General features: G+C 68.3%; 53 protein-coding genes, 1 tRNA gene and 1 pseudogene (1 of these 55 cut by a window edge). 33 read left to right on the top strand and 22 right to left on the bottom strand.

Going from position 1 to position 56,023, the window contains the following annotated elements:
* The 12 genes from ACTHNC_RS09625 to ACTHNC_RS09570 all read left to right on the top strand — a co-directional run.
* Positions 1-806 carry the 3' portion of a DUF222 domain-containing protein gene (locus tag ACTHNC_RS09625; RefSeq protein WP_440294381.1) on the top strand. Its footprint begins 559 nt before the window's first position, so the window shows 806 of its 1,365 coding nt (coding positions 560-1,365); the start codon falls outside the window, past its left edge; it ends in the stop codon at positions 804-806.
* A 121-nt stretch (positions 807-927) separates the two neighbouring features.
* Positions 928-1,443 carry a hypothetical protein gene (locus ACTHNC_RS09620; protein ID WP_440294380.1) on the top strand — a complete coding sequence of 172 codons (516 nt, stop codon included), beginning with the start codon at positions 928-930 and terminating at the stop codon, positions 1,441-1,443.
* A gap of 67 nt (positions 1,444-1,510) precedes the next feature.
* Positions 1,511-2,419, top strand: a complete 909-nt coding sequence (kynA, locus tag ACTHNC_RS09615) for a tryptophan 2,3-dioxygenase (RefSeq protein WP_440294379.1) — start codon at positions 1,511-1,513, stop codon at positions 2,417-2,419.
* A 10-nt stretch (positions 2,420-2,429) separates the two neighbouring features.
* The gene (locus tag ACTHNC_RS09610; protein ID WP_440294378.1) at positions 2,430-3,464 is read left to right on the top strand and encodes an amidohydrolase family protein; all 1,035 of its coding nucleotides are present in this window, start codon (positions 2,430-2,432) and stop codon (positions 3,462-3,464) included.
* Entirely contained in the window at positions 3,461-4,720 is a 1,260-nt protein-coding gene (locus ACTHNC_RS09605) for a kynureninase (protein ID WP_440294377.1), read from the top strand. Before ACTHNC_RS09610 ends, ACTHNC_RS09605 begins: the two co-directional genes overlap by 4 nt.
* Positions 4,721-4,835: 115 nt before the next feature.
* Positions 4,836-5,102, top strand: coding sequence for a type II toxin-antitoxin system Phd/YefM family antitoxin (locus ACTHNC_RS09600; RefSeq protein ID WP_440294376.1), 267 nt, complete (start codon positions 4,836-4,838; stop codon positions 5,100-5,102).
* 7 nt (positions 5,103-5,109) lie between these two features.
* Positions 5,110-5,496 carry a type II toxin-antitoxin system VapC family toxin gene (locus ACTHNC_RS09595; RefSeq protein ID WP_440294375.1) on the top strand — a complete coding sequence of 129 codons (387 nt, stop codon included), beginning with the start codon at positions 5,110-5,112 and terminating at the stop codon, positions 5,494-5,496.
* 67 nt (positions 5,497-5,563) lie between these two features.
* Positions 5,564-7,156 carry a methionine--tRNA ligase gene (gene metG, locus ACTHNC_RS09590; RefSeq protein WP_440294374.1) on the top strand — a complete coding sequence of 531 codons (1,593 nt, stop codon included), beginning with the start codon at positions 5,564-5,566 and terminating at the stop codon, positions 7,154-7,156.
* Positions 7,157-7,161: 5 nt separating this feature from the next.
* A complete protein-coding gene (locus ACTHNC_RS09585) occupies positions 7,162-8,067 on the top strand; it encodes a TatD family hydrolase (RefSeq protein WP_440294373.1) in 906 nt (301 codons plus the stop codon).
* Positions 8,068-8,080: 13 nt separating this feature from the next.
* Positions 8,081-8,932, top strand: coding sequence for a 16S rRNA (adenine(1518)-N(6)/adenine(1519)-N(6))-dimethyltransferase RsmA (rsmA, locus tag ACTHNC_RS09580; protein ID WP_440294372.1), 852 nt, complete (start codon positions 8,081-8,083; stop codon positions 8,930-8,932).
* A gap of 17 nt (positions 8,933-8,949) precedes the next feature.
* A complete protein-coding gene (locus ACTHNC_RS09575) occupies positions 8,950-9,891 on the top strand; it encodes a 4-(cytidine 5'-diphospho)-2-C-methyl-D-erythritol kinase (protein WP_440294371.1) in 942 nt (313 codons plus the stop codon).
* A complete protein-coding gene (locus ACTHNC_RS09570) occupies positions 9,888-11,117 on the top strand; it encodes an MFS transporter (protein ID WP_440294370.1) in 1,230 nt (409 codons plus the stop codon). The genes ACTHNC_RS09575 and ACTHNC_RS09570 overlap by 4 nt, the downstream gene beginning before the upstream one ends.
* Here ACTHNC_RS09570 and ACTHNC_RS09565 read toward each other — a convergent pair.
* The gene (locus ACTHNC_RS09565; RefSeq protein ID WP_440294369.1) at positions 11,098-12,945 is read right to left on the bottom strand and encodes an ABC-F family ATP-binding cassette domain-containing protein; all 1,848 of its coding nucleotides are present in this window, start codon (positions 12,943-12,945) and stop codon (positions 11,098-11,100) included. The genes ACTHNC_RS09570 and ACTHNC_RS09565 overlap by 20 nt on opposite strands.
* Before the next feature lie 150 nt (positions 12,946-13,095).
* Here ACTHNC_RS09565 and ACTHNC_RS09560 point away from each other — a divergent pair, with 150 nt between their 5' ends.
* The gene (locus ACTHNC_RS09560) at positions 13,096-13,353 is read left to right on the top strand and encodes a hypothetical protein (RefSeq protein WP_440294368.1); all 258 of its coding nucleotides are present in this window, start codon (positions 13,096-13,098) and stop codon (positions 13,351-13,353) included.
* A gap of 7 nt (positions 13,354-13,360) precedes the next feature.
* On the opposite strand, the gene ACTHNC_RS09555 is transcribed toward ACTHNC_RS09560, so the two are convergent.
* Positions 13,361-14,209 carry an alpha/beta fold hydrolase gene (locus ACTHNC_RS09555; RefSeq protein WP_440294367.1) on the bottom strand — a complete coding sequence of 283 codons (849 nt, stop codon included), beginning with the start codon at positions 14,207-14,209 and terminating at the stop codon, positions 13,361-13,363.
* A gap of 429 nt (positions 14,210-14,638) precedes the next feature.
* Between ACTHNC_RS09555 and ACTHNC_RS09550 the strand changes: the two genes are divergently transcribed.
* Complete coding sequence (locus ACTHNC_RS09550) at positions 14,639-15,022, top strand: helix-turn-helix domain-containing protein (RefSeq protein ID WP_440294385.1); 384 nt, start codon at positions 14,639-14,641, stop codon at positions 15,020-15,022.
* A 9-nt stretch (positions 15,023-15,031) separates the two neighbouring features.
* Here ACTHNC_RS09550 and ACTHNC_RS09545 read toward each other — a convergent pair whose 3' ends face one another.
* The 3 genes from ACTHNC_RS09545 to moaA all read right to left on the bottom strand — a co-directional run bounded on the left by ACTHNC_RS09545 (position 15,032) and on the right by moaA (position 19,369).
* Complete coding sequence (locus ACTHNC_RS09545) at positions 15,032-17,371, bottom strand: FdhF/YdeP family oxidoreductase (RefSeq protein ID WP_440294366.1); 2,340 nt, start codon at positions 17,369-17,371, stop codon at positions 15,032-15,034.
* On the bottom strand, positions 17,368-18,219 hold the full coding sequence (fdhD, locus tag ACTHNC_RS09540) for a formate dehydrogenase accessory sulfurtransferase FdhD (protein WP_440294365.1): 852 nt from the start codon (positions 18,217-18,219) through the stop codon (positions 17,368-17,370). Before fdhD ends, ACTHNC_RS09545 begins: the two co-directional genes overlap by 4 nt.
* A gap of 61 nt (positions 18,220-18,280) precedes the next feature.
* Positions 18,281-19,369: a GTP 3',8-cyclase MoaA gene (gene moaA / locus ACTHNC_RS09535; RefSeq protein WP_440294364.1), complete on the bottom strand. Its 1,089-nt coding sequence runs from the start codon at positions 19,367-19,369 to the stop codon at positions 18,281-18,283.
* A gap of 170 nt (positions 19,370-19,539) precedes the next feature.
* On the opposite strand from moaA, the gene ACTHNC_RS09530 reads away from it, so the two are divergent.
* A complete protein-coding gene (locus tag ACTHNC_RS09530; protein WP_440294363.1) occupies positions 19,540-20,118 on the top strand; it encodes a hypothetical protein in 579 nt (192 codons plus the stop codon).
* A 129-nt stretch (positions 20,119-20,247) separates the two neighbouring features.
* On the opposite strand, the gene gdhA is transcribed toward ACTHNC_RS09530, so the two are convergent.
* From gdhA to ACTHNC_RS09510, 4 genes are all read right to left on the bottom strand, one after another.
* A complete protein-coding gene (gdhA, locus tag ACTHNC_RS09525) occupies positions 20,248-21,597 on the bottom strand; it encodes an NADP-specific glutamate dehydrogenase (RefSeq protein ID WP_440294362.1) in 1,350 nt (449 codons plus the stop codon).
* A gap of 136 nt (positions 21,598-21,733) precedes the next feature.
* Positions 21,734-22,441, bottom strand: coding sequence for an NADPH-dependent F420 reductase (locus tag ACTHNC_RS09520; protein WP_440294361.1), 708 nt, complete (start codon positions 22,439-22,441; stop codon positions 21,734-21,736).
* Between the two features lie 27 nt (positions 22,442-22,468).
* Positions 22,469-23,782, bottom strand: a complete 1,314-nt coding sequence (locus tag ACTHNC_RS09515) for an MFS transporter (protein ID WP_440294360.1) — start codon at positions 23,780-23,782, stop codon at positions 22,469-22,471.
* 4 nt (positions 23,783-23,786) lie between these two features.
* Positions 23,787-24,665 carry a helix-turn-helix transcriptional regulator gene (locus ACTHNC_RS09510; RefSeq protein WP_440294359.1) on the bottom strand — a complete coding sequence of 293 codons (879 nt, stop codon included), beginning with the start codon at positions 24,663-24,665 and terminating at the stop codon, positions 23,787-23,789.
* Between the two features lie 101 nt (positions 24,666-24,766).
* Here ACTHNC_RS09510 and ACTHNC_RS09505 point away from each other — a divergent pair, with 101 nt between their 5' ends.
* Positions 24,767-25,546 carry an SDR family oxidoreductase gene (locus ACTHNC_RS09505; RefSeq protein ID WP_440294358.1) on the top strand — a complete coding sequence of 260 codons (780 nt, stop codon included), beginning with the start codon at positions 24,767-24,769 and terminating at the stop codon, positions 25,544-25,546.
* 1 nt (position 25,547) lies between these two features.
* Here ACTHNC_RS09505 and ACTHNC_RS09500 read toward each other — a convergent pair whose 3' ends face one another.
* Entirely contained in the window at positions 25,548-26,411 is an 864-nt protein-coding gene (locus ACTHNC_RS09500; RefSeq protein ID WP_440294357.1) for a GNAT family N-acetyltransferase, read from the bottom strand.
* A gap of 433 nt (positions 26,412-26,844) precedes the next feature.
* Between ACTHNC_RS09500 and ACTHNC_RS09495 the strand changes: the two genes are divergently transcribed.
* Complete coding sequence (locus tag ACTHNC_RS09495) at positions 26,845-27,969, top strand: 3-deoxy-7-phosphoheptulonate synthase (protein ID WP_440294356.1); 1,125 nt, start codon at positions 26,845-26,847, stop codon at positions 27,967-27,969.
* On the opposite strand, the gene ACTHNC_RS09490 is transcribed toward ACTHNC_RS09495, so the two are convergent.
* On the bottom strand, positions 27,939-28,670 hold the full coding sequence (locus tag ACTHNC_RS09490; RefSeq protein WP_440294355.1) for a GTP pyrophosphokinase: 732 nt from the start codon (positions 28,668-28,670) through the stop codon (positions 27,939-27,941). The two genes, ACTHNC_RS09495 and ACTHNC_RS09490, sit on opposite strands and share 31 nt — an antisense overlap.
* Before the next feature lie 67 nt (positions 28,671-28,737).
* Between ACTHNC_RS09490 and ACTHNC_RS09485 the strand changes: the two genes are divergently transcribed.
* The gene (locus tag ACTHNC_RS09485) at positions 28,738-29,274 is read left to right on the top strand and encodes a GNAT family N-acetyltransferase (RefSeq protein ID WP_440294354.1); all 537 of its coding nucleotides are present in this window, start codon (positions 28,738-28,740) and stop codon (positions 29,272-29,274) included.
* A 10-nt stretch (positions 29,275-29,284) separates the two neighbouring features.
* On the opposite strand, the gene ACTHNC_RS09480 is transcribed toward ACTHNC_RS09485, so the two are convergent.
* Entirely contained in the window at positions 29,285-29,779 is a 495-nt protein-coding gene (locus ACTHNC_RS09480) for a MarR family winged helix-turn-helix transcriptional regulator (protein ID WP_440294353.1), read from the bottom strand.
* Positions 29,780-29,927: 148 nt separating this feature from the next.
* Between ACTHNC_RS09480 and ACTHNC_RS09475 the strand changes: the two genes are divergently transcribed.
* The 6 genes from ACTHNC_RS09475 to ACTHNC_RS09450 all read left to right on the top strand — a co-directional run bounded on the left by ACTHNC_RS09475 (position 29,928) and on the right by ACTHNC_RS09450 (position 35,903).
* Positions 29,928-30,380, top strand: coding sequence for an iron chaperone (locus tag ACTHNC_RS09475; RefSeq protein WP_440294352.1), 453 nt, complete (start codon positions 29,928-29,930; stop codon positions 30,378-30,380).
* A gap of 49 nt (positions 30,381-30,429) precedes the next feature.
* Positions 30,430-30,501, top strand: a tRNA-Gln gene (locus ACTHNC_RS09470).
* Between the two features lie 74 nt (positions 30,502-30,575).
* On the top strand, positions 30,576-32,039 hold the full coding sequence (gene glmU, locus ACTHNC_RS09465; protein ID WP_440294351.1) for a bifunctional UDP-N-acetylglucosamine diphosphorylase/glucosamine-1-phosphate N-acetyltransferase GlmU: 1,464 nt from the start codon (positions 30,576-30,578) through the stop codon (positions 32,037-32,039).
* Positions 32,014-33,048 (top strand): ribose-phosphate diphosphokinase, encoded by a 1,035-nt coding sequence (locus ACTHNC_RS09460; protein WP_440294350.1) that lies wholly within the window; start codon positions 32,014-32,016, stop codon positions 33,046-33,048. The genes glmU and ACTHNC_RS09460 overlap by 26 nt, the downstream gene beginning before the upstream one ends.
* 25 nt (positions 33,049-33,073) lie before the next feature.
* Positions 33,074-34,327 carry a chloride channel protein gene (locus ACTHNC_RS09455; protein WP_440294349.1) on the top strand — a complete coding sequence of 418 codons (1,254 nt, stop codon included), beginning with the start codon at positions 33,074-33,076 and terminating at the stop codon, positions 34,325-34,327.
* Positions 34,328-34,427: 100 nt separating this feature from the next.
* Positions 34,428-35,903, top strand: a complete 1,476-nt coding sequence (locus ACTHNC_RS09450) for a DHA2 family efflux MFS transporter permease subunit (RefSeq protein ID WP_440294348.1) — start codon at positions 34,428-34,430, stop codon at positions 35,901-35,903.
* Positions 35,904-35,948: 45 nt separating this feature from the next.
* On the opposite strand, the gene gndA is transcribed toward ACTHNC_RS09450, so the two are convergent.
* Entirely contained in the window at positions 35,949-37,403 is a 1,455-nt protein-coding gene (gene gndA, locus ACTHNC_RS09445; protein WP_440294347.1) for an NADP-dependent phosphogluconate dehydrogenase, read from the bottom strand.
* A gap of 34 nt (positions 37,404-37,437) precedes the next feature.
* Positions 37,438-38,403, bottom strand: coding sequence for an NAD(P)-dependent oxidoreductase (locus tag ACTHNC_RS09440; RefSeq protein WP_440294346.1), 966 nt, complete (start codon positions 38,401-38,403; stop codon positions 37,438-37,440).
* A gap of 81 nt (positions 38,404-38,484) precedes the next feature.
* On the opposite strand from ACTHNC_RS09440, the gene ACTHNC_RS09435 reads away from it, so the two are divergent.
* The 5 genes and pseudogenes from ACTHNC_RS09435 to ACTHNC_RS09415 all read left to right on the top strand — a co-directional run bounded on the left by ACTHNC_RS09435 (position 38,485) and on the right by ACTHNC_RS09415 (position 43,776).
* Positions 38,485-39,537, top strand: coding sequence for a D-2-hydroxyacid dehydrogenase (locus ACTHNC_RS09435; protein WP_440294345.1), 1,053 nt, complete (start codon positions 38,485-38,487; stop codon positions 39,535-39,537).
* Positions 39,538-39,588: 51 nt separating this feature from the next.
* Positions 39,589-40,395, top strand: a complete 807-nt coding sequence (locus ACTHNC_RS09430; protein WP_440294344.1) for an IclR family transcriptional regulator — start codon at positions 39,589-39,591, stop codon at positions 40,393-40,395.
* A gap of 87 nt (positions 40,396-40,482) precedes the next feature.
* The gene (locus tag ACTHNC_RS09425) at positions 40,483-41,901 is read left to right on the top strand and encodes an MFS transporter (RefSeq protein WP_440294343.1); all 1,419 of its coding nucleotides are present in this window, start codon (positions 40,483-40,485) and stop codon (positions 41,899-41,901) included.
* Positions 41,898-42,685, top strand: a pseudogene (locus tag ACTHNC_RS09420) (SDR family oxidoreductase). The gene ACTHNC_RS09425 and the pseudogene ACTHNC_RS09420 overlap by 4 nt, the downstream one beginning before the upstream one ends.
* A 47-nt stretch (positions 42,686-42,732) precedes the next feature.
* Complete coding sequence (locus tag ACTHNC_RS09415) at positions 42,733-43,776, top strand: zinc-binding dehydrogenase (RefSeq protein ID WP_440294342.1); 1,044 nt, start codon at positions 42,733-42,735, stop codon at positions 43,774-43,776.
* Between the two features lie 15 nt (positions 43,777-43,791).
* Here ACTHNC_RS09415 and ACTHNC_RS09410 read toward each other — a convergent pair whose 3' ends face one another.
* From ACTHNC_RS09410 to ACTHNC_RS09380, 7 genes are read right to left on the bottom strand one after another with little or no spacing between them, the layout of a single operon-like run.
* A complete protein-coding gene (locus ACTHNC_RS09410) occupies positions 43,792-45,006 on the bottom strand; it encodes an aspartate transaminase (protein ID WP_440294341.1) in 1,215 nt (404 codons plus the stop codon).
* Entirely contained in the window at positions 45,003-45,749 is a 747-nt protein-coding gene (locus tag ACTHNC_RS09405; RefSeq protein WP_440294340.1) for a 4-carboxy-4-hydroxy-2-oxoadipate aldolase/oxaloacetate decarboxylase, read from the bottom strand. The genes ACTHNC_RS09410 and ACTHNC_RS09405 overlap by 4 nt, the downstream gene beginning before the upstream one ends.
* Positions 45,746-46,501, bottom strand: a complete 756-nt coding sequence (locus ACTHNC_RS09400; RefSeq protein WP_440294339.1) for an SDR family oxidoreductase — start codon at positions 46,499-46,501, stop codon at positions 45,746-45,748. The genes ACTHNC_RS09405 and ACTHNC_RS09400 overlap by 4 nt, the downstream gene beginning before the upstream one ends.
* Positions 46,482-47,540 carry a biotin-dependent carboxyltransferase family protein gene (locus ACTHNC_RS09395; RefSeq protein WP_440294338.1) on the bottom strand — a complete coding sequence of 353 codons (1,059 nt, stop codon included), beginning with the start codon at positions 47,538-47,540 and terminating at the stop codon, positions 46,482-46,484. Before ACTHNC_RS09395 ends, ACTHNC_RS09400 begins: the two co-directional genes overlap by 20 nt.
* Positions 47,537-48,268 (bottom strand): 5-oxoprolinase subunit B family protein, encoded by a 732-nt coding sequence (locus tag ACTHNC_RS09390; RefSeq protein WP_440294337.1) that lies wholly within the window; start codon positions 48,266-48,268, stop codon positions 47,537-47,539. The genes ACTHNC_RS09395 and ACTHNC_RS09390 overlap by 4 nt, the downstream gene beginning before the upstream one ends.
* Positions 48,265-49,032, bottom strand: a complete 768-nt coding sequence (locus ACTHNC_RS09385; protein ID WP_440294336.1) for a LamB/YcsF family protein — start codon at positions 49,030-49,032, stop codon at positions 48,265-48,267. Before ACTHNC_RS09385 ends, ACTHNC_RS09390 begins: the two co-directional genes overlap by 4 nt.
* A gap of 57 nt (positions 49,033-49,089) precedes the next feature.
* The gene (locus ACTHNC_RS09380; RefSeq protein WP_440294335.1) at positions 49,090-50,460 is read right to left on the bottom strand and encodes an MFS transporter; all 1,371 of its coding nucleotides are present in this window, start codon (positions 50,458-50,460) and stop codon (positions 49,090-49,092) included.
* 199 nt (positions 50,461-50,659) lie between these two features.
* On the opposite strand from ACTHNC_RS09380, the gene ACTHNC_RS09375 reads away from it, so the two are divergent.
* The 4 genes from ACTHNC_RS09375 to lpdA all read left to right on the top strand — a co-directional run bounded on the left by ACTHNC_RS09375 (position 50,660) and on the right by lpdA (position 55,058).
* Entirely contained in the window at positions 50,660-51,697 is a 1,038-nt protein-coding gene (locus tag ACTHNC_RS09375; RefSeq protein WP_440294334.1) for a LacI family DNA-binding transcriptional regulator, read from the top strand.
* A gap of 67 nt (positions 51,698-51,764) precedes the next feature.
* The gene (locus ACTHNC_RS09370) at positions 51,765-52,301 is read left to right on the top strand and encodes a gluconokinase (RefSeq protein ID WP_440294333.1); all 537 of its coding nucleotides are present in this window, start codon (positions 51,765-51,767) and stop codon (positions 52,299-52,301) included.
* Positions 52,302-52,390: 89 nt separating this feature from the next.
* A complete protein-coding gene (gene rlmN / locus ACTHNC_RS09365; RefSeq protein WP_440294384.1) occupies positions 52,391-53,611 on the top strand; it encodes a 23S rRNA (adenine(2503)-C(2))-methyltransferase RlmN in 1,221 nt (406 codons plus the stop codon).
* Positions 53,612-53,660: 49 nt separating this feature from the next.
* The gene (lpdA, locus tag ACTHNC_RS09360) at positions 53,661-55,058 is read left to right on the top strand and encodes a dihydrolipoyl dehydrogenase (protein WP_440294332.1); all 1,398 of its coding nucleotides are present in this window, start codon (positions 53,661-53,663) and stop codon (positions 55,056-55,058) included.
* Between the two features lie 7 nt (positions 55,059-55,065).
* On the opposite strand, the gene ACTHNC_RS09355 is transcribed toward lpdA, so the two are convergent.
* Positions 55,066-56,023 (bottom strand): glucuronate isomerase (locus tag ACTHNC_RS09355; protein ID WP_440294331.1); only part of this gene is annotated, 958 nt, incomplete at its 5' end.

Below are 56,023 nucleotides of genomic sequence, written 5' to 3'. Positions count from 1 at the left end.
AGCGGATGGCGGGGATCGTCGAGAAGCTGAACCCTGGGATGTTCGCCCGTCGGTGCCGCCTGTTGCGGGAACGGTTGTGCGCCAACACCCTCGAGCAACGGCACGAGGACGCCCACACCAGACGACGTGTCGTGGTCGAGGCGGCTGCGGATGCGATGGCCTGGTTGAACCTCCACGCCTCCGTAATGGATGTGGCGCAGATCGAGACCGCGTTGACCGCGGAAGCCCGCCGCCTGCGCACTCTGCCGGGCGAGTCGCGCACTCTGGATCAGGTGCGTGCCGACCTGGCGGTGCAGTGGCTGAAAGGCGACACCACCGGTGCCAAGCGAGGTACACACCGTCGTGGTGGTGCGGGGGTGCGGCCGTTCGTGTTGATCGACGACGCCGGCCGGTTCGCTGAGCTCCTCGGGTATGGGCCGATCCCCCCGAAGCAGGCGGCGGCCGCGTTACGCGACGCCCCCGCGTTTCGGAAGGTGCTGGCGGATCCGATCCGTCCGGCGGTGTTGAACCTGGACACCACCCGGTACCGGCCCACCCCGGATCAGAAGACCTGGCTCACGTTGAAATACGGGCTCGACGAGGCCGCGGCCCCGTACCTGCCGGTGGGGATCGTGACCGGGGCCGAGATCGATCACGTGATCGAACGCCAGCACGGTGGACCCACGGACGTGGGCAACCTGGCACCGTTCAAACCGAGACTGCACCGGTTGAAGACGGTGACCCGGATCCGATTAGACCCCCAACCCGACGGCGGCATCCGCGTGAGAACACCCACCGGATACGACAGCGACCCACCACCCTTCTGACCGAAGGGACCGTCGCGCCGACGTGCTTCGGCGTCCTGAAGGCGTCGCCAGGGGACTGACCGAGCGTACGATCGCTGGCGCGCCGGCCCGCCCACTTCTACGATCGGCACCGGAGGTGTCAATGAAGCGCGCCGACAATCCGAGAGACGCGACGGTGATCACCTCGGGTGCCGCTGGTGACGGGGAGGGCGACCTGGCCGCCTGGCTCCGCGACCGCGACGTCACGGTTGCGACCCTCGTGGGCTACACGGCGGAGGGCGCGATCAGCCGTCTCGCGACCCTGCTCACCGCATCCGGCCTGACCGTCGAAGTACTCGAGGATTCGACCGGATCCCACGAGCAGGAGAGCGACGACCTGGATGCCCGTGCCGTCTACGAACGAGCGCTCGACCGGCTGGAGCACCAGGCATCCGTGATCGTGGGCACCGCGATGGACTGGGAAGAAGCGGTGCGGGAAGACCGCCTCGTGAAGCGTGTACGCGTGAGCACAGCGGCGGAAAACGAACGGCCGTCGAGGCTGCGTGACGAGTTCGAGCGCATCGAGGATCGCGTGCGTTCGCTCGCCGAGGAAGGCGCTGCCACCTCCGAGGCGTTCCAGCTGCAGCACACGTTCGCGGTAGGGGTGCAACCGCTCTGACACCCGCGCCACGATTCGACCTCGTCGCGACCGCCACGCGACAATGGAGCGGACGCGAGGAGGCGCGATGACCGACGCAAGTGCTGCTCGAGACTCGACCGCACAGCACGACGCCGAGCACGGCCGTGCCGAAGCAGATCGCTACGAGGAAGGCATCGTCACCGACTTCAGCCGTCGCATGAGCTACTCGTCATATCTCGGGCTCGAGCAGCTGCTGTCGGCGCAGCATCCGGTCAGCACACCCGAGCACCACGACGAACTGCTGTTCATCGTGCAGCACCAGACCACGGAACTGTGGTTCAAGCTCGTGCTCCACGAACTGACGGATGCCTGCAGGCTGCTGCGCGAGAACGAGTTGCAGCCGGCGCTGAAGCGCATCGCCCGCGTCAAGCACATTCAACGCACGCTGACAGACCAGTGGTCGGTGCTCGCCACCCTGACTCCCACGGAGTACGCGCAGTTCCGTGGCTTCCTCGGCAACTCGTCCGGATTCCAGTCCTGGCAATACCGCGCCGTCGAGTTCACGCTCGGCAACAAGGATGCTCGCATGCTGCGAGTGTTCGAGAACGATGCATCCGCGCATGAGCTGCTGTCGAGCATCCTGAACGCCCCGACGCTGTACGACGAGTTCCTCCGCTATCTCGCCAGAGCCGGCTTCGCGGTGCCCGCCTCGGCTCTCGACCGCGACGTGACCCAGGGGTACCGCATGAACGAGGAGCTCATGCCCGTGGTCCGCGATATCTACGAGCACGCCGACGAACACTGGTCGGAGTACGAGGCGTGCGAGGAGCTGGTCGACCTGGAGGAGAACTTCCAGCTGTGGCGGTTCCGGCATCTGAAGACGGTGCAGCGCACGATCGGCATGAAGACCGGCACCGGTGGATCCAGCGGCGTGCCGTTCCTGCAGAAAGCGCTCGACATCGCGTTCTTCCCCGAGCTGTACGCGGTGCGCACCCAGATCGGCGCACCGGCGTGAACGGCGGCCGATGCTAGAGGAAGGCCAGATCGTCGCGTTCGAAGCGGCGTGGACCGGGTCGTTCCGCGGCCGAAGCGCCTACGCGCTGCTCGACGGTCTGCTGCAACCGGTCGGACCGGATGCCCGAGCCGACATCGAGGTGCCCGGCACGCTCGTTCCGCGCCTCACCGACCATCACGTGCACCTGACCCTCATCGATCCTGAGCCGCTGCTCGCCGGTGGCATCACGCACGTCGTCGACCTCGGAGGCGATCCCGCGATCACCGGGCGCCTGCGCAGAGACGCGGCGTTCCCCGGATCGACGCTGCCGGACATCCACATAGCCGGTGCCTTCCTGACCTGCCCAGGCGGATACCCGAAAGGCAGGGACTGGGCTCCGGACGCAGCGGTCGTCGAGCTGAGCGACCCCGACCAGGCGGAGGCGGCGGTGCGTACGCAGGCGGCCGCCGGAGCATCCGTCATCAAGGTGACCGTCAACAGTGATGCAGGCCCGGTGCCGGAGCCGGAGCTGCTCGTCGCCATCGTCACCGCCGCACGAGGCGAAGGCGTGCCCGTCGCGGCGCATGTCGAGGGCCAGGGCATGACGGAGCGCGCGCTGGATGCCGGCGTCAACGTGATCGCGCACACTCCCTTCACCGAGAGGCTCGAACCGGAACTCATCGCGCGGATGTCCCGCGCAGGCACCGCCGTCATCTCGACTCTCGACATCCACGGCTGGGGCGACCGCTCGTCCGCGTTCGAGATCGCGACCCACAACGTGCGGCACCTCGCGGCCGCCGGCGTTCGCGTGCTCTACGGCACCGATCTCGGGAACGGACCGCTTCCGCTCGGTGTGAACTCGCGGGAGTTGGACGCCCTTGCCGCAGCGGGCCTGGAGCGCGACGCCCTCGTCGCCGGCATCGCGGGGTCGACGCACGCGGATGCGATAGGTCCCCGGTTCGCCTGGATACCAGGCACGCCGCCGGAGAGCGCGACGGACGCCGCCCACTGGTTGGCGACGGCCCGCGCCACGACCATCGACTACCTGGAGGAGACCCTGCAATGAGCGCCCCCGATCCCTTCCTCGCCTATGCACGAAGGGCAGACCGCATCGACGGGCTCGCGCACTTCCGGTCACGGTTCGTCGCCTCCGACGATCTCGTCGCCTACTTCGACGGGAACTCGCTCGGCCGGCCGACCACGGCGAGCGTCGAGCGCATCCAGCGGTTCCTCATCCAGGACTGGGGCGGGCGGCTCATCCGCGGCTGGGACGAGGAGTGGATGGACCTGCCGTTCACGATCGGCGACCGCATCGGCCGGGTGGCTCTGGGCGCTGCGGCCGGACAGACCGTGATCGGCGACTCGACGACCGTGCTGCTCTACAAGCTCGCCAGGGCGGCGGTGGATGCACCGCGCAGCTCAGGAACGCGCACCGAGATCGTGCTCGACACCGACAACTTCCCGACCGACCGATACGTCCTCGACGGGATCGCGGCCGAACGCGGACTCACGCTGCGCTGGATCGAGGCGGACCCGGCATCCGGAGTCTCGCCGGAGCAGGTGGCCGCGGTCGTGGGGGAGCGGACCGCGCTCGTCGTGCTCAGCCACGTCGCATACCGCTCCGGCTACCTGGCCGACGCGAAGCGCATCACCAGAATCGCGCACGACTCCGGAGCACTCGTGCTCTGGGACCTCTGCCACTCGGTCGGCTCCGTCCCCATCGAGCTCGACGCCTGGGAGGTCGACCTCGCCGTCGGCTGCACGTACAAGTACCTGAACGGCGGCCCCGGTTCTCCCGCATTCGCCTACGTGCGCGACGACCTGCAGCGGGTGCTGCAGCAGCCGATCCACGGCTGGATGGGCTCGGCGGATGTCTTCGCCATGGGCCCGGAGTACGTCCCCGCCGCCGGCATGCGCCGGTTCCTCAGCGGCACACCGCCGATCGTGGGCATGCTGGCGATGCAGGACACGCTGGAGATGATCGACGACAAGGGCATGGACGCCGTCCGCTCGAAGTCGCTGGCGCTCACCGACTTCGCGATCGAGCTCACCGACGAGTGGTTGGTTCCGCTCGGCGCAGTGCTGGCCTCGCCGCGGGATGCCGCGCGCCGTGGCGGACACGTGACGGTGCAGCATCCCGCGATGCGGCAGGTGACGGGGGCGCTGTGGGATCAGGGCGTCATCCCGGACTACCGCGACCCCCGTGGCCTCCGCATCGGGCTGTCGCCGCTGTCGACCTCGTTCGAGGAGACATACAACGGAATGGCCGCCGTGCGGGAGGCGCTGCGCCACGAGCTGCTGCAGGCGTCCGGCTTGGCGTAACCGCCTATTTCATGGATCGTCGGGGCTGTTTGACACGGTGCGACTGTATCGCCCGATGCTCGCCCAACGCCCGATGCTCTCGCCGGCGCGAGACCGCTGTGCTACGATGTGCTACATGGAGACAGTGACTCACCGCGAGATGCGGAACAACAGCGGCGAGATCCTCCGCCGAGTGGAGGCGGGCGAGTCGCTGCTGGTGAGCAATAACGGTCGCCGGGCGGCCATGATCGTCCCCGTCGGAGGGGACGCGCTCGAAGCGCTCATCGCTCGAGGTGAGGCGCGAGGCGCGCGCAATGGCACCGAGACCCTGGCGGCGATCAAGCGGGTCGTGTCGCCGACGAGCGCGCGCGAACTCATCGAAGACAGCAGGGGCCGTTGGTGATCCGCGGATGACCGTCGCCTACCTCGACACATCGGCCGCGATGAAGCTTCTGGTGGAGGAAACCGAGTCCGCCGCATTGGCCGCAGAACTTGCCGATTCCTCCCGACGGCTGGCGGCGTCGTGGCTGCTGCACACCGAGCTCCACTGCGCGGCCGGGCGCAACCCTGCGCTCATCGGAACCGACGCGATCCAGGTGGTTCTGGATGCCGTCACGCTCGTCGACGTCACTCGTGGCGATTTGCTTGCTGCGGGCACTCACGCTCCGATGCGATCGAACGACGCCATTCACCTGGCGACGGCACTGAGGATAGGAGTCGACGAACTCGTCACGTACGACGAGGAACTTGCGAGAGAAGCGACATCCGCCGGTATCCGCGTAGTCGCCCCGGCGTAGGACGAGCGACTGCCGGCCGCCGTAACGCGGCCAGGGCGGGGCATCCGCTCCATTTAGGATGGAACGCATGTCCGACGGTGCCTCGTTCTACATCACCACGCCCATTTTCTACGTGAATGATGTTCCGCACATCGGGCACGCGTACACCGAGGTCGCCGCGGATGTTCTGGCCCGCTGGCACCGTCAGGCCGGCGACGACACCTGGTTCCTCACCGGCACCGACGAGCACGGGCAGAAGATCCTGCGTACGGCGACCGCCAACGGCATGGAGCCCCGCGAATGGGCCGACCGGCTCGTGGCATCCGCCTGGAAACCGCTGCTGGAGACCGTCGACATCTCCAACAACGACTTCATCCGCACCACCGACGAGCGGCACGAGGAGGCGGTGACCCGGTTCCTGCAGAAGCTGCACGACGACGGGCACATCTACGCCGGCGAGTACGAGGGCTACTACTGCGTGGGGTGCGAGGAGTACAAGCAGCGCGACGAGCTCGACGAGCCGCTCAGCGGTGAGTACCAGGGCCAGCTGGTGTGCAAGATCCACTCGCGGCCGATCGAGATCCTCAAGGAGAAGAACTACTTCTTCCGCATGAGCGCGTTCGCGCAGCAACTGCTCGACCTGTACGAGTCGCGCCCCGACTTCGTGCAGCCGGAGAGCGTTCGCAACGAGATCGTGCAGTTCGTGCGTCAGGGGCTCTCCGACCTGTCGATCTCGCGCTCGAGCTTCGACTGGGGCATCAAGGTGCCGTGGGACCCGTCGCACGTCGTCTACGTCTGGTTCGATGCGCTGCTGAACTACACGACGGCGGTGGGCTACGGCACCGACCAGGAGCTGTTCGACCGCCGCTGGCCGGCCTACCACCTGGTCGGCAAAGACATCGCGCGGTTCCACGCCGTGATCTGGCCGGCCATGCTGATGGCCGCCGGCCTCGAGGTGCCGCACAAGGTGTTCGGCCATGGCTGGTTGCTCGTGGGCGGCGAGAAGATGTCCAAGTCCAAGCTGACCGGCATCGCGCCGTCGCAGATCACCGACACGTTCGGGTCGGATGCCTTCCGCTACTACTTCATGCGCGCCATCAGCTTCGGACAGGACGGCTCGTTCAGCTGGGAAGACCTCTCGGCCCGCTACCAGTCGGAACTCGCGAACGGGTTCGGCAACCTCGCCTCCCGCGTGATCGCCATGCTGCAGCGCTACTTCGGCGGCGAGGTGCCTGAGCCGGTGGGGAGCGCCACGACGGATGCCGACCTCCTGATCCAGCGCACGGTCGCGGATGCCGCCGCGAACGCGGACGCCGCCATCTCGCGCTTCGCGATCCACGACGCGCTCGCCGCGGTGTGGACGATCGTCGACGAGCTGAACGGCTACATCACGGAGCAGGAGCCGTGGGCGCTCGCCAAGGACGACGCGAACCGCGAACGGTTGCAGACCGTGCTCTACACGGCCGCGGAGGGGCTGCGCGCGCTCGCCGTGCTGCTCTCGCCGGTCATCCCGAAATCGACGGAGTCGCTGTGGCAGGCGCTCGGTGCGCAGGAGGCGCTCGGCGAGCTCACCGCGCAACCGCTTCGGGACGCGGGGAGGTGGGGGCAGTTGCCCGCCGGCATCCGGGTCTCCGCGCTGGAGGCGCTGTTCCCGCGCATCGACCAGGCCGTCGTCGCCTAGCGGTCATGCCCAGCGACCCCACGTACCCGCCGCTGCCGACACCGCTCGTGGTGCCTGTGTACGACAACCACACGCACATCGACCCGTCCGCGCGGCCTGGTCGCATCGCGGAGGGCCACGCGCTGGACTACCGCGAGCAGCTTGACCGGGCGTCGTCGGTCGGCGTGCGTGGCGTGGTGCAGGTGGGCACCGACGTCGCTTCGTCGATCTGGGCGGCGGAGACCGCCGCTATCGAGCCGAGGATGCTCGCTGCGGTGGCCATCCACCCGAACGATGCTCCCGAGCTGGATGCCGCAGGCGAGCTCGACGACGCGCTGGCCGTGATCGACTCCCTTGCCTCGCGCCCACGGGTGCGAGCCATCGGCGAGACCGGCCTCGACTTCTTCCGCACGGATGTCAGCGGGCGCGCCGCGCAGTTCCGCTCGTTCGAGGCGCACATCGAGATGGCCAAGCGCCACAACCTGGCGCTGCAGATCCACGACCGCGACGCCCACGACGACGTGATCGCCACCCTCAAGCGGGTCGGAGCGCCGGAACGGGTGGTGTTCCACTGCTTCTCGGGCGACACGGGGCTGGCCGAGGTCTGCGCCGACAACGGCTGGTACCTCTCGTTCGCCGGCACCGTGACCTTCAAGAACGCGCAGAACCTGCGCGACGCACTGGAGATCGCGCCGCGCTCGCTGCTGCTGGTGGAGACGGATGCTCCCTACCTCACGCCGTCCCCGTTCCGCGGCCGCCCGAATGCGCCGTACCTCATTCCGCACACCGTTCGCGGCATGGCGCAGGTGACCGGCACCGACGTGTCGGTGCTTGCGGCACAGCTCGTGTCCAACACGGAGCTCGTGTACGGCAAATGGGACTCCGAACCGGTCGCGGCTCCGCCGACCACACCGATCGGGATCATCGCGTGATGGCGCACGGGCCATGCAACTCCTAGGGCCGGCGGAGATCCGCGACCTGGCGGAGCTGCTCGACGTGACGCCGACGAAGAAGCTCGGGCAGAACTTCGTGATCGACGCGAACACGGTGCGACGCATCGTGCGCGTGGCGGACGTGCAGCCGGACGACGTCGTGCTCGAGGTGGGACCGGGGCTCGGGTCGCTGACCCTTGGACTGCTGGAGGCGCGGGCATCCGTCGTCGCGGTCGAGATCGACGGAAGGCTGGCTCGGCAGCTACCGGTGACGGTCGAGCAACTGGCGCCCGAGGCATCCGGCCGGCTGAACGTGGTGCATCAGGATGCCCTGGCGTTCGACGATGCGGCCCTGACTGCGCTGCCCGCGTCGCCGGTGCGGCTCGTGGCGAACCTGCCGTACAACGTGTCGGTGCCGGTGCTGCTGCACCTCCTGCAGACCGTGCCGACGCTGCAGTCCGGCGTCGTGATGGTGCAGGCTGAGGTGGGGCAGCGGCTGGCAGCGCAGCCGGGTTCCAAGGTGTACGGCTCGCCGAGCGTGAAGGCCGCGTGGTACGGGTCGTGGCGCACGGCAGGGCAGGTCTCCCGGCAGGTGTTCTGGCCGGTGCCGAATGTGGACTCGATCCTGGTGGCGTTCGAGCGGCACGAGCACCCGGGCGACGAGGCATTGCGGCAACGGATGTTCGGGATCGTGGACGCCGCGTTCGGCCAGCGTCGCAAGATGCTGCGGCAGTCGCTGTCCGGTGTCTTCGGCGACTCGGCCGCGGCATCGGCAGCGCTCGAGGCGGCGGGACTGTCGCCGACGGCGCGCGGCGAGCAACTGACGGCCGACCAGTTCGTCGCCCTCGCGCGCGTCGGCGACTGACACCGTAGGTTGGAACCATGACGTCCGCCAGCCTGGGTCTGCCAGTGCACGCTCGCGCCCCGGGCAAGGTGAACCTCTACCTCGGCGTCGGCGCGGTCGGCGACGACGGGTATCACGAGGTCGCGACCGTGTACCAGGCGGTCTCGCTCTACGAGGATGTGCGCGTCTGGGCGGCCGACGACATCACGCTGAGCTTCAGCGGTCCGATCGACTGCTCTGGGCTGCCCACCGACGAGCGCAACATCGCCGTGCGCGCCGCGCAACTCGTGGCCGATGCGGCGGGCGTGAGCACCGGCGTGCGCATCGAGATCGAGAAGAACGTGCCCATCGCGGGCGGAATGGGCGGCGGGTCGGCGGATGCCGCGGCCACGTTGATCGCCTGCGACACCCTGTGGAACGCCGGGCTCTCGCGCGAGCGGTTGCACGAGCTGGCTGCGCAGCTCGGCGCCGACGTGCCGTTCGCGCTCGCCGGAGGCACGGCGATCGGGCTGGGGCGCGGCGACGAGCTGAGCCCGGTGCTCACGCAGGGCCGATTCGACTGGGTGCTCGTGCTGCCCCGAGGGGAGCTCTCCACTCCTGCGGTGTACCGGGAACTGGACGCACACCGTGAGCGGCACGCGGGCGAGCTCGGGCCTGTGGCCGAGCATCCGTCGGTGAGCACCGAGCTGCTGCAGGCGCTTCGCGCGGGCGACCCGGCGCTGCTCGCCGAGAACCTCGCCAACGACCTGCAGGCGCCGGCCATCCATCTCTCCGACGAACTCGCGGACGTGCTGGAGCTCGGAGAGAATAACGGGGCGTTGGCCGGCCTCGTCTCCGGATCCGGACCCACCGTCGCGTTCCTCGCCGAGGACCGCGAGTCGGCGATCGATCTGCAGATCGCCCTCAGCGCGGGCCAGCTGCGGGCCGTGCGGGTCTCGGCACCGGTGCACGGCGCCCGAGTGATGCCGCTCGGAGGATGAGCGCGGGCTCCGCCCAACTCGGCTGGCGCGGCCACGACCGGGGAACACCCGAGTACCGTCGCATCCTCATCGCCCTCGGATTCGCGGGCGTCGCAACCTTCGCACAGCTGTATTCCCCACAAGGCATACTTCCGCTCGTCGCCCGCGATCTGCATGTGACCGCGGCGCAGTCCGCACTGCTGATCTCGGCCGCCACGATCGGTCTCGCCGTCGGCGTTCTGCCGTGGTCGTGGCTGGCCGGCCGCATCGGATGCCTGCCATCGATGCGCATCGCGCTGGTCGCGGCCGTGGTGTTCGGCGCGGGCGGCGCCGTCTTCCCGGGTTTCGAGGGCATCCTCGTGCTCCGCGTGCTGCAGGGACTGGCGCTCGGCGGTGTGCCCGCCCTCGCGATCACCTACCTGCACGAGGAGCTTCGCCCGGCCCACACCGTGGTCGCCGCGGCCACTTACGTGTCGGGCACGACCGTGGGCGGCCTGGTCGGGCGCATCCTGGCCGCGCCGTTCGCCGCGCTACTCGGCTGGCGGGTGGGCGTCGGCGTGGTCGTCGTGCTGTGCGCAGCGGCGACCGTCGCGTTCATGCTGATCACGCCGCGGCCGCTCGGAAGCAGACGGTCGAGGGCCACGATCACCTGGGTGGTCAAGGCTTCGCTCGCGAATCTGCGCTCTCCCGGCATGCTCGTGCTGTTCGCCCAGGCGTTTCTGCTGATGGGCGGATTCGTCACGGTGTACAACTACCTCGCCTTCAGGCTGGAGCAGCCGCCGTTCGGGCTGAATCCGTTCGAGGTCTCCCTGCTGTTCCTCGCCTACCTCGCGGGCACGTACTCGTCGCGGCAGGCCGGGGGAGCGGCACGTCGCTTCGGACGCACCGGCGTGCTGCTGGCATCCGTCGCCGTCATGATCACCGGCGTGCTGATCACGCTGGCCGGCTCACTACCGCTGGTGATCGTCGGTCTCGTCGTCTTCACCGCAGGGTTCTTCGCGGCGCACGCGATCGCCTCTGGCTGGGTCGGCACCAGGGCGACCGTGGGCAGGGCGCAGGCGGCGTCACTGTACAACCTGTTCTATTACCTCGGGTCCAGCCTGGTCGGATGGTTCGGCGGGCTCGTCTACGCCGCCTCCGGCTGGGGTGCGACGGTCGCCCTGGTGGCAGGACTCGCGGTCCTCGCGGCGCTGCTGGCCGGTAGTTTCGCCGCACGCGAGCGGATGCTCAGCCGATCGCCTCGGTGAGTTCGAACCACCGGGTCTCCAGGGCTTCGGCCTCTCGCTCGAGCTCGCCGATGGCATCCGTCTTCGCGGCGAGTCCGGTGTAGTCGGACTGGTCGTGGTCCGCGAGCGCCGTACGCTCGGCGTCGATGCGCTCCGTGAGCTTGCCGAGGCGGCGCTCGATCGACGCCACCTCCTTCTGCGCATCTCGCAGCGCGGCACCCGTCAGCCCGCTGCCGCTCCCGCCAACCCCGCCGCTCCCGCCGGTTGAGTCCGACGAAAGAGTTCCACCGTCGGCCGCGTCCCGCCGCTCCTCCATGACCCGCAGCCGCAGGTACTCGTCCACCCCGCCTGGCAGGTGCCGCAGCCGGTGGTCGAGGATCGCGTACTGCTGGTCCGTGACCCGTTCGATGAAGTACCTGTCGTGCGAGACGACGAGCAGCGTTCCCGGCCAGGAGTCGAGCAGGTCCTCGATCGCGGTGAGCATATCGGTGTCGAGGTCGTTCGTGGGCTCGTCGAGGATGAGCACGTTCGGCGCGTCGAGCAGGATGAGCAGCAGCTGCAGGCGGCGCTTCTGCCCTCCGGAGAGGTCCTTGACCGGCGTCGACAGCTGAGCCGACGAGAATCCGAGTCGCTCGAGCATCTGACCCGGAGTGAGCTCCTGCGCCTTGGATCCACTGCCGATCGTGTACGTGGTGCGCAGCCTGCCGAGCACGACGCGCACCGGGTCGTCGAGGTGCTCGTCGAGCTCGTCCATTCGCTGCGTGAGCGAGGCGACCTTGACGGTCTTGCCGTGCTTGACGCGTCCGCTTGTCGGCTCGACAGTCCCTGCGATCAGGCCGAGCAGCGTGGACTTGCCCGCTCCGTTGACGCCGAGGATGCCCGTTCGCTCGCCCGGCGCGATCCGCCACTCGACCCCGTGCAGCACCTCGTGGTCGCCGTGCGTCCCGCCCTCTGGCGCCGGGTACGACACCGAGGCGCCGATGAGATCGACGACCTCCTTGCCCAGTCGCGACACCGCGAGCGCCTTCAGTGAGACGGAGTCGCGGATCGGCGGCACGTCCTCGATCAACGCGTTCGCCGCATCGATGCGGAACTTCGGCTTCGACGTGCGCGCCGGCGCACCCCGGCGCAGCCAGGCGAGCTCCTTGCGCGCCAGGTTCTGCCGCTTCGCCTCGGAGGCCGCCGCCATCCGATCACGCTCCACCCGCTGGAGGATGTACGCCGCATAGCCGCCCTCGAAGGGTTCGACGATGTGGTCGTGCACCTCCCACGTCGCGGTGCACACCTCGTCGAGGAACCAACGGTCGTGCGTGACGACGAGTAGACCGCCCGCGCTGGCCGGCCACCGCCGCTTCAGATGCTCGGCGAGCCACGTGATCGCCTCGACGTCGAGGTGGTTCGTCGGCTCGTCGAGCGCGAGCACATCCCAGTCGCCGGCGAGCAGCGTCGCCAGCGCCACCCGGCGACGCTGGCCTCCGCTCAGGGAGCCGATGACGGCATCCCACTGGATGTCCCGCAGCAGCCCCGAGATCACGTCGCGCACACGCGCATCGCCCGCCCACTCGTGCTCGGGCGTATCGCCGACGACGACGTGCGCGACGGTGTGCGCATCCTCGAGCACGTCGGCCTGATCGAGCACCCCGATGCGAGTGCCGCCCCGTACCGTCACGCGTCCGCTGTCCGGCTGCAGACGCCCGGACAGCATCGCGAGGAGCGACGACTTGCCGTCGCCGTTGCGGCCGACGATGCCGATGCGGTCGCCCTCGTTCACGCCGAGCGAGACGGAGTCGAAGACGACCTTGGTGGGGAACTCGAGATGCAGGGCCTCGGCCCCGAGAAGATGCGCCATGACGCGTTCCAGGGTACGGCGAATCCGCGTGTCGTCCACCGCTGCCGTTGACGAGCAGTTGTCCACCGACCACGCTCAGCGCGGGTCGCAAGTCGACGTCATCCGGCTACGGTCGCTGACAAGCCGAGTGCCGCAGGGCAGAATGGGAGAGTGATCGTGTCGCCCGACGTGATCGGAATGATCATCGCGCTGTTCGCCTTGGCACTGAGCGTGCTGGGAGGCGTGGCCGGCATGCTCGCACGGCAGACTAAGTTGATCGACGCAAAGCTGGATGCATTTGCGGCAGCTGTCGACCGTAGGTTCGAGAGGCTGGAAGATCGCGTGGCTCGCGTCGAGGCCGAACTCGTCGAGGTCAAGGTTGCGATCGCTCGGATCGAAGGGCCGCGGCCGAGGCTTCAGCAACTCTGAGGCGCGCTCATACGGCGAAGAGTGTTCGGGCGACCCGTTCCGGGTCCTCCAGGTTCGGCGAGTGCCCGAGGCCGTCCAGCAGCTCGATGCGAGCATCGGGAACGATTCGATAGTCGTCGGCCGATGCCGGGTTCCAGCGGGCATCCTGCTCCCCGAAGATCACCAGGAGAGGCTTGCCGAGTGGCGCCAGCCGGTCGGGCAGTGCGCGATCGCTCAGGTAACGACGGATGGCGATCGACACCGCGCCGAACACGGCGAAGTCCAGCTGGCGGAACTGGTCGACATAGTCCTGAGGGATCGCGAAGCCGGGATGGAAGCCATCGCGCATCGCCTGACGTAGCTGATCGTCTGTGAGCTCGGCCCAGGAGGCGCCGCGCAGATCGACGCCCTCGGCGATATAGGAACCCATGCTCGGTCCGGTGTCGATCAGCGCGAGCGCCGAGACCGCACCGGGACACTCCTCGGCAAGGCCGGTGGCGAAGACCCCGCCGCTGGAGTGACCGACCGCCGTGACGGGACCCACATCCAGTCGGTCGAGCACCATGCCGATTTGCCTGCCGACGGTGGCGACTCCGTAGTCCAGCGTCTCCGGCATGGCGGAGCGACCGCAGCCTGGAAGATCGATCCGGATGACCCGGTGAGCCGACGTTGCAAACGGGAGCAAGGGCTCCCACGATCGTGACGACGCGGCGGTCCCGTGAATGAGCAGCAGGGGATCGCCGTCCCGCGGTCCGTCTTCGAATACGGCGAACCCGACGCCGTCGGCGGTCACGAGGCGACCCTCGGCGGGGACCGAGCGTCCGTTGTGGTGAGCGGTTGCGGGAGAGCCGGGTGGAACAGCAGTGGAAGAGGTCATACCGCGAGCCTGGCTTCTTGCGGCGGCCCTGGCTTGTACAAATGTTCCCGCTTACGCTGTTCGCCATGGCGGGCGTCCGAGAGGATTCGACGCGCGGCGGTGACGGCGAGCAGCCGGTAGACGGATTGTTGTGGGACGTCAGCGCCCCGTCGCGACCGATCTCACTCCCGGGCGTACAGGCGGCGGGATTCACCGACCGCGGTCTCACGCCGCCGCAGCTGCGGCTGATCCCGCATCCGGCTCTGACACTGATTCTCGTGTTCGATGGCAACATCTGGGTGCAGAACGAAGCGGGGCAGCGGCTGAAGGGCAGTCTCGTGCTGGCGCCCGGGTTCGGCCAGGTGCTCAGCTCGACGCAGCTGCAGACGTTCGGATGCCTGCAGTTGCGACTGTCACCGCCCGTGGCCCGAGCCGTGCTGGGGCGCGCGGCTGCCGAGATCGACGGCATCCTGCAGCTCGACGACGTCTGGGGGCGACGCGCGGTCCCGCGGCACCATCCGCGTCGAGCAGCTGGCTGCCAACCTCGGGTGGAGCCGTCGCCGGCTCTGGGCGCGCTTCCGATCGGAGGTCGGGATGACGCCGAAGGGTGCGACGAAGCTCGTGCGCTTCGACCACGCGGTACACCGGCTGGCTGTCGGGCAACCACCGGCAAGCGTGGCCGCGGAGGTCGGTTTCAGCGATCAGTCCCATCTCCATCGCGATGTCGCGGCGTTCACCGGCCTGACGCCATCGACAGTCGGAGACGAACCGTTCCTGGCCGTCGACGGCCTCGCCTGGGGCTGGCCGGATCGGACCCCCGGCGGGAGTCGGTAGCTTCCGGCTCTACGCGAGCGCGCGCTCGATGCGCACGACCACGGACTTCGACGCCGGCGTGTTGCTCACCTCCGCCGTGGCATCCAGCGGCACCAGCGGGTTCGCCTCGGGGAAGTACGCGGCGGCGCATCCTCTCGCGGTCGGATACGACACCAGCCGGAACCCGCGGATCACCCGGTCCACACCGTCGTCGTACTCGCTGTGCACGTCGACGCGCTGCCCATCCGTGAGGCCCAGTTCGGCGATGTCGAGCGGGTTCACGAAGATGACGTCTCGACCCTTCTTCACTCCCCGATACCGGTCGTTCAGGCTGTAGATCGTCGTGTTGAACTGGTCGTGCGCCCTCACGGTCTGCAGCAGAAGCCTGCCCGGAGGACACTCCACGTACTGCAACTCGTTGACGGTGAACTTCGCCCTACCGGTGTCGGTGGGGAACGTACGCGAATCGCGCGGCCCGTGCGGAAGCACGAATCCGCCCTCCCGCCGGATCTTCGCGTTGTAGTCGTCGCAGCCCGTGCAGACGTTCGCGATGTGATCGCGGATGCGGTCGTAGTCGGCCTCGAACCCGGCCCAGTCGACCTCCACCTTGTCCCCGAGCGTCGCGCGGGCCAGCCGCGTGATGATCGAGATCTCCGACAGCAGGTTCGGCGACACCGGCTCGACCTTGCCCCACGACGGATGCACCGCACACACCGTGTCTTCCACGGAGACGAACTGCTCGCCGGATGCCTGCAGGTCGATCTCCGTGCGTCCCATCGTGGGCAGGATGATCGCCTCGCGTCCCACGACGGCGTGCGACCGGTTGAGCTTGGTCGACACCTGCACCGTCAGCTCCGCCTTCTGCACGGCGGACTCGGCGGCATCCGTGTCGGAGATCGCGGCGACCAGGTTGCCGCCGAGTGCGAACCACACCTTGATGCGTCCGTCGGCGAGGGCGCGGATGCCGTCGACGCTGTCGACCCCGTTCTCGCGCGGCGGCTCGAAACGGAACTCCTTCTGCAGCTTGTCGAGGAACGCCGGCGGCATCTTCTCCCAGATGCCCATCGTGCGGTCGCCCTGCACGTTGCTGTGTCCGCGGATCGGGGATGCTCCGGCGCCTGGCTTGCCGATGTTCCCGCGCAGGAACAGCAGGTTCATGATGTCTTTGATCGTCGCGACGGCGCGCTTGTGCTGGGTGAGCCCCATCGCCCACGTGATGATCACCCGGTCGGCGTTCATGTACCGCTCGGCGAGCTTGTCGATCTCCCCACTGGTGAGCCCGGTCGCCTTGAGCACCTCGGCCTCGTCCAGCGACCGCAGGCTGGCGGCGAACTCGTCGTATCCCTGGCAGTAGCGGTCGATGAAGTCGTGGTCGAGCACGGTGCCCGGGGCGGCATCCTCCGCCTCGATGACACGCTTCGCCACGGCCTGCGCGAGCGCCTGGTCGCCGCTCAGCCTGATCTGCAGAAAGTCGTCGGCAAGCCCTGTGCCCTCGCCGATCCATCCGCTGACCTTCTGCGGGTTCTTGTACCGCATCAGCCCGGCCTCCGGCAGCGGGTTCACGGCGACGATCTTCGCGCCCGCCTCCTTCGCCTCCTCGAGTGCAGTGAGCATCCGTGGATGGTTCGTGCCGGGGTTCTGCCCCATGATCACGATCAGGTCCGCCTTGGCGAAGTCGTCGTAGGTGACGGTGCACTTGCCGACGCCGATCACCTCGCCGAGCGCCGCACCGGTGGACTCGTGGCACATGTTCGAGCAGTCGGGGAGGTTGTTGGTGCCGTACGCCCTGGCGAACAGCTGGTACGTGAACGCCGCCTCGTTCGACGTGCGGCCGCTCGTGTAGAACGCGGCCTGGTCGGGGTTCTCGAGCGAGTTCAGCTTGTCCGCGATGATGCGGAACGCCTCATCCCAGCCGACCGGGACGTAACGGTCGCTGTCCGCCGCCTTGTACACGGGCTCGACCAGCCGGCCCTGCATGCCCAGCCAGTACTCCGACTTCTCCAGCAGAACCGGAATCGGATGCTCCTGCCAGAACGAGCTGGGAACGGTGACGGGCGTCGCCTCCCAGGTGACCGCCTTCGCCCCGTTCTCGCAGAACTCGGCGATCTTGCGATGCGACGGATCCGGCCACGCGCAGCTCATGCAGTCGAAGCCGTCCTTGTGGTTCATGGACGTCAGCAGCTTCGCTGCGCGCGACGGGCCCATCTCGCGCACGGCCGGTCCCACCGAGTGCATGATCCCCGGGATGCCCGCCGCCCAGTGCTTGGGATGTGAGATCTCCAGGTGCTCGGAGTCGTCGACGTTGCGCTCGCTGAGGTGCTCGTCCTTGTGCGCCGTCTTGTGCTCGCTGGGGGCTTCGTGGATCGTCATGCCGCACTTCCTTCCGCCTGCGCGGGCACGATCCGCTGGGCGCCCGCGTACACCACCATGGACTCCCCGCGCAGGAATCCGACCACGCTCATGCCGGCCTCGATCGCGAGCTCGACCGCGAGCGACGACGGCGCCGACACCGCCGCCAGCATCGGGATGCCCGCCATGAGGGCCTTCTGCGTCAGCTCGAAGCTCGCGCGGCCGGAGACCATGAGCACCGTTCCAGTCAGCGGCAGCAGGTCGTGCGTCAGCGCCCAGCCGACGACCTTGTCGACGGCGTTGTGTCTTCCCACGTCCTCGCGCACCACGAGCAGCTCGTCGTCCGCGACCCTGTACAGTCCTGCTGCGTGCAGACCGCCGGTCTTCTCGAACACGTCCTGGGCGGCGCGAAGCCGGTCGGGCAGGCCGACGAGGGTCTCCGCAGAAATCCGCAGCGGGTCATCCTGCACACCGAACGCGGATGTCGTCCGCACCGCATCGATGCTGGCCTTGCCGCACAGTCCGCACGAGCTCGTCGTGAAGAACTCCCTCGCCAGTTCGGGCGCAGGCGGTGCGACTCCCGGCGCGAGCGTCACATCGAGCACGTTGTACGTGTTGCCCACTCCTGCATCGCCCGCGCAGAACCTGGCCGAGGCGAACTGCTCGCCGCGGCTGATGACGCCCTCGGAGACCAGGAAGCCCGCTGCCAACTCCACGTCGTGGCCCGGAGTCCTCATCGTCACCGCGAGCGAGCGGCCGCCGACGCGGATCTCGAGCGGCTCCTCGACGACGAGTGTGTCCTCGCGCCTCGTGATGCCGGCGCCGAGTGTCAGCCGGGCGACTCTCCGTCGGGTCGTGACTCTGCCCATATTTCAGGAATACGCCCGTACCCCCGCTATCGCAACACGACGCACGGCGGGCACCACGCCGTCAGCCGCCGATGTACGACATCTCCACCTTGCGGCCGTGCGAGGCGATGCCGTCGGTGGCGGATGATCGCAGTTGCGAGTACCGATCGTCGCGGTTGGACCAGACCCCGGCCAGCGCCGACTTCAGCTCGGCGTCATCGGCACCGCTTCGCAGCAGCGCGCGCAGGTCCGTGCCCTCGCTCGCGAACAGACAGGTGTACAGGCGTCCGTCGGCAGAGATCCGTGCCCGGTTGCAGGTGGCGCAGAACGGCTGCGTCACCGAGGAGATCACTCCGAACTCGCCCGAGCCGTCGAGGTAGCGCCAGCGCGCCGCGGTCTCCCCGGGAGCGGTCGGCGTGAGCGGTTCGATCGGATACGCGGCTCGGATACGCTCGACGATCTCGCGCGATGGCACCACCTCGTCGAGCCGCCAGCCGTTCGTCGCGCCCACGTCCATGTACTCGATGAAGCGCAGCACGTAGCCGGTTCCGCGGAAGTGCTCGGCCATCGGGAGCACGTCGTCGTCGTTCTGGCCGCGCTTGACGACCATGTTGACCTTGATCGGGCCGAGCCCGACCTCGTGCGCCACCTCGAGCCCGTGCAGAACGCGCTCGAGCGGGAAGTCGACGTCGTTCATCCGCCGGAACGTGGCGTCGTCGAGGGAGTCGAGCGAGACGGTGACCCGGTGCAGGCCGGCATCCTTGAGCGACTGCGCCTTCACCGCCAGCGCCGAGCCGTTCGTCGTCATCGCGATGTCGAGGGGCGCGCCGTCGACCGTGCGCAGCTCGGCGAGCATCCCGATCAGCTCCTCGATGCCTCGACGCAGCAGCGGTTCGCCGCCGGTGAGGCGCACCTTGCGCACGCCGAGCCGCGTGCCGATCCGGGCGACGCGCACGATCTCCTCGAACGTGAGCAGCTCCGCACGGGGCATGAACACGTAGTCGCGGCCGAAGATCTCGCGCGGCATGCAGTACACGCAGCGGAAGTTGCAGCGATCGGTCACCGAGACGCGCAGGTCGGTGAGGGGACGGCCGAGGCGATCGGCCGGAAGACCGGTCGAGGGAAGCCGGAGCGCGCGCGGCTCGTCGTCGCGATGAAGCGTGTTCGTCACGGCGTGCTCCCTTGCCTGAGAAGTCGTCTCGACGTCGCCCGAGCGACCCCGCGATCCGCTGATTGTTCACTTCGAGGGTAGCCGTGTCGCCTGCTGTGGCAGTCCCTTGAAGTTGTCTGGGAACAGGGTCACTATGAGATGGAGGGGAACTGAGTAGAAGAAGGTTCACCATGCATTTCGCAGTGTCGATGTTCCCACCTCTGGCACTCGGATTCTTCGGCCTCGGCACCGGCTACCTGATCTACGGACCGCAGGAGTTGCTGGGCTGGCCCAAGCGCGACGAACGCGTCGACCGAGCCACGGGCGTGTGGGGAATCTGGATGCCCGGCTTCTGTCAGCTCGTAACCGGGATCATCCTCTTCATCGGTTTGAGCTGGTTCCAGGTGTTCAAGGGCGCACCGCTGTACATGGCTGCGCTCGCGTTCTCCGCATACGGCATTCACTGGTTCGCCATCGGCTACAACCGCTACCGCGGGAGCGACCCGAGGCCGAACGCGGGGATGTCTGTCGCGTTCTTCATCATCTCGGTCACCGGCCTGATCGTGTTCTTCGCCGCCGGCGACTGGGCGGTCGGGTTGCTGTTCGTCGGCCTGGCGCTGATCTACGCCTCGGACTTCTTCGCCTCGATCGGCGTGGTCCTCGGCGAGCGGGCGCTCGGGTTCTGGCACCTCGTCACAGGGCTGTGGCTGATGTACCTGATGATCTCCGTGGCGCTCGACTTCTCCCTCGGCTGGCATCTCGTCAACTGAATAAAGCCCCATCCGACCCGGTCACCCGAATCCGGTCAACCCGAACGGGCAGTCCGATAAGGCCACCGTCCGCCGTCGGCACCCATTCCCCTCGTGCCGACGACGGCGGCGTGCCTTGCCCGGGCAGCGTCAGATGAGCCCGAGCGCGAGCATGGCATCGGCCACCTGGGTGAAGCCGGCGATGTTCGCTCCCACCACGTAGTTGCCCGGCGCTCCGTACTCATCGGCCGTCGCCAGGCACCGGTCGTGGATCGACCGCATGATCTCGGCGAGTCGCTCCTCGGTGTACTCGAACGTCCACGAGTCGCGCGAGGCGTTCTGCTGCATCTCGAGAGCGCTCGTGGCGACCCCTCCCGCGTTGGCGGCCTTGCCAGGGGCGAAGGCGACACCGGCGTCGCGGAGCGAGCGGATGGCATCCGGCGTCGTGGGCATGTTGGCGCCCTCCGCGACGATGCGGCAGCCGCCGGCGATCAGGCTTGCTGCCGCTCGCCCGTCGAGCTCGTTCTGCGTGGCGCATGGGAGTGCGATGTCGCATGCCACGTCCCAGATCGAACCGCCCTGCACGTAGCGAACGGATGCTCCGCGCCGCTGCGCGTACTCGCTCACCCTGCCCCTGTGGCCGTTCTTGATCTCTTTGAGCAGGTCGAGGTCGATTCCGGCTTCGTCGACGATGTAGCCGTCGGAGTCGGAACAGGCGATGGCGATGCCGCCCAGCTCGTGCACCTTCTCGATGGCGTAGATCGCCACGTTCCCCGAGCCGGAGACGACAACCCGCTTGCCGTCGAAGGAGTCGCCGGATGCCTTCAGCATCTCGTCGACGAAGAACACGGCACCGTAGCCCGTCGCCTCCGTGCGCACCTGGGACCCGCCCCACGTGAGACCCTTGCCGGTGAGCGTGCCCGACTCGTATCTGTTCGTGATGCGCTTGTACTGCCCGAACAGGTAGCCGAGCTCACGCCCGCCGACGCCGATGTCGCCGGCCGGAACATCCGTATGCTCGCCGATGTGGCGGTACAGCTCGGTCATGAACGACTGGCAGAACCGCATCACCTCGGCGTCTGACTTGCCCTTCGGGTCGAAGTCGCTTCCGCCCTTTCCGCCGCCGATCGGCAGACCGGTGAGCGAGTTCTTGAAGATCTGCTCGAACCCGAGGAACTTCACGATGCCCAGGTACACGCTCGGGTGGAAGCGAAGTCCGCCCTTGTACGGCCCGAGCGCCGAGTTGAACTCGACCCGGAACCCGCGGTTCAGCTGCACGTGTCCTGCGTCGTCGGTCCACGGCACGCGGAAGATGATCTGACGCTCCGGCTCGCACAGTCGGCGGATGACCTCGGCATCCGCGTACTCGGAATGCTTCGCCACCACCGGCCCCAGGCTCTCGAGCACCTCGCGCACCGCCTGGTGGAACTCGCGTTCTCCCGGGTTGCGGCGCACGACCTCGTCGAAGACCGTCAGCAGGTTCGGGTCGAGTTCGGGCACGGAGGTCTCCAATCAACGGGGGAGGGGGGGTACGACCGGCACGGGGCGGAGGATGCCCGGCGCGGGGACGACGTCGGCGGCGACCACGACAGCCTACCGCCGCCTGAGAGGGCGCTCAGGTAGAGGCGGTCGCAGGTTACGCGGCTCGCTCGGCCCGTGCTCTGGCGACGACTCGCCCGCGGGCGGAGTCGGGGAAGGTCGAGAGCAGGTAGCGCACCTGGTCCGCGTCGACATCCGCTCCGAAGAGCTCGGTGTTGGGCTCCATGCGGATGCCCTCGGCGAGCGGTCCGGCCACGACGGCGTCGAACCCGAAGGCGTCGACGATTCCGACGACGGCCGCCACGTCTTCCTCGCGGTCGCCGGCGACGGCGATCGCCTTGCGACCCTCGACGCCCTGCGGACGCGTCTCCTCCTCGAGGTCGTGGTAGCCCATGTGGTTGAACGCCTTCACGACGCGCGAGCCGGGCAGGAACCGCTGCACGATCTCGCTCGTCGACGTGAGCGGATCGTTGAAGTCTTCCCTGATGCCGTCGACCTCCCACCAGTAGTTCATCGCGTCGATGACGAGCTTGCCGCGCAGAGCATCCACCGGGAGCGATTCGTGCTTTCCCAGCGGCAGCGCGAGGATGACGGCATCCGCCTGCTCTGCAGCCTCCGCCGCGCTCACGGCGCGCGCGCCGGGCACGAGCACGTCGACGATGAGGGCGATCCTCGACGCCTCGCCGGAGCCGGCGATCAGCACGTCGTAGCCCGCCGCCACCGCAAGCCTTGCCAGCACGGTGCCGAGCTTGCCGGCGCCGAGGACGCCGATCGTGCGGATGCCCGTGCTCGTCTCCTCGCTCACGCCCCTATTGTCGCGCGCGGTCCACGGTCATGCCGTCGGGGTCGTCTCGCTGCCGTCGGGAAGCCTGCGCAGTCGGCTGAGCGGCGAGAACACGACGATGCCGCACCCGAGGAGCCCGCAGACGCAGCCGACCCACATCGTCGGAACCACGCCGATCCAGCCGCCGAGGGCACCCGTGACCACGCCGCTGATCGGGATGACGCCCCACACCACGAACCGGATGGACGCGTTCATGCGCCCGAGGAGCGGGGGAGGGCAGATGCGCTGCCGGAACGAGAGCTGGGCGACGTTGTACACGACGACGGAGAACATCAGGAAGAACTCGCCCACCACGAGCATCGGGACCGCCGCGTACACGACCGCGGACTTCGGAACGACCGCGGCCAGCGGCACCAGGAACATTGCGACACTGCTGAGCAGCGCCGCGACCACGATGATGCGCCCCTCGCCGATCCACCGCGACAGCGCAGAAGAGCCGATCGCGCCGAGGATGCCGCCAACGGCACCGACCGCAGCCATCGCACCGTACAGGGCGGGCGAGAGTCCCAGCGTGCGCAGAACGAAGATCGACAGCAGCGTGGTGACGAACCCCTCGAACAGGTTGAACGACGCGGTCATCATGGTGATGCGGCGCAGCAGTGAGTTGCCGAACACGAACCGCAAGCCCTCCGCGATGTCGCGGACGAGGGACGAGTGCTCCGTCTTCTCGTGCCGGGGTTCGTCATCCCTGATCGAGGCGACGAAGCCGAAGGAGAAGAGGTAGCCGATCGAGGTGGCCAGAACCACGAGCGGTGCAGGCATGATGGCCAGCAGCCCGCCGGATGCCGCCGGGCCGCCGACGCGTGCCACCTGCGCGCTCGTCTCCAGCCCCGAGTTCGCCGCGGTGACGTGCCGCGACGGCACGATGCGCGGCACGTAGCTCTGGTACGTGACGTCGAAGAACACCGTCGCACCGCCCACGACGGCGCCGACCACGTAGAGGTACCAGATCTGCAGCAGCCCCAGCCACCAGAGCAGCGGGATGGATGCCAGCGCGAGCGCCCGCACGACGTCGGCCGTCATCATCACCCGGCGCTTGCGCATCCGGTCCACCCAGGCGCCGACCGGCAGCCCGATCACCAGGAACGCGAGCGTCTCCGCCGCGCTGAGCAGGCCGACCTCCTGCGCCGTCGCATCCAGAACCAGCACGGCGAGCACCGGAATGGCGAATGTGCCGACCTGTTCGCCGGCCTGGCTGAGCGTCTCGCCGAACCAGAGCCGAACGAACGACGGGTTGCGCCACACGGAACGCGACGCGACCCCCGCATCCGCGGTGTCGCGCGGGTCGGTGGTGTCGCGCATCCGCTCACTCTAACGGCGTCGCGGGTGCGCCCGAAGGGGTCGAAGCGACCGAGAACGCCTGCGTTCCCAGCACCGAGAGCAGCCGCAGCTTCTCCTCGGCCTCCGTGCCGGACGCGGTGAGCACGAGCAGCGCCTGCCCCTGGTCCTCGGTGAAGAGCACCTGGCAGTCCAACTCGATCGGGCCTACCTCGGGATGCACGAGCACCTTGTGGTCCTCGAACCTCTTGGCGACCTCGTGCCGGTCCCACAGGTCGGAGAACTCGCCGCTGACTCGCTGCAGCTCGCGCACCAGCTCGCCCGCCCTCGAGCGTGCGCCCATCGCGCCGTACGCCGCGCGCAGGTTCGCGACCAGAGCGCGGCTCTGCCGGTCTCGGTCGTGTGCGGGGTAGAGCATCCGTTCGGTCTCCGGATGCCTGAACCAGCGGTAGACATCGCTGCGTTCCCACCCGGTGAGCGCGCTGCGGTCGCCGAAGAGCGCGTCTGCCATGCGGTTCTGCACCAGCGTCTCGCCGACGGCCGAGATCACAAGCGCGGGGGAGTCGTCGAGCCGGTCGAGCACCCGCAGCAGGGCTGGCGCCACGTGCGCCGCGGTGGAGACGTCATCCGGGATGCCGTGCCCGGCCATGCGGTAGAGGTAGTCGCGCTCGTCGCGGCTAAGCCGCAGCGCCCTGGTCAGGGATGCCAGCATCTGCTCGCTCGGCTGCGGCCCGCGCTGCTGCTCGAGCCGCGTGTAATAGTCCACCGACATGGCGGCGAGCTGCGCGACCTCCTCGCGGCGCAGCCCGGGAGTGCGGCGTCGGGGACCCTCTGAAAGGCCGACGTCGCGCGGCGTGAGCTCCCCGCGACGGCGACGGAGGAACTCGGCGAGGGCTGCGGCATCCATGTGTCCATCTTGCTCGGCCGTGCGGACGGGGAACCAGGGATCCGTGATCCCCCGATAGCCGCTCTCTGCCGCCCGTCGCGCCGGGATCGCACGCTGGAGCCATGAACATCACCGGAAACACCGTTTTCATCCCCGGCGCGACAAGCGGAATCGGCCTCGCGCTCGCCGTCGCCCTGCACGAGCGGGGCAACGACGTCATCGTAGGCGGTCGCCGTGCCGAGCTGCTCGAGCGCATCCGGGCAGAGCATCGAGGCATCGACACCGTGCAGCTGGATACCGCCGATGCGCAGAGCATCCAGTCCGCGGCCGATCACGTGCTGAGCAGGCATCCCGACCTGAACGTGCTCATCACGATGGCCGGCATCATGCGCACGGAGGACTGGCACTCGCCCGAGGGCTTCCTCTCCACCGCCGAGGCGACGATCACGACGAACCTCCTCGGACCGATCCGGCTCATCGGCGCCTTCGTCGAGCACCTGCAGTCGAGGCAGGATGCCGTGATCATGACCGTCTCGTCCGGCCTCGCGTTCGTGCCCCTCGCCGTCACACCGACGTACAACGCCACCAAAGCGGCGATCCACCGGCTCAGCGAGGGCATCAGGCTGCAGCTGGTCGACACCGGCGTGCAGATCATGGAACTCGTGCCGCCCGCGGTGCGCACCGCGCTCATGCCGGGGCAGGAGGAGAGCGAGTTCGCCATGCCGCTCGACGCCTACGTGGCCGAGGTGATGCAGCTCATCGAGACGCAGCCGGATGCCCGGGAGATCCAGGTGCAGAACGTCAAGTTCCTGCGCTACGCGGAGGTGCGCGGAGAGTACGACGCGGTGGTCGCGACGCTCAACCGGCTGGACCCGCACTCGCGTGCGGAGGCTGCCGCCTGAGTCAGCGGCTCGGCGCCGACAGGTACCGATAGCTCGTCGCCTGCCGGAACCCCAGCCCGTTGTACAGCCGTCGCGCGACCGCGTTCGAGGCCATCACCTGAAGCCAGAGCGCGGTCGCGCCGCGGCGCGCGGCGTGCTCGAGCAGTGCGGCGATCACGGAGCGGGCGTGACCACGGCCGCGGGCATCCGCTCGGGTCGCGAGCGCGTAGAGGCCGCCCCAGCGCACGCCGTTCTGCTCCACGAGAGCGAGCCGTCCGACGGATGCCGCGCCGCGCGCATCCCGCACCGTCGCGTACAGTGCGGACCCGCCGGTGACGATGCGCCGGGCGACTTCGAGCTCGTCCGGCCCGCCGCGGCCGTCGACGGCCCACCACAGGTCGAGCCAGTCGGCGTCGGGCTTCTCGCTCACGGTAAGGGTCGTCTCGGGCGCGTGCGTTGGCGAACCGGCGAGCGCGTCAGCAACGGTCGCGAGTCCGGCGACGAGCAGCGGCGTCTCGCTGTCGGCGACGTAGCCTTGCCCCACCAGGGCCGAAGCCAGTTCAGCATCGTCGTCGGTGATCTGGAAGGTCGGTGGCAGGCCGCGCTCGCGGTACCAGCTCTCGACGACCGCGATCGCGGCGTCCTCATCGGCCACCTCACCCACCGGGTACACGGAGTTCGCGCGCCGTGTCACGCCGTGCGAGAACCGGGCGACCCATCCGATCGAGCGGTCGGCGCCGATCGACCCGTCCGAACCGATCGGCGCGCCGTCCGCGGCTCCGACGACGCGGCGCTCGATCGCGGGCCACCCGGCATCCGCCAACGCGGTCCAGTCGGCCTGCAGACCGGGATCGGCGATCGCTGCGTCGGGTGCGGAGACGTCCATCGGAACACGCTATCGCGGCTCCGCCGCGCACCGACTCGATCGGCCCGCCGATCGACGCCAGCCCCTCCCCGGGTCGTAGCGCTACACCTATCGGCATCCGCCACAGCCCGGGTCGTAGCGCTACACCTATCGGCATCCGCCACAGGATTATTCAGTAGCGGATGCCGATAGCTGTAGCGCGAAGGACGGTCTTCGAGCGCCACGACCCGTCACGCGATTGGTATACGGCGGTCGGTGGTGATACGGTGACCGGCATGAGAACCCGCTGGTATGCGTATTTCGCGTTGGCTCTGGAGGAGCCGACGGTCGGGATGCGCTGACCAGCAGACTTCTCCAGAGCCAACGGGCAGGATCCAGCAGGGATCCTGCCTTTCGTCTTAATCGGCGGTTGGCCTGGCTGAGGCCTCTCGCCGCAGAACCGAGAGGACCAGTCATGAACCCGCGCACGTCGACAGCCACAGACCGGCGACCGAGGCAGGCGCCGAGCACCGCGAACACGAGGGTAGTCGCCCTGGAGCCCCTGCCCACACCGGCCGAGGTGCGCGCCGAACTGCCGCTGAGCGCGGATGCCGCAGCGCTCGTGGCCCGCAGCCGTCGCGAGATCGAGGCGGTGCTGCGCGGCGACGACCCGCGCCTGCTCGCGGTCGTCGGGCCCTGCTCCGTTCACGATCCGGATGCCGCGCTCGACTACGCGCGTCGCCTCGCCCAGGTCGCGCGGGAGCACCGAGACGACCTCCTCGTCGTGATGCGCGTCTACTTCGAGAAGCCGCGCTCGACCGGGGGCTGGAAGGGTCTCATCAACGATCCGCACCTCGACGGAACGCACCGGGTCGCCGATGGTCTGCGCATGGCGCGCCGGCTTCTCCTCGACATCCTCGAGCTCGGGCTGCCGGTCGGCTGCGAGTTCCTGGAGCCGACGAGCCCGCAGTACATCGCGGATGCCGTCAGCTGGGGAGCAATCGGCGCCCGCACCACCGAGAGCCAGATCCACCGGCAGCTCGCCAGCGGCCTCTCCATGCCGATCGGTTTCAAGAACGCGACGGACGGCGATGTGCAGGTCGCGGTGGACGGCTGCACGGTCGCCACCCAGCGCCACGTGTTCTTCGGCGTGGACGACGACGGGCGGGCGGCGCTGGTGTCCACGAGCGGGAACGACGCGGGGCACGTCATCCTGCGCGGCGGGCGAGGTGCCCCCAACTACGACACGTCGAGCGTGGAGCACGCCGCCGACCTGCTCTCGCGGGCCGGACACACGCCGCGCGTGATCGTCGACGCCAGTCACGGCAACAGCGGCAAGAGCCATGTGAGGCAGGCATCCGTGCTGCGCGAGCTCGCCGATCAGGTTCGCTCCGGCGACCCGATCGCCGGCGTCATGGCCGAGAGCTTCCTCGTGCCGGGCAACCAGCCGCTGACCGACGCCGGACGTGAGGGACTCGTCTACGGGCAGAGCATCACGGATGCCTGCATCGGCTGGCCCGAGACCGCCGAGCTGCTCGACGTGCTCGCCGCGGCCTCCCGCGAAAGGCGTCAGATGGCGATGGTCGGTGCCGACGGCTGATAACCGCGCACCTCGTGGTGCAGGCGCTCCATCGTCTCGTCGAGGTGGGCGGCGGCCTCGGCCGCCTCGGTGAGCCCGTCGATCAGGTGCTGAGGCACCTGCGCGTCGTACTTGTAGTACGTCTTGTGCTCGAGGCTGGCCCAGAAATCCATCGCGATGGTGCGGAACTGCACCTCGACGCGCACCTGCTCAGGGCCGCCGGAGAGGAAGACCGGCACCTCGAGGATGACGTGCAGGCTGCGGTATCCGTTCGGCTTCGGCCGAGCGATGTAGTCCTTCACCTCGAGCACCGTGATGTCGTCCTGCGAGGTCAGCAGCTCGACGATGCGGTACACGTCGCTGACGAAGCTGCAGATGACACGCACGCCCGCGATGTCGGACAGGCCCTCGCGAATGGAGTCGAGGTCGAAGTCGACGCCCTTGCGGGCAGCCTTCTCCAGCACGCCCTCCATCGTCTTGACCCGGCACGAGATGCTCTCGATCGGGTTGTACCCGGCGGTGAGGTTGAACTCCTCGCGCAGGATGTCGAGCTTGGTCTCCACTTCGGAGACGCCGAACCGATACCGCATCAGGAACCGGGTGATCTCATCGCGCAGGGCCGTGAGATCGGAGAGCGTTCCACTGTCTGCGCGTTCGAGCAGCTCCAGCGTGCGAGCGCTGAGCAGCGGGCGCACGACATGCTGTGGTTCCACGGCGGTCATGCATCCGACGCTATCCGCACCGACTTGGGGAGTCGTGTGAACTTCGGCCGCCGAATACCATGAGCCGGTGCCTGTTCTGGAGACCGAGCGCCTCGTCCTTCGGCCGTGGCGACTGGACGACCACGACGTCGACTTCGCCTACGACCTCTATTCCCGCTGGGACGTTCAGCGTTACATCGGCCGGACGCCTCGCGTGATCGCCGACCGCGCCGAGGCGGATACGCGTGTCGCGCGATACGCCGCGGAGGAGCACAGCGCCGCGCACAGCCTGAGCGTCGTCGAGCGACGGGACACCGGCGTACCCGTCGGCGTGCTGCTGCTCAAGCCGATCCCCGCTTCCGGGCCGACCGAACCGCTCGAGCCCTCCGGTGACACCGAGATCGGCTGGCACTTCCACCCCGACCACTGGGGGCACGGGTTCGCCAGCGAAGCCGCGGATGCGGTCCTGCAGCGGGCACTGGATGCGGGCCTCCCGCGGGTCGTCGCCGTCACGTCGCCGCAGAACGAGGCGTCGCAGCGGGTGTGCCTGCGCGTCGGGATGCGGGATGCCGGCCTGACGGACGCCTACTACAACGTCGCCTGCCGACTGTTCGTCGCCCCGTAGACGCCACCCTTCAGTCGAAGTCGAGGCTGAGCTTGCGCAGCAGGCCCGCCAGCCGGGTCTGCTCGTTCGCGGGCAGCGTTCGCAGCAGTTCCGCCTCCGCGTCCACGAGTCGAGTGATGGCGGCATCCACCCGCGTGAGTCCCTGCGGCGTCATCCGCACCAGAATGCCTCGGCCGTCGTTCGGGTCGGTCTGCCGCTCCACCAGCCCGCGCTCCACGAGGCGGTCGATGCGGTTCGTCATGGTGCCGGAGGAGACCAGCGTCTGGGTGAGCAGCGCCTTCGGGCTGAGCCGGTACGGAGCGCCGGCGCGACGGAGGGCGGAGAGCACGTCGAACTCCCACAGCTGCAGCTCGGAGCGTCCGAACGCACCGCGGCGCGCACGATCCAGGTGCTTCGAGAGCCGGTCCACCCGGGAGAGCACCTGCAGCGGTGCGAAGTCGAGGTCGGGGCGCTCACGCTCCCAGGCGTCGACGATCCGGTCCACCTCGTCAGCGTGCTCCGCCATCCCTCCATTATCCGTAGAGCGGATGCCCAGCCACGGCACCCGCGCATCGGGCAGTTTCGGAGAAGCCCGGCCCGACCGGCGCTGCCTAGCATGATGGGCATCCACGGTTCGAACGCGAACCGGACCAACGTGCATCGAGGAGAAGGCCATGGCCACGTCGCAGAAGACATCGTCGAAACCGCAGTTCAGCGCGGACGAACGCGCCGCGATGAAGGAGTACGCCGAGGAGCTGAAGACGAGCGCCCGCCGGGGCGGCAAGGCGACCAAGGAGGAGGGCGAGCGCGACCTGCTCGAGAAGATCGCCGCCATGCCCGAGCCCGACAGGTCGATGGCGACCAGGGTGCACGAGGTGATCACGGACGCGGTGCCGGACTTCATCCTGAAGACCTGGTACGGCATGCCGGCGTATGCGATCGGCAAGGACACGATCTGCTTCTTCCAGCCCGCGAGCAAGTTCAAGGCGCGGTTCGCCACGCTGGGCTTCAGCGACAAGGCGAAGCTCGACGACGGCGACATGTGGCCGATCTACTACGCGCTGAACGAGCTGACGCCCGAGGTGGAGAAGCGCATAGCCGAGCTGGTGCGCAAGGCAGCGGGCTGAGCCGTCGCACCGGCGGATGCCCGTGACTCTGGCAGACTGGAGGTCGCGATCCGCCGTGGTGTAATGGCAGCACGACAGCCTTTGGAGCTGTGAAGTCTAGGTTCGAGTCCTGGCGGCGGAGCTCGCGGTGAACAGAGCGGCGGAGCTCGCGGTATGCAGGGCGGCGGAGCTCGCGGAGTCGGGAATACTTGAACGGTGACCGATCCGAACCTCGCCATCATCGTGCTCGCCGCAGGGCAGGGCACGCGTATGAAGTCCGCGACGCCGAAGCTGCTGCACGAGCTTGCCGGTGCGCCGATCGTCAGCCACGTGCTCGCCACGGCCGGTGCACTCGACCCCGCGGTGGTGCTCGCCGTCGTGCGGTACGAGCGCGACCGCCTCGCCAAGGTGATCTCCGCCGACCTGCCGTCGGCCGTCATCGTCGATCAGGACGAGATTCCCGGCACCGGACGCGCCGTCGAGCAGGCGATCGCGGCGCTTCCCGCCGACTTCTCCGGTGAGGTGCTGGTGCTGAACGGCGACGTCCCGCTGCTGGATGCCGACACCCTGCTCGACCTCGTCTCCCGCCATCGCACGAGTGGAGCAGGCGCCACCGTGCTGAGCAGCATCGTGCCGGATGCGTCCGGCTACGGCCGCATAGTGCGCACGGACGACGGGTCGCTCGACCGCATCGTGGAGCACAAGGATGCCACGCCGGAGGAGCACGCGATCGGCGAGATCAACGCGGGCATCTACGTGTTCGGGCTGAACGCGCTACGCGATCAGCTGGCGAACCTCAGCACCGACAACGCGCAGGGCGAGAAGTACCTCACGGACGTGATCGAGCTGCTGCGCAGGGCGGGAAGCGATGTGGCGGCCGTGCCCGTCGACGAGCCGTGGAAGGCGGAGGGCATCAACGACCGCGCCCAGCTCAGCGAGGCGGCGGCGCGGCTGAACGCGCTGATCGTGCGCGGATGGCAGCTGAACGGCGTGACGGTGCAAGATCCGGCGACGACGTGGATCGACCTGAAGGTCACGCTCGAGAACGACGTCACGATCCTGCCGGGAACCCAGCTCAAGGGTGCGACGACCGTTGCACGCGGCGCGGTGGTCGGGCCGGACACGACGCTCGTCGACTGCGAGGTCGGCGAGGACGCCACGGTGAAGCGCGCCGACGCGACGCTCGCGGTGATCGGAGCACGGGCATCCGTCGGTCCCTTCGCGTACCTGCGTCCTGGCACCGTGCTCGACGAAAACGGCAAGATCGGCACGTTCGTCGAGACGAAGAACGCCCGGATCGGCGAGGGCAGCAAGGTGCCGCACCTCAGCTACGTCGGCGACACCACCGTGGGTCGGGGCGTGAACCTCGGCGCGGGTACCATCACCGCGAACTACGACGACATCCTCAAGCACCGAACCGAGTTCGGCGACCACGTGCACACCGGCGCTCACAACGTGTTCGTGGCGCCCGTTAGGATCGGAGACGGCGCGAAGACCGGAGCGGGGGCCGTCGTCCGCAAGGATGTCCCGGCCGGGGCACTGGCCTTGAGCGTCGCCCCCCAGCGCAATATCGAGGGGTGGGTCGAGAAGAACCGATCGGGCACGGCGGCCGCGGAGGTGGCGGAGCGTGCTCGATCCGCACAGGAAGCGGACGATGGGTCGCAAAGACAAGACGGTTGATCTCGACCGGGAGCGCGGAATAGCACCAGGCATCGTCGCCAAGACGAAGAAGCGTCTCGTCGTCGCATCCGGCCGCTCCCATCAGGCGCTGGCGAGCGAGGTCGCGCTGGCGCTCGGAACGCAGCTGGTGCCCACCGAGTACCGCACGTTCGCGTCGGGGGAGATCCTCACCCGGTTCGAGGTGTCGATCCGCGGTTGCGACGTGTTCCTCATGCAGTCGTTCGGGCCGCCGGTGAACGAGTGGCTCATGGAGCTCCTCATCATGCTGGATGCCGCCAAGCGGGCATCCGCCAAGCGCATCACCGTGGTCGCGCCCTACTACCCGTATTCGCGTCAGGACAAGAAGGGTCGCGGCCGGGAGCCGATCAGCGCTCGGCTCGTCGCGGACCTGCTGAAGACGGCAGGTGCGGACCGGGTGATGAGTGTGGACCTGCACGCGGCACAGATCCAGGGCTTCTTCGACGGACCGGTGGACCACCTGTTCGCCAAGCCCGTGCTGCTCGAGCACTTCAAGCAGAACCTGTCGCCCGAAGACCGCGAGAACCTCACCGTCGTCTCGCCCGACACCGGTCGAGTCCGGGTCGCCGACCAGTGGTCGGACAGTCTGGGTGCGCCGCTGGCCATCATCCACAAGCGCCGCGACCCGAACGTTGCCAACCAGGTGACGGTGAACGAGATCGTCGGACGTGTCCGCGGCCGGGTGTGCCTTCTCGTCGACGACATGATCGACACCGGCGGCACGATCGTGAAGGCAGCCCAGGCGCTCAAGGAGAACGGTGCGGAGCGCGTCATCGTGGCCGCGACGCACGCCGTGTTCAGCGACCCGGCATCCGAGCGGCTTCAGGATGCCTCCATCGATGAGGTCGTCGTCACCGACACCATCCCTGTGCCGGAGGAGAAGCGGTTCCCGGGCCTCACGATCCTGCCGATTGCTCCGCTGCTGGCGCGAGCGATCCACGAGGTCTTCGAGGACGGCTCCGTCACCTCGATGTTCGACGGTGCGGCCTGAGGAGCGTGCACGCACCCGTGACAGGATGGTGAACCCGTTCTGGGCCACCACCCGCGGCTGGTTGCTCAAGCTCTCCGTCGTGACCGTGCTCGCCGGGGTAGGTGCCGGTGTCGGCGGCGTGTTCCTCACGCTGATCCTGCATCTCACGGAACACCTCGCTTTCGGCTACGAAGAAGGCACCCTGCTCGAGGCGTCGTCACACCTACAACCGTGGCAGCGCATGCTGCCACTGGTGATCGCCGGATTCGTCGGAGCGGCCGGGTGGTACTGCCTTCGGCGATGGGGTGCCAAGATCCGTTCGGTCGTGGATGCCGTCAAGGGCAAGCGGATGCCCGGCATGGTGACCGTGCTCAACACGGTGCTTCAGATGATCGTGGTCGGCCTGGGCGCGTCGGTCGGTCGTGAGGTGGCGCCTCGCGAACTCGGCGCGCTCTTCTCGCAGTGGCTCAGCGATGCCGCCCGGTTGACCCCGCGTGAACGCCGGATCATCATTGCGTGCGGTGCTGGAGCCGGTTTGGCCGCCGTGTATAACGTGCCCTTCGGCGGAGCGCTCTTCACCGTCGAGGTGCTGCTCGCCGAACTCAGTATCGGGACGGTCATCCCAGCGCTCGTCGCCTCCGGCGTGGCGACGCTCGTGGCGAGCCCGTTCGTCCAGCAGACGCCTTGGTACACGGTGCCGAACTACGGCACGACGTGGTCGATCGTGGTCTGGTCGGTTATCGCGGGACCGATCATAGGCCTGGCCGCCTCCGGTTTCACCTGGGGGATCAAGCGGGCGAAGGCACTGCGCCCGAAAGGATGGCTGATCTTCGTGGTCATGCCGGTCGCGTTCACGATCGTGGGACTTCTCGCGGCCTACACGCCTACCGTTCTGGGCAATGGGCGCGCCCTGGCGCAGACCGCTTTCGACGGTGCACTCGGCATCGGCATGTTGGCCGTACTGACCCTGATCAAGGTGTATGCGACGACCACGACGATCGGGTCGGGTGCTGCAGGAGGCACGCTGACGCCGTCGATCGCGATCGGTGCAGGCCTCGGCGCTGTTATGGGCGGAATGTGGTTGATGATCTGGCCGGACGCGCATCTCGGTGCCTTCGCCCTCGTCGGCGCGGCAGCGTTCCTCGCCAGCACGATGCGAGCACCGCTGACCGGGCTTGTGCTGGTGATCGAATTCACGCGTTCCGGCACCGGCCTGATCATTCCGCTGGTCATCGCGGTGGCGATGGCCGTCGCCGTCGAGTACGTCCTCGGTCGGCGTCGCGTGATCGGCGTGGCCTGACCGTCTGAGCGGCACCATCCGGTCGCCACCGGACCTGAGCATCCTGCCGCAGGGACCGCCGGGTCTTCGTAATGTCACCTGCTGCCCGTACTCTGACCGGATGACCGGACAGCCTGCCGCCATCGACTCGCACGACGATACGACCTCTCGCGACGACCCGGAACGCGACTCCAGGGTGCTGTGGCTCTTGCTCGTGGCGACCTTCGTCGTCATCCTCAACGAGACGATCATGTCGGTCGCGATCACCGACATCATGCGCGACTTCCACGTGGATGCGCGTGCCGGCCAATGGCTGACCACGGCCTTCATGCTGACGCTCGCCGTCGTCATCCCGATCACGGGCATCCTGCTGCAGAGATTCAGCACGCGGGCGATGTTCGTCGCCGCCATGACGCTGTTCCCCGCGGGCACGCTCATCGCCGCCACTGCTTCCGTCTTCGGCGTGCTGCTGGTCGCACGGGTGGTGCAGGCATCCGGCACGGCGATCATGATGCCGCTGTTGATGACGACGATCATGACGGTAGTCGCGCCGGCCAAGCGCGGCCGCACGATGGGCAACGTGTCGATCGTGATCTCGGTCGCTCCCGCCATCGGACCGACGATCGCCGGGGTCATCCTCAGCGCGCTCGCGTGGCGCTGGATCTTCTGGTTCGTGCTGCCGATCGCGGTGGGGATGCTGCTGGTCGGCGCCTGGCGGGTACGCAACGTATCCGCGACGGGGCAGGTGCCGATCGATGTGCTCTCGGTCGTGCTGTCGGTGTTCGGGTTCGGCGGAGTCGTGTACGGGCTGAGCCGGATCGGCGCCACGGACCAGTCGGCGTCGGGCGGCACGATGCCGATGGTGGCCGCGTTCGTCGTCGGAGGGGTGGCGCTGATCGCTTTCGTGCTCCGGCAGCTCTTCCTGCAGAGGCGCGATCGCGCCCTGCTCGATCTGCGGACGTTCGGCTCGTCGATCTTCTCCGTGGCCATCGTGCTGATGGCGGTGAGCATGGCGGCACTGCTGGGCACGGTCATCCTGCTGCCCATCTTCATGCAGCAGGTGCTGGGGCTCGATCCTCTCTATATCGGCCTGCTGCTGCTCCCGGGCGGACTCATCATGGGATTGCTCGCCCCGCTCGTCGGCCGGTTGTACGACCGATACGGTGCGAGGAGCCTCCTGGTGCCAGGCGCCGTTCTGATGAGCGCGGCACTCTGGATGCTCGCCTTCGTCGGCGCACACACCTCGCCCTGGTACCTGCTCGCCGCCCACATCGTGCTCAGCGTCGGGCTGGCGTTCCTCTTCACGCCGCTCTTCACCGCAGGACTCGGCGCCGTGCCCGAGCGGTTCTACTCCCACGGAAGCGCCATCATCGGAACCATTCAGCAGGTGGCCGGCGCGGCCGGCACCGCCCTGTTCGTCGCCGTGATGTCCGTGCGCGGTGCAGCACTGGTAGGCGCCGGAGCGAGTACGACGGATGCCACAGCATCCGGTATCGCCCTAGCGTTCATGGTCGGCGCCGTCATCTCACTGGGCGCGGTCGTTGCAGCGTTCTTCGTCAGGACCCCGGCCACCGCGCCCGCGTCTCCCGCCGGTTGAGTCAGTGTTCACCCTGCGCGCTCGACTGACTCAATCGGCCAATCGTCAGTGCGACGAAGGCTGCGTCTCGATCTCGGACCGATCGCCAGACCACAGCGTGTGGAACACGCCGTCCTTGTCGACTCGCTTGTAGGTGTGCGCACCGAAGAAGTCTCGCTGTCCCTGAACCAGGGCTGCCGGGAGCCGGTCGGCGCGCAGGCCGTCGTAGTAGGCCAGGCTCGAGCTGAACGCGGGGGAGGGGATGCCGCCCTGCGCTGCCGCCACGACTACGCGCCGCCACGCCTCCTGGGTGCGCCCGAGCGCATCGCGGAAGTACGGCGCCGTGAGCAGAGCGACCAGTCCGGGGTCGTCGGCGTAGGCCTCGGTGATGCGGTTCAGGAACTGTGCACGGATGATGCATCCGCCGCGCCAGATCGCGGCGATGTCGCCCTTCTTGATGTCCCAGCCGTACTGCTCGGCACCGGCGACGATCTCGTCGAAGCCCTGCGAGTACGCGATGATCTTCGACGCATAGAGCGCCTTGCGCACGTCTTCGACGAATGCGTCCGGGTCGGCGACCTTCCACGCCTCCGAAGGACCGGGGAGGTCGGCGGCGGCCTTCCGCTGCGCGGGCTTGCTCGACAGCGAGCGGGCGAAGACAGCCTCGGCGATGCCAGAGACCGGGATGCCCAGGTCGAGCGCCGTCTGCACGGTCCAGGCTCCCGTGCCCTTCGCGCCGGCCTGGTCGAGGATCACATCGACGAGCGGCTTGCCCGTCTCGGCGTCGACTTGTCGCAGCACCTCTGCCGTGATCTCGATCAGGTAGCTCTCCAGCTCGCCCTTGTTCCACTCGGCGAAGATGTCTGCGATCTCGGCCGGCGACTTGCCGGTGCCGCGACGGATGAGGTCGTACGCCTCCGCGATGAGCTGCATGTCCGCGTACTCGATGCCGTTGTGCACCATCTTCACGAAGTGGCCGGCGCCGTCGTGTCCTACGTGCGTCACGCACGGCTCACCCTCGGCCACCGCGGCGATGGACCGCAGGATCGGGCCCAGCGTCACCCACGACTCGTCCGAGCCGCCCGGCATGATCGACGGCCCGTGCAGCGCGCCCTCCTCGCCGCCGGAGATGCCGGCGCCGACGAAGTTGATGCCGGTTTCGCGCACCGCCTTCTCGCGGCGGATCGTGTCGGTGAACAGTGCGTTACCGCCGTCGACGATGATGTCGCCCGGCTCGAACACCTTGACGAGCTCGTCGATCACGGCATCCGTTCCGCGGCCGGCCTGCACCATGATGATCGCCGTGCGCGGCTTCGACAGCGTCGCGGCGAACTCCTCGTAGCTGGACGCCGGCAGGAAGCCCGCCTCCGGGTGCTCGTCGAGCAGCGTCTGCGTCTTCTCGTACGTACGGTTGAAGACCGCCACCGTGTTGCCCTCGCGGCTGGCGAGGTTGCGGGCGAGGTTCGAGCCCATCACCGCCAGGCCGACGACACCGATGTTCGCTTCTGCTTCGTGGGACATGGGGCTCCTTCGCGGGGGATCTGATTCGGCTCGGTCACGAGCGGGGGAGGGAGGCGATGTGCTTCTGCAGCACGCTGAGGTCGTCGTCGCCGAGTCCGGCGTCGACCAGGGAGGTGAAGAGTTGGGAGAGCATGTTCAGTTGCGGTGTCGCCGTGTTCGTGGCGGTGGCCGCGTCTGTCGCGAATCGGAGGTCTTTCACCATGAAGCCGGCAGGCCCTGAGACGCGGTAGTCCTTGTCGATGAGCCGCTGTTTACGGCTGTCGAGCAGACGAGAACCAGCGTAGCCTCCCGAGAACAGCCCGAGCAGCGCTGCGACGTCGAGACCGCTGCGTTCGGCGATGACGGTCGCCTCCGAAAGCGCCGCCATGGTCGCGGCGACGACGAGCTGGTTGCAGGCCTTGGCGACCTCGCCCGACCCGAGCGGCCCGAGCAGCACGGGCGTGCCCATGGCGGCGAGCACATCGCGCACGCGCCCGAAATCGTCTTCCGACCCGCCTGCCATGATCGAGAGCGTCGCGGATGCCGCGCCGTCGGTCCCGCCTGAGACCGGCGCATCCACCAGATGGACCAGGCCGCCCGTCGCGCCGTCCAGTTCTGCGGCCAGGGCTCGCACGGCCGATGGCGATGATGTCGAGACGATCACGACCACGATCGGATGCCCGACACCGGCCAGGATGCCGTCCGGCCCCTCGAGCAGGTTCCGCAGCTGCGGCAGGTCCGGCAGTACGGAGAGGATCACGTCGCTGTGCTTGGTCAACTCCCTCGGCGTGCTCGCGACACTGGCCCCGGCATCCTCGACACGACTCAGACGGGACGGGTTCCTGCTGTAGACGGTGACGGAGGAGACCGCCTCAGAGGCGAGCAGGTTCATGGTCATCGGCTCGCCCATGTTGCCGACACCGAAGAGGCCGACGCGTACCCGGTTGTGCTTGCGGCGATCCGGCGGCAGCCCGTCGTCGTTCCGATCTTGATCCTTGCGAGACTCACCCTGGCTCGACATGCGGACAGTATAACGAACACTGTTCAGTGGAATGAATGAACGGGGTATCATGTCCGTCAGACCGCACGATGGAGGCCGCCGATGACCGATGACCGCTTGAACGTCGCCGTGGCGACTCCGCTCAGTGAGGAGTTGTGCGCCCTGATCGAGGAGCTCGAGCCGCGAGTACGGCTCGTCCGCGACCAGACCCTCCTGCCCGCCATGCGGCATCCTGCCGACTTCTCCGGCGACCCTTCGTTCCGGCGCACCGAGGAGCAGCAGGAACGCTTCGAGAGCATGCTCGATGCGGCCGACGTGCTCTACGGCATTCCCGACGTCGACCCCGCCGCTCTTCGCCGAGTCGTGCGGGCCAATCCTCGGCTGCGCTGGGTGCAGGTGATGGCAGCGGGCGGCGGCAGCCAGGTGAAAGCCGCCGGCCTGACCGCTGAGGAGTTGCAGCGCGTCGCCTTCACGACGGGGGCCGGCGTGCACGGCGGCCCGCTGGCCGAGTTCGCCGTGTTCGGCCTGCTCGCCGGCGCCAAACGCCTTCCACGGCTCCAGGCGCAGCAGAAGCGCCACGAGTGGAGCGGACGATTCGAGATGGGTCAGCTCGCCGACCAGACCGTGCTGGTGCTCGGGCTCGGCGGTATCGGCATCCAGATCTCCCGACTCCTGAAGGCGTTCGGCTCGCGCGTCATCGGTGTCTCCAGGCACGGCACGCCGGTCGAGTCGGTGGACGAGCTGGTGCATCCCGACCGCATCGCCGAGGTGGCCGGCGATGTCGACGCTGTGGTGGCGGCGCTCCCTGGGACGGCGGCGACGGAAGGGATGCTCGGCGAGGCATTCTTCACGTCGGTCCGCGACGGGGTGACAGTCGTGAACGTGGGACGCGGCACAGTGATCGACGAGCGCGCGCTGACGGCGGCACTCGACGCCGGCCGGGTCGGGTTCGCCGCGCTCGACGTCGTCGCCGTCGAGCCGCTGGCCGCCGACAGCCCGCTGTGGGATCATCCGAACGTGCTGATCAGCCCGCACACCGCCGCGCTCACCACCGCGGAGGATCGCAGGCTGGCAGAGTTGTTCGCCGACAATGCGACGCGGCTGCTCGACGGGCGGCCGCTGCGCAACCTCGTCGACGTCGTCGACTTCTACTGAGCCGACGGGACCACGACTTCTACCGCGCCGTACGCGACCGAAGGGGGATGCATGGAGGCCGAGACACGCGTCGAGGGTCAGGGGGACAAGGCGCCGGCGGTGAGCCGTGCCGTGCGCATCCTCGACATCCTGGGAGATGCGCCGGGCGCTGTGACGCTCAGTGAACTCGCCAGAGCACTCGGGGCGGCGAAGTCGTCGACGCTCAACGTGTGCGGCGCGCTCGAGGAGGGCGGGCTCATCCGGCGCACCGAGGTCGGCTACCAACTCGGTCGGCGCGTCGTTGAGCTGGGCGGTGACTACCTGCGCTCGTTCGACCCGGTGCTCGAGTTCTACCGCGCCTGCGCCGAGTCCGAGGTGCTGAGCGCCGAGCGATGCCAGCTGGCCGTGCTGGAGGGCACGAACGTCTTGTATCTGGCAACGCACGTCGGCCGAGCGCCGTTCCGCTTCTCTGCGGGCATCGGGTCGAAATACCCAGCCTCCATCACCGCCGTCGGTGTCGCGCTCCTCTCGCAGCTGCCCGACGACGAGATCGCCGCACGCTTCGCTGATGACGCAACCCGCCCCTCGTTCACGGACCGCTCAGTGACCAGCCTCGCGGAGTTGCGACGCAAGCTCGCCGAGACGCGTGAGCGCGGGTACAGCATCGACCACGGGGAGGTGTACCCGGGGTTGGCCGGCGCGGCCGTCGTCGTGCCGCCGCAGTCGAGTGGCGAGGTGCCGATCGCGCTGGGAGCATCCCTCGTCGAATCGCGCGCCTCCGACAGCGCGCTGCACGTCGTCGTGGATGCGCTGCTCGAGGTGGCTGCGCGCATGTCCAACCCGATGAACCTGCAGCCCGAAGCAGTTCAGGCGCTCTAGTTCTGTTCACCATGTTGAACTGCGTTCAGCAGAGTGTTACCTTCGATCGCAACGGGCGACGGTGCCCGGGCTCAAGGAGGTAGCCACATGAGCAACGACAGCTCGGTTCCGGAGGTCGTGCGCGGGTCGGACGATCCGGCGTACGCGGCGAATCTGCGCAGGGCGACGCTGGCATCCAGCGTGGGCAGCGCGCTCGAGTACTACGACTTCGCGCTGTACGGCCTTTCGACGGCGCTCGTCTTCAACGTTCTGTTCTTTCCGCAGGGGAATCCCGCGATGGCCACCGTCGCGGCGTTCGCGACATACGGCGTCGGCTTCGTCGCCCGACCATTCGGCGGACTGTTCTTCGGAGCGCTCGGCGACCGCATCGGGCGCAAGTGGGTGCTCGTCGTCACGATCCTGCTGATGGGCGGGGCATCCACCGCCATCGGCATCCTGCCGACCTTCGCCGTCGCGGGCTTCTGGGCTCCCGTGCTCCTCGTGCTGCTCCGGCTGCTCCAGGGCTTCGGCGCGGGCGCCGAGCAGGCCGGCTCGACCGTGCTGATGGCGGAGTACGCGCCCGTCCGCCGTCGCGGCTACTTCGCGGCCCTGCCGTTCATCGGCATCCAGGCCGGCACGCTCCTGGCGGCTCTCGTCTTCAGCATGATCGCGCTCCTGCCGAAGGATGCCCTCATGTCGTGGGGCTGGCGGGTCCCGTTCCTCGTCTCGTTCGTGCTGATCCTGATCGGCCTGTACATCAGGGCGCGCCTCGCCGAGACGCCCACGTTCGTCAAGCTGGAGCTGAAGGAGCAGGTCTCCCACCACCCGATCCGCGAGATCTTCGGACACGGATTCCCCGGAGTCGTGGTGGGGATCGGCCTGCGGATGGCGGAGAACGGCGGCTCCTACCTGTTCTCGACGCTGTCGCTCGCGTACGTCGCCGGCATCATCGGATCCACCGCGAACAAGGGCCTGCTCGCCTGGGGAGTGACCCTGGGGTCGCTGATCGGCATCTTCTCCGTTCCGCTGGCCGGGCACCTCTCCGATAAGTTCGGCCGTCGCACCATCTACCGTGCAGGATCGTTGTTCCTGCTGGTGTGGGCCGTGCCCGCCTGGTGGCTGCTGTCGCTGGGCAACTATGTCCTGACGATCGTCGTGATCGCCATCGCCATCGGAATCTGCGTGAACACCATGCTCGGCGCGCAGTGCGCGCTGATGCCGGAGATGTTCGGGGCGAAGCACCGCTACCTCGGGGTCGCGATGTCGCGAGAGATCTCGGCGGTTCTGGCCGGCGGCGTCGCCGGGGTGCTCGGCGCGTACCTCATCGCCGTCAGCGGCGGCAATTGGACCCTGCTCGCGATCTACACGGTGGTGCTCGCTCTCATCACGGTGGCGTCCACCTACCTCGTGCCCGAGACTCTGCGTCGCGACCTCGACCGCGTCGACGACGCGGTGAAGGTCTCACGCAACGAGGCCGGCGACGGTGTTGAGGCCACCACGGTGGCGGTTTCGGCGATCCGGCCATGAGCTTCGACGCACCCGCGGGACTGTCCGCCTTCGACCTCACCGGAAAGCTCGCGCTCGTCACCGGATCGAGCCAGGGCATCGGTCGTGCGCTCGCCAAGGGGCTCGCCGACGCCGGCGCGACCGTCATCGTGCACGGCAGGGACGCGGCGAAGGCCGCCCGGACGGCGGCAGAGATCGCCACGGCAACGGGGGCTGTCACCCACTCCCGCACCTTTGACGTCACGGAGGCGGCGGCGGTAGATGCCGGAATCGCCGGCATCGAGCGGGAGCTCGGCGTTCCGGACATCCTGGTGAACAATGCCGGAGTCCAGCGCCGTGCTCCTATCGCGGAGTTCACGGACGACGACTGGGACGAGCTGCTTCGCACCAACCTCTCCAGCGTGTTCTACGTGTCCCGCCGGGTTTCCAGGGGGATGATCGCTCGCGGCTCCGGCAAGCTCATCCAGATCGGTAGCGTTCAGTCCCAGCTGGCCCGGCCGTCGATCGCGCCGTATTCGGCCACGAAGGGCGCGATCGTGATGTTCACGAAGGGCCTGTGCGCGGATCTTGCGGGTTCCGGCATCCAGTCGAACGCGATCGCGCCCGGATACTTCGCCACCGAGTTGACGAAGGCACTGGTCGAGGACGAGGACTTCTCGGCTTGGGTGCGGGGGCGGACGCCGGCTGCCCGCTGGGGGACGTGCGCGACCTCGTGGGTGCCGCGGTCTTCCTGGCGAGCTCGGCGAGCGACTTCGTCAACGGGCAAACCCTGTTCGTCGACGGCGGCATGACCGCGGTGGTGTAGGACTCGCGGCGGTAAGAGATGAGCAAGCGAGAGCGAGTGGGGAGATCATGACCGGAACCGACGATGAGCTGCTCGGCGTGGTGGTGCACGGCGAGGGCGACCTCCGGGTCGAGCCGATCGAGCGAGAAGAGCCGGCGGCCGACGAGGCCGTCGTGCGCATCGCATACGGCGGAGTCTGCGGTTCGGATCTGCACTACTGGATGCACGGGGCCGCCGGTGAGTCGATCCTGCGCGAACCGCTTCTGCTCGGGCACGAGGTCGTCGGAACGGTCGTCGAGCCGGCGGCGGACGGCACGGGGCCGCGTGCTGGAGTCGACGTCGCCGTCCACCCGCTCACGGAAGGCGCCGGAGACGGATCCCGCTACCCGGCAGGGCGGCCCAATCTCTCACCCGGCTCCACCTATCTGGGAAGTGCTGCACACTTTCCGCACAGGCAGGGTGCGTTCGCCAGGCTCGTGAACCTCCCCGCGCGGATGCTTCGGCCCCTTCCGAAAGGGCTCTCCCTCCGGGACGCCGCTCTGGCGGAGCCGGCCGCGGTCGCCTGGCATGCCGTGAGCCGGGCGGACGCGGTCGCCGGTCGCCGTGCGCTCGTGATCGGATGCGGCCCGATCGGGGCCCTCATCGTGGCGGTGCTGCGCCGCGCTGGAGCGGCCGAGATCATCGCCACCGACCTGTACGAGCATCCGAGACGGATCGCGGAGCAGCTCGGCGCGACGCGCACCATCGACGCGCGTGACGCCGACGCGATCGCCGCCGTCGATGCGGATGTCGTGTTCGAGTCCTCCGGATCGCGTCCGGGACTCGCCTCCGCCGTGCGCGGAGCGACGCGCGGCGGCCGCGTCGTGATGGTCGGGCTGCAGCCGACCGGTGAACAGCCGGCGCTGCTCTCGCTCGTGATCACCCGCGAGCTGGAACTGGTCGGATCGTTGCGCTTCAACGGTGAGATGGACGACGTGCTGCAGGCGCTGGCGGACGGGTCGCTTCAGGTGGACCCGATCGTGACCCACGAGTTCGCCGTCGAGGACACGCTCGAAGCGTTCGAGACCGCGCGCGACGCGAGCCGCTCCGGCAAGGTGCTGCTGCGGTTCTGAGACCGCGGCGAAGCGTCAGGACAGCTTCGCCACGGCCGCGGCGATCGCCGCGGTGCCTCGCTCGATCTGGTCGAGGCCGGTGGCGAACGAGATCCGGAAGAACGGCTCGCTGCCGTATGCGGATCCCTGGATGACGGCGACGCCGGCCGTATCGAGCAGGTAGAGCGTCACATCCAGGTCGTTCTCGATCGTGTCGCCCGACGGGGTTCGCTTGCCGATCAGTCCCGAGCATCCGACGAAGAGGTAGAAGGCGCCGTCGGGCACGCTGGGCCGCAGCCCTGGAACGCGTTCGAGAGCGGAGACGGCGCGGTCGCGCCGTTCACGGTAGGCGGCGGAGCACTCCGCCACGAACGTCTGGTCTCCGGTGAGCGCGGCGGCGGCAGCGGCCTGGCTGATCGATGACGGGCACGATGAGCTCTGCGACTGCAGCTTGTTGATCGCGGCGATCAGGCGTTCGTCGCCGACGGCGTAGCCGAGACGCCAGCCGGTCATCGCGTACGCCTTGGAGACGCCGTTCACGGTGACGGTGCGGTCACGCAGCGCCGGCGCGGCCTCGGCGAAGCTCACGTAGGGCTCGTCGGTGTAGAGGATCTCGTCGTAGATCTCATCGGAGAGCACCCACACGTGCGGGAAGTCGGCGAGCACGACCGCTAGCGACTCCAGCGAGGCGCGATCGTAGACGGCGCCGGTCGGGTTGCCGGGAGCGTTCAGCACGAGCCACCTGGTCTGCGGTGTGATCGCTGCACGCAGAGCCTCCGGCGTGAGTCGGTACCCGTCCTCGGTGCGTGTCTGCACGGGCACGGGCGTGCCGTCGTTCACGAGCACCATGTCGGGATACGACACCCAGTACGGTGCGGGCACGATGACCTCGTCACCTGCGTCGAGCGTGGCGGCGAACGCCAGGTTGATCAACTGCTTGCCGCCGCCTCCGACGGTGATCTGCGAGTCCTCGTAGCGGATGCCTGAGCTTCGCAGCATCCGCTCGCGGATGGCATCACGTAGCGCGGCGGTGCCGTTCACCGGCGTGTACTTGGTCTCGCCCGCCTCGATGGCCGCGATGGCAGCGTCTTTGACGTGCTGCGGAGTGTCGAAGTCGGGTTCACCGGCGGTGAAGTCCACGATCGTCCGGCCCGCCTCACGCAGCTCGCGGGCGCGCTGCGCTGCCGCCAGGCTCGGCGAGATCCGGATCCTGCTCACCCGCTTCGACGGGGAGAACGGTGCCGCGCTCATCGGGCCCCCAGCCCCTGGTACGGGTCGATGTCGTCGAGATCGGTGGTGATGCCCTTTTGGCGGAGCACGTCGTGCAGGTTGCAGAGGTCGATGGTCGTGCGGCCCTGCTTGTAGAGCTCGATCAGCTCCTCCTCCTTGGCATCGCGGTCGGCGGACAGCGCGACCACGTCGTCGACCTCCTCACGACGCACGACGACGACACCGTCCACGTCGCCCTTCACGACGTCGCCGGGGCGGATGAGCTCGCCGCCGAAGACGAGCGGCTGGTTGATGTGGCCGAGCGTCTCCTTCACGGTCCCACGGATGGAGACGCTGCCGGAGAAGACGGGGAGGCCGAGCTCTCGCAGCTCCTTCGTGTCGCGCACGCCGCTGTCGGTGACGAGCGCCGCGATCCCCTTCGCCTTGCACGCGTTGCCCAGCACACCGCCGAACGTGCCGGCATCGGTGAGCTCGCCGGCCGAGACGATGAGCACGTCGCCGGGTTGCGCATAGTGGATGGCCACCTGGAGCATGAGGTTGTCGCGCGGCGCGCAGACCACGGTGAAGGCGGAGCCGACGAACGACATGCCGGCATCGATCGGCTTGATGCGCGAGGCGACGGCGCCACGGCGGCCCTGAGCCTCGTGGATGGTCGCAGCGCTGAATGCTCCGAGTCGTTCGATGCTGGCCCGGTCGGCCCGTGGGATACGGGTCGTCACGTGCGGCGGATTGCTGAGCTTTGGAAGGTCGACGATGTTCGTCATGCCTCTCTCCTATCGAAGGTCAGGCCACCCGGCACCTGGAATGTCGGTGTGATCTCGATGAGCCCGAGATTGACGTGTCTCGGTGCGTCGATGGCGAAGTCGACGGCACTGACGATGTCGTCGACCGTGAGGGACTCGTATCCCTCGTAGTAGGTGCTCCACGCCTCCGCCATCGCTTCGGGCGTTCCGCCCAGGTTTCGGCCGAAGATCTCCGTCTCCACTCGACCGGGGCAGATCTCGGTCACCCGGATGCGACGCCCGAGCGCGTCATTCCGCAGCTGGCGGGACAGCTGCGAGACGGCGGCCTTGGTGGCGTGGTACGCGGTGTGACCGAAGAAGTTGTACCGACCGGCGATGCTGGAGATGTTGACCACGTGGCCGAGATCGCGTTCGACCATGCCTGGCAGGATCAGCCGGGCGAGGTGCAGCACGGCGCGAAGGTTCACGTCGACCATCGCATCCACGGTCGCCCGCGACGCGTCGAGGATGTTCCCGGTGCTGCTCACGCCGGCGTTGTTGACGAGGATGTCGACCGGGATGCCCTCCAGCTCCGCCTCGAGCGCGTCGACGTCGGCCAGGTCGATCGCGTGCGGGATCGCGCCGGTCTGCTCGGCGAGTTCGGCGAGCCGCGTCGCGTCGCGCGCCACAGCGTGCACCGTGAGACCACGCTCGCGGAAGTCGCGCACGATCGCTGCTCCCATCCCGGTCGATGCTCCCGTGACGAGCGCCGTCTCATAGTCGCTGTAGGGCACGGTGTTCCTCTCCTTGTGCGGTTCCTTCTGCTGTCCTGAAGGTCCGCTCGATTCCGAGCGGCTCGGCGAGCCCGAGGGCCGAGTAGATGGTCGCGACGCGCCGCCGCAGCTGCTGGAGCCGGAGGTGCCATTCCTGCACGTCCTGCGCGGCGTGCTCGACCGTGATGTGACGGAAGCACACGCGTTGCCCTGGCCTGACCTGCCCGAGATCGTCGAGCGAGACGGGCGTGACGACCGCGAGCACGGGGTAGCCGGCGGTGACGCCGCGTCCGCGGTGCAGCACGACGAGCTCGTCGCCCGGCGGCACCTCGACCGCGCCGATCGGCACGCCGCGCGAGAGCACCTCCGTGGTACTGGTGCGCACCGGTAGCCGCCCTGTCATGCGCAGCCCGATGTGGTTGCTCTTCGCCGTCACCGTGTACGGGCCCTGGAAGAGCCGGCCGGCGGTCCCCGCGAACTCGTCCTCGTCAGGTCCGTCGGTGACCTTGACGACGGCGTCGTCGCCGAAGTAGGGGGTCAGCACCCCGAGATTGAACAGCGACATGTCGAAGTACGGATTCACGACCGGTCCTATCGCCGTGCGGACCTCGAGGCGGTCGCCGGGCTGCACGCGCGAACCGAAGCCGACAGCGGCATCCGGAGCGCAGCTGCCCAGCAACAGCGGCACGTCGAAGGAGCCGTGCACGGCGACATACGTGTGGAGCCCGGCGGCCATCTCGGTCAGCGTGACGCGCTGGCCGGCACCGATGGAGACCGGCTCCCACATGCTCCGTTCGACGTCGTCGACGAGCAGTGTCATGGGCGCACCGGTGACCGCGATGAGGAGGTCGACCTCGGCGACGAACGAGAGGTCGAAGACGGTCACCTCGATGAGTGGTTCGGAATCTCCGTTCGCGACGAGGATGTTCGCCACCCGCGCCGAGTACTGATCGCTCGCGCCGCCCGTTGCGAGACCCATCGCCGGTCCGCGCGACCTGCCGAGATCGGTCACGACGGCGTTGCCCGCCGTCTCGATGCGCAAAGCCCCGGCCCCGATCACGACTCGGCTCCGTCGGGTGCGAGTGCGCGACCGGACAGTCTCTCGAAGGCCACTTCGTCGATCCGCTCGAAGCGGAGCAGGTCACCCGGTCGGTAGGGCACGAGCGGCTCTCTGGTGAGGTCGAGGATCGTGAGCGGCGTGCGACCGATCACCCGCCAGCCGCCGGGGGCCGTGGCCGGCGCGATGGTGGCCTGGCGTCCCGCGAGCGAGACGACGCCGGCGGGCACGCTGGCTCGAGGGCTCGCGAGCCTGGGAATGGGGACCGTGAGGTCCGGGCCGTCCAGCATGGGCGATCCGCCCGGTGCGCCGAGGCACCGCACGGTGTAGAGGGGCGCCAGGTGCCGCCGGATGACCTCCTCCTGGTCGAGGCCGGACAGTCTCGACACCTCGTCGAGATCCGACTGCCACGGGCCGCCGTAGAGCACGGGCACGACGAAGGATCGGGGAGCGGCTTCGAGCGGTTCATCCGGGTCGATCGTGTCGAGCAGCCTGTTCACGTGCTCGGCGACCAAGGCGACGGTCGTGGTCGTCGGATCGAACTCGACGAGCACGGACTCGTAGGTCGGGATCGATCCGATGAGTCCGGGCTCCTGCCGTTCGGCAAGGCGTCGGGAAAGCCCGTGCACGACACGCCAGTCGCGCTCCCGGTCGCCCAGACGCGCCGAGACGCGGAGCGCGGCCGGACCGCACTCCGCGACGCGCACGTCCGTCAGGCGCACAGGGCTCATCGGTCCTCCGCCGGTGCGGCGATCGTGACGCCGGCCGCCTCCAGCTCGCGTCGGATGCGGCGGGCCAGCTCCACGGCCTCCGCGTTGTCGCCGTGCAGCAGCACGGTGTCGACGGCGACCGGTATGGCCACCCCGTTCCGGCTGTCGATGACGCCCTCTGTCACCATCCGCACCGTTCGCCGCGCGATCTCGTCGGGGTCGTGGATGACGGCGCCCGGCTGGGAACGCAGCACCAGCGTGCCGTCGTCCTCATAGGCCCGGTCCGCTATGCCGACGATCGAGACCCGGATGCCCGCCTCCCGAGCGGCATCGGCGAGGCACCCGTCTTGGGCCAGCACTCGCAGCGAAGGGTCGACGTGGGCAATGGCATCCACCACTGCGTTCGCGTAGTCGGCACGCGTGCCGACCAGGTTGCCCAGTCGGCCGTGCGGTGTCACGTGAGTGAGTCGAGTGCCGTGGTATGCGGCGAAGCCCGCGAGCGCGCCGAGCTGGTACACCACATCGGTGCGCACCTCGAGCGCGGTCAGGTCCATCGTTCGCCGGCCGAACCCGGCCAGGTCGGGAAAGCTGGGGTGAGCTCCGACATGCACCCCGCGACGTACGCACTCGCCGACCGTGCGATCCATGATCCGCGGGTCGCCGGCATGGAAGCCGCAGGCCACGTTCGCCGACGTGACGATCTCCAGCAGAGCATCGTCGTCGCCCATGGACCAGGGGCCGAAGCCCTCGCCCAGATCGGCCACCAGATCGATGCTGCGTGCCATCATCACTACCTTTCCTCCATTGTGGGTTGGCGGTCCTCCGCCGCCCGCTCCTCGTCGTTATGACGCCGGCGCGACGGTCGGAAGAGCGGTCGCGGCCGTGACCGCAGCTTTCTCGTGTTCGCTCTGCTGCACGTCGTCGAGCTCGTCCAGTGTGTACCGGCGCGTCTCCTTGGCCGTGAGGGCGGAGACGCCGGCCACGAGCATGAAGCCGAGTGCGAGCACGGAGGGGCCGACCCACCCGGTGAGGGTGGTCCCCGCGAGCGCCGTCGCGAGCACGGGGCCGATCGCACCGGAGGCGGCGAAACCGATCTGAGTGCCGACGGCGAGCCCGGAGACGCGCACGCGGCTCGGGAACATCTCGGCGAAGAAGGACGGCCAGGATGCGTTCACGATCGAGTAGAAGAGGCTGTAGTTGACGATGCCGAGAAGGAAGATCAGAGCCCAGTTCCCGGTCGTGATCGACCAGAGGTAGGGCACCATCGTGGTGCCGACGCCGATCGTTCCGATGAGGAACATGGTCCTGCGGCCCAGCTTGTCCACCAGGAATCCCGACAGGGGAGTGATGCCGAGGGCGATCACCGCCGAGAGCGTCGTCACCAGCAACATGGTCGACTTGTCCAGCTTGTATCCGCCGGTTCCGAACGCCACAGAGAACGTCTGCATCATGTAGCTGGTGCCGGCGATGAGCGCGCAGCACGCCACACGCAGGATGGCTCGCCAATGGAACCGCACGGCCTGGTTGAGCGGGGCGATGTTCACCTTGATCGCCTGCGTCGCGACGAACGCAGGTGGCTCCTGCATGTGACGGCGGATGAGGTACGCGGCGACGACGACGATCGCCGAGAACCAGAACGGGATCCGCCATGCCCAGCCGAGCAGGTCGGCCTCCGGCAACGCGGCGAACGGGAGGAAGACCACCATCGAGAGCAGCGTGCCTGAGGAGGCGCCCAGGGTCGTGAAGCTCGTGATGAACCCGCGTCGACGCTCTGGAGAGTGCTCAAGGCTCATGCTGATCGCGCTTGCTTGTTCGCCCGAGACGCACAGGCCCTGAATCACGCGGATCACGACGAGCAGGATCGGCGCGAGCGCACCGACCTGGGCGTAGGTCGGCAGACAGCCGATCAAGAACGTGCAGCCGCCGATGCCGAAGAGCGTGAGCATCATGACGAACTTGCGGCCGAACCTGTCGCCGAGGGGCCCGAGGATGAGCGCCCCGATGGGGCGGACCACATAGCCGACCGCGAGGGTCATCATGCTGAGCAGCACGCTGATCCCCTCGGGAAGCTTGGGCGAGAAGAAGAGCACGTTCAACACGAGCGCCGACGCGGTGCCGTACACCGCGAAGTCGTAGTACTCGAGCGTCGTGCCGATCCAAGCGGCGACCGCCGCTTTGGCGGGGGTCTTCTTGGGGAGTGCGATCTCAGTCATTTCGTCTCCATCGACGGCGGGTGGAACTGAAGAGTTCGGGGTGCCTTCACGATAGGTACGGCCCGGCGCTTGGTTCAACAAATGTGCCAACTCTGTGCAGCGCAATGGGCTTATACCTGCCGAAACTCGGGCGATCATCCATAACATGGCTAGGATGGTGGCAAAGTTCTTGCCATTGAATGTGCAGTCTGGAGCGATCGTGGCCGTACCAGAGCGTCGCCATCAGCGGCACGTCACCCTCACGGCGATCGCACAAGCCTGCGGTGTCGCCCCCTCCACGGTCTCGCGTGCCCTGAGCAACCCGAATCGGGTGAGCACGGCCATGTACGAGAGAATCGCCCGCAAGGCCAGGGAGATGGGCTACTTCTCAGCCCTTCTACCGCAGGCCGACGATTGGCGTGCGCACGGCACCATCGGCCTCGTCGTGCCCAATCTGACCAATCCGTTCCTCTACGACCTCGTTCGCGGCAGCCAGGGGCAGGCGCAGACGGCCGGGTACTTCCACCTACTGGTGAGCACCGACGAATCGCCCTCGGTCGAGTCGACGTGGCTGACCGACCTCGCCCGCACCGTCAACGGCATCGTCATCGTGTCGCCGCGCACAACCGACGAAGCGCTTCGTTCGGTCGCCGACGCGGTACCGGTCGTCGTGGTGAACCGTCAGGTCGACTCCCTGTCCAGCGTCGTGATCGACACGCCGGTGGGAGCGGCACAGGCGGTCGACTACCTGTCGAGTCTCGGGCACCACCGCGTCGCGTATGTCCGGGGACCGGAGAACTCGTGGACGGATCGGGTGCGTTACGCGGCCCTGCGCGAGGCGGCGAAGCACCACGACGCGGAGATCGTGCCGATAGGCGCCTTCCACCCGTCGCTGTCCGCCGGAGCGGCAGCAGCGGATGCCGTCTCGCTGAGCGCGGCGACGGCGGCCGTGTTCTTCAATGACACCTTGGCGATCGGTGCGCTCGGCCGATTCCGGGAACGTGGTGTGCGCGTGCCAGAAGACATCAGCGTCATCGGCTGCGACGACATCTTCGGGTCCGCGTTCGTCACGCCGCCGCTCACCACGGTCACGACCTCGGGTGAACGTGCGGGAAGGACGGCGACGGAGATACTGATCGGGCACTTCGCCACGAAGGATCACGCGCCGCGGGTCGAGCACCTCGCCGTGCACCTCACGGTGCGGGCGTCGACCGGGCCCGTCCCTGCGGAGCGAACCGCTAGCGAGCTGCAACGATGAGCGCGCGCCGCATCGTGCGTTCCTCCGTCGCCGCGTGGCAACGACGGCAATCGGCCAGAATGGCTTCATGACCTTCGTGCCTCCCGTCCACCTTCCTGCGATCGTGCTGATGGGGGTGTCCGGCGCGGGCAAGAGCGTCGTCGGCAATGCCCTCGCGGATGTCTCGGGCCGCGTCTTCATCGACGGTGACGATCTGCATCCGGCGGCGAACAAGGAGAAGATGCGTGCCGGCATCCCGCTGACCGACGCCGACCGTGAGCCCTGGTTGCGGATCATCGGCGAGCGCCTGGCGGTGGGAGACGGCGTGATCGTCGCGTGCAGCGCGCTGCGCCGCCGCTACCGGGATCTGCTGCGCTCGTACGCGCCCGACACGTTCTTCGCGCACCTGGATCCCCAGCCGGAGACTCTCGAACAGCGCCTGGCTGTCCGCGTGCACGAGTACATGCCCGCCGACCTTCTCGGTTCCCAGCTGGCCACGCTCGAACCGTTGCAGCCGGACGAGTTCGGTGCCGTCTTCCGCTCAGACGGATCGGTGGATGCCACAGTCGCCGACATCCGTGCCGCACTCGCATCCGACCTCGAGGAGCCGCCCGCCGTCCGCTAGGAGTGTCGGACGACCTGCGTTCGGAGGATCAGGCCGGCACCGGCGGACGCTCAGCCGCACCCTGAGAGAATGGCCGGGTGAGCGAGACGATTCTGCCCCATGAGCGCACCGCAGACGCGTCCGCGCCGACCCGCGCACGCGGGCGCCAGGTCCGCCCGGCGACCGAGGGCTGGACGCAGCAGCTCGCCGCAGACGGCCGGCCCGCCCTGCAATTCGCCTCACCGCGCCGCAAGCAGCCCGAGACGCACCTCGCCGATCTGACTCCGGACGAGCGCAAGGCGAAGGTCGTGGAACTCGGCCTGCCGGCCTTCCGCGCCAAGCAGCTGTCGACGCACTACTTCACGCACTGCACGACGGATGCCTCGGCCATGACCGATCTGCCGGCATCCGGTCGCGAGGAGCTCATCTCGGCACTGCTGCCGCCGCTTCTCACGGAGGTGCGTCGTCTGCGCACAGACGACGGCCGCACCATCAAGTTCCTCTGGCGGCTGTTCGACGGTGCCCTCGTGGAGTCCGTGCTCATGCGGTACCCGGGCCGCATCACACTGTGCATCTCCTCGCAGGCAGGCTGCGGCATGAACTGCCCGTTCTGCGCCACCGGCCAGGCGGGTCTCACTCGCAATCTCTCGGCGGCGGAGATCGTCGACCAGGTCGTTGCGGCCAATCGAGCGATCGCTCAAGGCGCGCTCGGGCACCGTGCCTCGGGTGCGCCGGAGAGGGTCCACAACATCGTCTTCATGGGCATGGGGGAACCGCTGGCGAACTACAAGCGCCTGATGAGCGCGGTTCGGACCCTGCTGGCCCCGCAGCCCGACGGCCTCGGCATGTCCGCGCGCGGCATCACGGTGTCATCGGTCGGGTTGGTGCCTGCCATCCGCAAGCTCGCCGATGAGGACATCCCGCTGACGTTCGCGCTCTCACTGCACGCACCGGACGACGGTCTGCGTGACGAGCTGATCCCGGTGAACTCGCGCTGGAAGGTCGACGAGGCACTGGATGCCGCCCGTTACTACTTCGAGAAGACCGGCCGCCGTGTCTCCATCGAGTACGCGCTCATCAAAGACATGAACGACCACGCGTGGCGCGCCGACCTGCTCGCGCAGAAGCTCAACGAGCGGGGCCGGGGCTGGGTGCACGTGAACCCGATCCCGCTGAACCCGACGCCGGGTTCCATCTGGACGGCGAGCGAGACGGATGTCACGTCGGAGTTCGTGCACCGGCTCGAGTCCGCGGGCATCCCGACCACCCTCCGCGACACGCGCGGCAAGGAGATCGACGGCGCCTGCGGCCAGCTCGCTGCGGCGGAGTAACAGGTAGCATCGCGTAGCGAATGCGCCTGGAACGACCTGAGGAGGACTCATGCCCCATTTCGACGTCGTCGTGCTCGGTGCCGGCCCTGGCGGTTACGTCGCCGCCGTGCGTGCCGCGCAGCTCGGCCTGCAGGTCGCCATCGTCGAGCAGCAGTACTGGGGCGGGGTGTGTCTGAACATCGGCTGCGTTCCGGCGAAGACGCTGATCCGCAACGCCGAGGTGCTCGGGCTGGTCACGCGCGAGGGCGCCGAGTTCGGCATCTCCGGCGACATCCACGCCGACTACGGCGTCGGCTGGGACCGCAGCCGCAAGGTCGCGGATGCGCGTGCCAAGGGCGTCAACTTCCTCATGCGCAAGAACAAGATCACCCAGTTCGAAGGGCACGGCTTCTTCACCGGACCGAAGTCGATGGATGTCGCGCTCGCCGCGGGCGGCACGGAGCAGCTCACGTTCGACAACGCGATCATCGCGACCGGCTCGACCGTGCGCCTGCTGCCCGGTGTCGAGCTCAGCGAGAACGTGCAGACCTACAAGGAGCTCATCCTCACCCGCGAGCTGCCGAAGTCGATCGTGATCGTCGGCGCCGGAGCGATCGGGCTCGAGTTCGCGTATGTGCTGGCGAGCTACGGGGTGCAGGCGACCGTCGTCGAGTTCCTCGACCGCGCGCTTCCGAACGAGGACGTCGACGTGTCGAAGGAGGTCACGAAGCACTTCAAGGCGCTCGGCGTGCCGATTCTGGCATCGACGAAGGTGGAGTCGGTCGTCGACGACGGCAACCAGGTCACGGTGACCTACACCGGTGCGGACGGCGCCCAGGGCAGCATCACCGCGGACAAGGCGCTCATCTCGGTCGGCTTCGCCGCGAACGTCACCGGTTACGGTCTGGAGAACACGGGAGTCGAGCTCACCGACCGCGGCGCGATCGCCATCGATGACCACATGCGCACGAACGTGCCGGGCATCTACGCGATCGGCGATGTCACCGCCAAGCTGCAGCTCGCCCACGTGGCTGAGGCGCAGGCCGTCGTCGCCGCTGAGACGATTGGTGGTGCGGAGACCATGACACTCGGCGACTACCGCAACATGCCGCGCGCCACCTACATGCAGCCGCAGGTAGCGAGCTTCGGTCTCACCGAGCAGCAGGCGCGCGACGCCGGCTACGACGTCGAGGTATCCACATTCCCGATGATGGCCAACGCGAAGGCTCACGCGCTCGGAGACGCCAGGGGTTTCGTGAAGCTCGTCGCCGACAAGAAGTACCACGAGCTGCTCGGCGGTCACATGGTCGGGCTCGACGTCTCCGAGCTGCTGCCGGAGCTGACGCTTGCACAGAAGTGGGACCTCGGAGCGCTGGAGCTTGCACGCAACGTGCACCCGCATCCTTCGCTGTCAGAGTCGATGCAGGACGCCTTCCACGGCCTCGTCGGCCACATGATCAACCTGTAGCGGTCGGCTACAGCCGGAACACGCCTCGCGGGATGTCCGACACGAGGCGCCGCGCGACGCCGAGCGCGTCTTCCTCGGTCAACTGGTGGGTGACGACGAGGGATGCCAGGTAGCCGGCGTCCAGTCGTCGTGACATGTCGTGCCTCGCGGGAATCGAGCAGAACGCCCTGGTGTCGTCGATGAACCCGCTGGTCTTGGCGAAGCCGGCCGAGTCGGTGACGGCGGAACGGTAGCGGGCGATGCCCGCGGGGGAGTCGAGGAACCACCACGGCGCGCCCGCGTACACGCTCGGGTAGAAGCCGGCGAGTGGCGCGATCTCCCGGGAGAACAGCGTCTCGTCCACGGTGAAGAGCACGAGCCGGAACGTCTCGTTCACGCCGAAGTCGCGCAGGATCGGGGTGAGCGGCACGGTGTAACCGCCGACCGCGGGCAGGTCGTGCCCTGTGTCGGGTCCGAACGCGTCGAAAGTCGGCCGGTGGTGGTTGCGGATGACGCCCGCGTGCAACTGCATGACGAGGCCGTCATGCGCGCTCATCTCGGCAAGGCGATAGAGCAGGTTGCGGCGGTACGCGTCGGCGTCGGCCTGCGTGATCGTGCCGGCGAGGGCGTCGCGATGGATGCGCTCGGCATCCGCGTCGGAGAGCGGCTCGCTTCCGGCATCGATCACGCCCGTGTCGGTAGCGGTGCCGCCGGCGGCCTTGAAGTATTCACGCCGCGAGCGAAGCGCGTCAAGAAGGCCCGCGTACGTTCCGCAGTCGATGTTCGCGGCCGCCGACAGCGTATCCAGCGCGTTCCGCCACCCCGGCTGCAGGGGATGCATGTATCGGTCGGCGCGGAAGGTGGGCACGACGCGGCCGGCGAAGTCCGGGTCGTCGCGGAGGGCCAGGTGCGCCGAGAGGTCGTCGGCGGGATCGTCCGTCGTGGCGAGCACCGCGATGCGAAAGCGGTCGAAGAGCGCCCGCGGG

The organism is Humibacter sp., from assembly GCF_051954055.1.
GTDB lineage: Bacteria > Actinomycetota > Actinomycetes > Actinomycetales > Microbacteriaceae > Humibacter.
The sequence above is the reverse complement of the archived record's forward strand: the minus strand, read 5'-3'. Positions and strand labels throughout refer to the sequence as shown.

What these genes read in the sequence shown, in the direction of transcription:
- ACTHNC_RS09440 (WP_440294346.1), bottom strand. Translation starts at nt 38,403, where the DNA reads ATGTCGAGCCAGGGTGAGTCTCGCAAGGATCAAGATCGGAACGACGAC.
- metG (WP_440294374.1), top strand. Translation starts at nt 5,564, where the DNA reads ATGTCCGACGGTGCCTCGTTCTACATCACCACGCCCATTTTCTACGTG.
- ACTHNC_RS09370 (WP_440294333.1), top strand. Translation starts at nt 51,765, where the DNA reads ATGACCTTCGTGCCTCCCGTCCACCTTCCTGCGATCGTGCTGATGGGG.
- ACTHNC_RS09495 (WP_440294356.1), top strand. Translation starts at nt 26,845, where the DNA reads ATGAACCCGCGCACGTCGACAGCCACAGACCGGCGACCGAGGCAGGCG.
- ACTHNC_RS09505 (WP_440294358.1), top strand. Translation starts at nt 24,767, where the DNA reads ATGAACATCACCGGAAACACCGTTTTCATCCCCGGCGCGACAAGCGGA.
- ACTHNC_RS09430 (WP_440294344.1), top strand. Translation starts at nt 39,589, where the DNA reads ATGGAGGCCGAGACACGCGTCGAGGGTCAGGGGGACAAGGCGCCGGCG.
- ACTHNC_RS09510 (WP_440294359.1), bottom strand. Translation starts at nt 24,665, where the DNA reads ATGGATGCCGCAGCCCTCGCCGAGTTCCTCCGTCGCCGTCGCGGGGAG.
- ACTHNC_RS09380 (WP_440294335.1), bottom strand. Translation starts at nt 50,460, where the DNA reads ATGACTGAGATCGCACTCCCCAAGAAGACCCCCGCCAAAGCGGCGGTC.
- ACTHNC_RS09600 (WP_440294376.1), top strand. Translation starts at nt 4,836, where the DNA reads ATGGAGACAGTGACTCACCGCGAGATGCGGAACAACAGCGGCGAGATC.
- ACTHNC_RS09455 (WP_440294349.1), top strand. Translation starts at nt 33,074, where the DNA reads ATGGTGAACCCGTTCTGGGCCACCACCCGCGGCTGGTTGCTCAAGCTC.
- ACTHNC_RS09575 (WP_440294371.1), top strand. Translation starts at nt 8,950, where the DNA reads ATGACGTCCGCCAGCCTGGGTCTGCCAGTGCACGCTCGCGCCCCGGGC.
- gndA (WP_440294347.1), bottom strand. Translation starts at nt 37,403, where the DNA reads ATGTCCCACGAAGCAGAAGCGAACATCGGTGTCGTCGGCCTGGCGGTG.
- ACTHNC_RS09490 (WP_440294355.1), bottom strand. Translation starts at nt 28,670, where the DNA reads ATGACCGCCGTGGAACCACAGCATGTCGTGCGCCCGCTGCTCAGCGCT.
- ACTHNC_RS09435 (WP_440294345.1), top strand. Translation starts at nt 38,485, where the DNA reads ATGACCGATGACCGCTTGAACGTCGCCGTGGCGACTCCGCTCAGTGAG.
- ACTHNC_RS09450 (WP_440294348.1), top strand. Translation starts at nt 34,428, where the DNA reads ATGACCGGACAGCCTGCCGCCATCGACTCGCACGACGATACGACCTCT.
- ACTHNC_RS09425 (WP_440294343.1), top strand. Translation starts at nt 40,483, where the DNA reads ATGAGCAACGACAGCTCGGTTCCGGAGGTCGTGCGCGGGTCGGACGAT.
- ACTHNC_RS09390 (WP_440294337.1), bottom strand. Translation starts at nt 48,268, where the DNA reads ATGAGCCCTGTGCGCCTGACGGACGTGCGCGTCGCGGAGTGCGGTCCG.
- ACTHNC_RS09530 (WP_440294363.1), top strand. Translation starts at nt 19,540, where the DNA reads ATGCATTTCGCAGTGTCGATGTTCCCACCTCTGGCACTCGGATTCTTC.
- lpdA (WP_440294332.1), top strand. Translation starts at nt 53,661, where the DNA reads ATGCCCCATTTCGACGTCGTCGTGCTCGGTGCCGGCCCTGGCGGTTAC.
- ACTHNC_RS09385 (WP_440294336.1), bottom strand. Translation starts at nt 49,032, where the DNA reads ATGGCACGCAGCATCGATCTGGTGGCCGATCTGGGCGAGGGCTTCGGC.
- ACTHNC_RS09605 (WP_440294377.1), top strand. Translation starts at nt 3,461, where the DNA reads ATGAGCGCCCCCGATCCCTTCCTCGCCTATGCACGAAGGGCAGACCGC.
- ACTHNC_RS09415 (WP_440294342.1), top strand. Translation starts at nt 42,733, where the DNA reads ATGACCGGAACCGACGATGAGCTGCTCGGCGTGGTGGTGCACGGCGAG.
- ACTHNC_RS09475 (WP_440294352.1), top strand. Translation starts at nt 29,928, where the DNA reads ATGGCCACGTCGCAGAAGACATCGTCGAAACCGCAGTTCAGCGCGGAC.
- ACTHNC_RS09480 (WP_440294353.1), bottom strand. Translation starts at nt 29,779, where the DNA reads ATGGCGGAGCACGCTGACGAGGTGGACCGGATCGTCGACGCCTGGGAG.
- ACTHNC_RS09570 (WP_440294370.1), top strand. Translation starts at nt 9,888, where the DNA reads ATGAGCGCGGGCTCCGCCCAACTCGGCTGGCGCGGCCACGACCGGGGA.
- ACTHNC_RS09555 (WP_440294367.1), bottom strand. Translation starts at nt 14,209, where the DNA reads ATGACCTCTTCCACTGCTGTTCCACCCGGCTCTCCCGCAACCGCTCAC.
- rsmA (WP_440294372.1), top strand. Translation starts at nt 8,081, where the DNA reads ATGCAACTCCTAGGGCCGGCGGAGATCCGCGACCTGGCGGAGCTGCTC.
- ACTHNC_RS09410 (WP_440294341.1), bottom strand. Translation starts at nt 45,006, where the DNA reads ATGAGCGCGGCACCGTTCTCCCCGTCGAAGCGGGTGAGCAGGATCCGG.
- ACTHNC_RS09565 (WP_440294369.1), bottom strand. Translation starts at nt 12,945, where the DNA reads ATGGCGCATCTTCTCGGGGCCGAGGCCCTGCATCTCGAGTTCCCCACC.
- ACTHNC_RS09405 (WP_440294340.1), bottom strand. Translation starts at nt 45,749, where the DNA reads ATGACGAACATCGTCGACCTTCCAAAGCTCAGCAATCCGCCGCACGTG.
- ACTHNC_RS09500 (WP_440294357.1), bottom strand. Translation starts at nt 26,411, where the DNA reads ATGGACGTCTCCGCACCCGACGCAGCGATCGCCGATCCCGGTCTGCAG.
- ACTHNC_RS09595 (WP_440294375.1), top strand. Translation starts at nt 5,110, where the DNA reads ATGACCGTCGCCTACCTCGACACATCGGCCGCGATGAAGCTTCTGGTG.
- ACTHNC_RS09620 (WP_440294380.1), top strand. Translation starts at nt 928, where the DNA reads ATGAAGCGCGCCGACAATCCGAGAGACGCGACGGTGATCACCTCGGGT.
- ACTHNC_RS09585 (WP_440294373.1), top strand. Translation starts at nt 7,162, where the DNA reads ATGCCCAGCGACCCCACGTACCCGCCGCTGCCGACACCGCTCGTGGTG.
- ACTHNC_RS09610 (WP_440294378.1), top strand. Translation starts at nt 2,430, where the DNA reads ATGCTAGAGGAAGGCCAGATCGTCGCGTTCGAAGCGGCGTGGACCGGG.
- ACTHNC_RS09460 (WP_440294350.1), top strand. Translation starts at nt 32,014, where the DNA reads ATGGGTCGCAAAGACAAGACGGTTGATCTCGACCGGGAGCGCGGAATA.
- kynA (WP_440294379.1), top strand. Translation starts at nt 1,511, where the DNA reads ATGACCGACGCAAGTGCTGCTCGAGACTCGACCGCACAGCACGACGCC.
- fdhD (WP_440294365.1), bottom strand. Translation starts at nt 18,219, where the DNA reads ATGGGCAGAGTCACGACCCGACGGAGAGTCGCCCGGCTGACACTCGGC.
- ACTHNC_RS09515 (WP_440294360.1), bottom strand. Translation starts at nt 23,782, where the DNA reads ATGCGCGACACCACCGACCCGCGCGACACCGCGGATGCGGGGGTCGCG.
- ACTHNC_RS09545 (WP_440294366.1), bottom strand. Translation starts at nt 17,371, where the DNA reads ATGACGATCCACGAAGCCCCCAGCGAGCACAAGACGGCGCACAAGGAC.